This window comes from Streptomyces indicus (assembly GCF_900100315.1).
Lineage (GTDB): Bacteria > Actinomycetota > Actinomycetes > Streptomycetales > Streptomycetaceae > Streptomyces > Streptomyces indicus.
In genome coordinates this window covers 1301313-1358530 of record NZ_FNFF01000001.1, presented here as the reverse complement: position 1 = coordinate 1358530, position 57218 = coordinate 1301313, and the positions used below count along the sequence as shown (strand labels likewise).

At 70.6% G+C, this 57218-nt stretch carries 48 protein-coding genes and 1 pseudogene (2 of these 49 cut by a window edge); 28 read left to right on the top strand and 21 right to left on the bottom strand.

Annotated elements, in window-relative coordinates; all coding sequences use genetic code 11:
- On the bottom strand, nt 1–1095 hold the 5' portion of the coding sequence (locus BLT97_RS06045) for a glycoside hydrolase family 38 N-terminal domain-containing protein (RefSeq protein ID WP_093607558.1). Its footprint begins 3474 nt before the window's first position; the window shows 1095 of its 4569 coding nt (coding positions 1–1095); its start codon is at nt 1093–1095; its stop codon lies beyond the left edge, outside the window.
- 366 nt (nt 1096–1461) lie between these two features.
- Here BLT97_RS06045 and BLT97_RS06040 point away from each other — a divergent pair, with 366 nt between their 5' ends.
- From BLT97_RS06040 to BLT97_RS06015, 6 genes are all read left to right on the top strand, one after another.
- The gene (locus tag BLT97_RS06040; RefSeq protein WP_093607557.1) at nt 1462–2766 is read left to right on the top strand and encodes an ABC transporter substrate-binding protein; all 1305 of its coding nucleotides are present in this window, start codon (nt 1462–1464) and stop codon (nt 2764–2766) included.
- 29 nt (nt 2767–2795) lie between these two features.
- Nucleotides 2796–3803: a carbohydrate ABC transporter permease gene (locus BLT97_RS06035; RefSeq protein ID WP_093607556.1), complete on the top strand. Its 1008-nt coding sequence runs from the start codon at nt 2796–2798 to the stop codon at nt 3801–3803.
- Nucleotides 3800–4738 (top strand): carbohydrate ABC transporter permease, encoded by a 939-nt coding sequence (locus BLT97_RS06030; protein WP_093607555.1) that lies wholly within the window; start codon nt 3800–3802, stop codon nt 4736–4738. The genes BLT97_RS06035 and BLT97_RS06030 overlap by 4 nt, the downstream gene beginning before the upstream one ends.
- A gap of 76 nt (nt 4739–4814) precedes the next feature.
- Nucleotides 4815–6074 carry a glycoside hydrolase 5 family protein gene (locus BLT97_RS06025; RefSeq protein ID WP_093607554.1) on the top strand — a complete coding sequence of 420 codons (1260 nt, stop codon included), beginning with the start codon at nt 4815–4817 and terminating at the stop codon, nt 6072–6074.
- Nucleotides 6075–6096: 22 nt separating this feature from the next.
- Nucleotides 6097–8154 (top strand): endo-beta-N-acetylglucosaminidase, encoded by a 2058-nt coding sequence (locus BLT97_RS06020; RefSeq protein ID WP_093607553.1) that lies wholly within the window; start codon nt 6097–6099, stop codon nt 8152–8154.
- Between the two features lie 69 nt (nt 8155–8223).
- Nucleotides 8224–11256: an alpha-mannosidase gene (locus BLT97_RS06015; protein WP_093607552.1), complete on the top strand. Its 3033-nt coding sequence runs from the start codon at nt 8224–8226 to the stop codon at nt 11254–11256.
- A 108-nt stretch (nt 11257–11364) separates the two neighbouring features.
- Here BLT97_RS06015 and BLT97_RS06010 read toward each other — a convergent pair whose 3' ends face one another.
- Together BLT97_RS06010 and eno are read right to left on the bottom strand one after the other, a co-directional pair.
- Entirely contained in the window at nt 11365–11796 is a 432-nt protein-coding gene (locus BLT97_RS06010; protein ID WP_245769150.1) for an SMI1/KNR4 family protein, read from the bottom strand.
- Nucleotides 11786–13084: a phosphopyruvate hydratase gene (gene eno / locus BLT97_RS06005; RefSeq protein ID WP_093607550.1), complete on the bottom strand. Its 1299-nt coding sequence runs from the start codon at nt 13082–13084 to the stop codon at nt 11786–11788. The genes BLT97_RS06010 and eno overlap by 11 nt, the downstream gene beginning before the upstream one ends.
- A 203-nt stretch (nt 13085–13287) precedes the next feature.
- Between eno and BLT97_RS06000 the strand changes: the two genes are divergently transcribed.
- The 3 genes from BLT97_RS06000 (at nt 13288) to BLT97_RS05990 (ending at nt 15368) form a co-directional block, all read left to right on the top strand.
- Nucleotides 13288–13710 (top strand): MarR family winged helix-turn-helix transcriptional regulator, encoded by a 423-nt coding sequence (locus BLT97_RS06000; RefSeq protein ID WP_093607549.1) that lies wholly within the window; start codon nt 13288–13290, stop codon nt 13708–13710.
- A 156-nt stretch (nt 13711–13866) separates the two neighbouring features.
- Entirely contained in the window at nt 13867–14721 is an 855-nt protein-coding gene (locus tag BLT97_RS05995) for a helix-turn-helix domain-containing protein (protein ID WP_245769149.1), read from the top strand.
- 131 nt (nt 14722–14852) lie between these two features.
- Entirely contained in the window at nt 14853–15368 is a 516-nt protein-coding gene (locus tag BLT97_RS05990; protein ID WP_093607548.1) for a hypothetical protein, read from the top strand.
- Nucleotides 15369–15480: 112 nt separating this feature from the next.
- On the opposite strand, the gene BLT97_RS05985 is transcribed toward BLT97_RS05990, so the two are convergent.
- Nucleotides 15481–15990: a GNAT family N-acetyltransferase gene (locus BLT97_RS05985; protein WP_093607547.1), complete on the bottom strand. Its 510-nt coding sequence runs from the start codon at nt 15988–15990 to the stop codon at nt 15481–15483.
- A gap of 47 nt (nt 15991–16037) precedes the next feature.
- Nucleotides 16038–16751, bottom strand: a complete 714-nt coding sequence (locus BLT97_RS05980) for a hypothetical protein (RefSeq protein ID WP_093607546.1) — start codon at nt 16749–16751, stop codon at nt 16038–16040.
- 314 nt (nt 16752–17065) lie between these two features.
- Between BLT97_RS05980 and gcl the strand changes: the two genes are divergently transcribed.
- Nucleotides 17066–18859: a glyoxylate carboligase gene (gcl, locus tag BLT97_RS05975; RefSeq protein ID WP_093607545.1), complete on the top strand. Its 1794-nt coding sequence runs from the start codon at nt 17066–17068 to the stop codon at nt 18857–18859.
- A 93-nt stretch (nt 18860–18952) separates the two neighbouring features.
- On the opposite strand, the gene BLT97_RS05970 is transcribed toward gcl, so the two are convergent.
- Nucleotides 18953–19963: a nucleotidyl transferase AbiEii/AbiGii toxin family protein gene (locus BLT97_RS05970; protein ID WP_093607544.1), complete on the bottom strand. Its 1011-nt coding sequence runs from the start codon at nt 19961–19963 to the stop codon at nt 18953–18955.
- A 305-nt stretch (nt 19964–20268) separates the two neighbouring features.
- Here BLT97_RS05970 and BLT97_RS05965 point away from each other — a divergent pair.
- Nucleotides 20269–20649, top strand: a pseudogene (locus tag BLT97_RS05965) (hypothetical protein); the annotation flags it as partial.
- Nucleotides 20650–20874: 225 nt separating this feature from the next.
- Here the strand turns inward: BLT97_RS05965 and BLT97_RS05960 are convergent.
- From BLT97_RS05960 to BLT97_RS05945, 4 genes are all read right to left on the bottom strand, one after another.
- Nucleotides 20875–21840, bottom strand: coding sequence for an aminoglycoside phosphotransferase family protein (locus tag BLT97_RS05960; RefSeq protein ID WP_093607543.1), 966 nt, complete (start codon nt 21838–21840; stop codon nt 20875–20877).
- 627 nt (nt 21841–22467) lie between these two features.
- Nucleotides 22468–23919 (bottom strand): catalase, encoded by a 1452-nt coding sequence (locus BLT97_RS05955; protein ID WP_093607542.1) that lies wholly within the window; start codon nt 23917–23919, stop codon nt 22468–22470.
- A gap of 249 nt (nt 23920–24168) precedes the next feature.
- The gene (locus tag BLT97_RS05950; RefSeq protein ID WP_093607541.1) at nt 24169–25059 is read right to left on the bottom strand and encodes a 2-hydroxy-3-oxopropionate reductase; all 891 of its coding nucleotides are present in this window, start codon (nt 25057–25059) and stop codon (nt 24169–24171) included.
- 103 nt (nt 25060–25162) lie between these two features.
- Nucleotides 25163–26002, bottom strand: a complete 840-nt coding sequence (locus tag BLT97_RS05945) for a TIM barrel protein (protein WP_093607540.1) — start codon at nt 26000–26002, stop codon at nt 25163–25165.
- Between the two features lie 125 nt (nt 26003–26127).
- On the opposite strand from BLT97_RS05945, the gene BLT97_RS05940 reads away from it, so the two are divergent.
- The 13 genes from BLT97_RS05940 to BLT97_RS05880 all read left to right on the top strand — a co-directional run bounded on the left by BLT97_RS05940 (nt 26128) and on the right by BLT97_RS05880 (nt 39151).
- Nucleotides 26128–26382, top strand: a complete 255-nt coding sequence (locus BLT97_RS05940; RefSeq protein WP_093607539.1) for a YkoF family thiamine-binding protein — start codon at nt 26128–26130, stop codon at nt 26380–26382.
- A complete protein-coding gene (locus tag BLT97_RS05935; protein ID WP_176953654.1) occupies nt 26379–26756 on the top strand; it encodes a helix-turn-helix domain-containing protein in 378 nt (125 codons plus the stop codon). The genes BLT97_RS05940 and BLT97_RS05935 overlap by 4 nt, the downstream gene beginning before the upstream one ends.
- A gap of 228 nt (nt 26757–26984) precedes the next feature.
- Nucleotides 26985–27497, top strand: a complete 513-nt coding sequence (gene uraD / locus BLT97_RS05930; RefSeq protein ID WP_093607538.1) for a 2-oxo-4-hydroxy-4-carboxy-5-ureidoimidazoline decarboxylase — start codon at nt 26985–26987, stop codon at nt 27495–27497.
- A 2-nt stretch (nt 27498–27499) separates the two neighbouring features.
- Nucleotides 27500–27901: a hydroxyisourate hydrolase gene (gene uraH / locus BLT97_RS05925; protein WP_093607537.1), complete on the top strand. Its 402-nt coding sequence runs from the start codon at nt 27500–27502 to the stop codon at nt 27899–27901.
- A 5-nt stretch (nt 27902–27906) separates the two neighbouring features.
- Nucleotides 27907–28830 carry a factor-independent urate hydroxylase gene (pucL, locus tag BLT97_RS05920; protein ID WP_093607536.1) on the top strand — a complete coding sequence of 308 codons (924 nt, stop codon included), beginning with the start codon at nt 27907–27909 and terminating at the stop codon, nt 28828–28830.
- 264 nt (nt 28831–29094) lie between these two features.
- Entirely contained in the window at nt 29095–30474 is a 1380-nt protein-coding gene (locus BLT97_RS05915; protein ID WP_093607535.1) for an 8-oxoguanine deaminase, read from the top strand.
- 395 nt (nt 30475–30869) lie between these two features.
- Nucleotides 30870–32261, top strand: coding sequence for a nucleobase:cation symporter-2 family protein (locus BLT97_RS05910; protein ID WP_093607534.1), 1392 nt, complete (start codon nt 30870–30872; stop codon nt 32259–32261).
- Between the two features lie 266 nt (nt 32262–32527).
- Nucleotides 32528–33667, top strand: coding sequence for a substrate-binding domain-containing protein (locus tag BLT97_RS05905; protein ID WP_093607533.1), 1140 nt, complete (start codon nt 32528–32530; stop codon nt 33665–33667).
- Nucleotides 33668–33852: 185 nt separating this feature from the next.
- Complete coding sequence (locus tag BLT97_RS05900) at nt 33853–35160, top strand: ABC transporter substrate-binding protein (protein WP_093607532.1); 1308 nt, start codon at nt 33853–33855, stop codon at nt 35158–35160.
- A gap of 165 nt (nt 35161–35325) precedes the next feature.
- Nucleotides 35326–36174 carry a carbohydrate ABC transporter permease gene (locus BLT97_RS05895; protein WP_093607808.1) on the top strand — a complete coding sequence of 283 codons (849 nt, stop codon included), beginning with the start codon at nt 35326–35328 and terminating at the stop codon, nt 36172–36174.
- Nucleotides 36171–37115 carry a carbohydrate ABC transporter permease gene (locus tag BLT97_RS05890; RefSeq protein WP_093607531.1) on the top strand — a complete coding sequence of 315 codons (945 nt, stop codon included), beginning with the start codon at nt 36171–36173 and terminating at the stop codon, nt 37113–37115. The genes BLT97_RS05895 and BLT97_RS05890 overlap by 4 nt, the downstream gene beginning before the upstream one ends.
- 56 nt (nt 37116–37171) lie before the next feature.
- Complete coding sequence (locus BLT97_RS05885; RefSeq protein WP_093607807.1) at nt 37172–38158, top strand: hydroxyacid dehydrogenase; 987 nt, start codon at nt 37172–37174, stop codon at nt 38156–38158.
- Between the two features lie 126 nt (nt 38159–38284).
- Nucleotides 38285–39151, top strand: a complete 867-nt coding sequence (locus BLT97_RS05880; RefSeq protein WP_093607530.1) for an alkaline phosphatase family protein — start codon at nt 38285–38287, stop codon at nt 39149–39151.
- 114 nt (nt 39152–39265) lie between these two features.
- On the opposite strand, the gene BLT97_RS05875 is transcribed toward BLT97_RS05880, so the two are convergent.
- The 6 genes from BLT97_RS05875 to BLT97_RS05850 all read right to left on the bottom strand — a co-directional run bounded on the left by BLT97_RS05875 (nt 39266) and on the right by BLT97_RS05850 (nt 44161).
- Nucleotides 39266–39649, bottom strand: coding sequence for a peptidase inhibitor family I36 protein (locus tag BLT97_RS05875; protein ID WP_093607529.1), 384 nt, complete (start codon nt 39647–39649; stop codon nt 39266–39268).
- Entirely contained in the window at nt 39646–40164 is a 519-nt protein-coding gene (locus BLT97_RS05870) for a hypothetical protein (protein ID WP_245769148.1), read from the bottom strand. Before BLT97_RS05870 ends, BLT97_RS05875 begins: the two co-directional genes overlap by 4 nt.
- Nucleotides 40165–40187: 23 nt before the next feature.
- Nucleotides 40188–40580: a hypothetical protein gene (locus tag BLT97_RS05865; RefSeq protein ID WP_093607528.1), complete on the bottom strand. Its 393-nt coding sequence runs from the start codon at nt 40578–40580 to the stop codon at nt 40188–40190.
- A 229-nt stretch (nt 40581–40809) separates the two neighbouring features.
- Nucleotides 40810–41517: a polysaccharide lyase family protein gene (locus BLT97_RS05860; RefSeq protein WP_093607527.1), complete on the bottom strand. Its 708-nt coding sequence runs from the start codon at nt 41515–41517 to the stop codon at nt 40810–40812.
- Nucleotides 41518–41678: 161 nt separating this feature from the next.
- Entirely contained in the window at nt 41679–42401 is a 723-nt protein-coding gene (locus BLT97_RS05855) for a class I SAM-dependent methyltransferase (protein WP_093607526.1), read from the bottom strand.
- Between the two features lie 191 nt (nt 42402–42592).
- Nucleotides 42593–44161, bottom strand: coding sequence for a S8 family serine peptidase (locus BLT97_RS05850; RefSeq protein ID WP_093607525.1), 1569 nt, complete (start codon nt 44159–44161; stop codon nt 42593–42595).
- 309 nt (nt 44162–44470) lie between these two features.
- On the opposite strand from BLT97_RS05850, the gene BLT97_RS05845 reads away from it, so the two are divergent.
- The gene (locus BLT97_RS05845) at nt 44471–45859 is read left to right on the top strand and encodes an MFS transporter (protein ID WP_245769147.1); all 1389 of its coding nucleotides are present in this window, start codon (nt 44471–44473) and stop codon (nt 45857–45859) included.
- A 10-nt stretch (nt 45860–45869) separates the two neighbouring features.
- Here the strand turns inward: BLT97_RS05845 and BLT97_RS05840 are convergent, their stop codons facing one another.
- Together BLT97_RS05840 and BLT97_RS05835 are read right to left on the bottom strand one after the other, a co-directional pair.
- Complete coding sequence (locus BLT97_RS05840) at nt 45870–46754, bottom strand: aldo/keto reductase (RefSeq protein WP_093607523.1); 885 nt, start codon at nt 46752–46754, stop codon at nt 45870–45872.
- A gap of 74 nt (nt 46755–46828) precedes the next feature.
- Nucleotides 46829–47809: an NAD-dependent epimerase/dehydratase family protein gene (locus BLT97_RS05835; protein WP_093607522.1), complete on the bottom strand. Its 981-nt coding sequence runs from the start codon at nt 47807–47809 to the stop codon at nt 46829–46831.
- Between the two features lie 70 nt (nt 47810–47879).
- Here BLT97_RS05835 and BLT97_RS05830 point away from each other — a divergent pair, with 70 nt between their 5' ends.
- Both BLT97_RS05830 and BLT97_RS05825 read left to right on the top strand, forming a co-directional pair.
- Complete coding sequence (locus BLT97_RS05830) at nt 47880–48815, top strand: LysR family transcriptional regulator (protein ID WP_093607521.1); 936 nt, start codon at nt 47880–47882, stop codon at nt 48813–48815.
- Between the two features lie 145 nt (nt 48816–48960).
- The gene (locus BLT97_RS05825; RefSeq protein WP_093607520.1) at nt 48961–50226 is read left to right on the top strand and encodes a TolB-like translocation protein; all 1266 of its coding nucleotides are present in this window, start codon (nt 48961–48963) and stop codon (nt 50224–50226) included.
- Nucleotides 50227–50325: 99 nt separating this feature from the next.
- Here the strand turns inward: BLT97_RS05825 and BLT97_RS05820 are convergent, their stop codons facing one another.
- Complete coding sequence (locus BLT97_RS05820; RefSeq protein ID WP_093607519.1) at nt 50326–52758, bottom strand: polysaccharide lyase 8 family protein; 2433 nt, start codon at nt 52756–52758, stop codon at nt 50326–50328.
- 76 nt (nt 52759–52834) lie between these two features.
- Nucleotides 52835–55282 carry a polysaccharide lyase 8 family protein gene (locus BLT97_RS05815; RefSeq protein WP_093607518.1) on the bottom strand — a complete coding sequence of 816 codons (2448 nt, stop codon included), beginning with the start codon at nt 55280–55282 and terminating at the stop codon, nt 52835–52837.
- Nucleotides 55283–55506: 224 nt separating this feature from the next.
- On the opposite strand from BLT97_RS05815, the gene BLT97_RS05810 reads away from it, so the two are divergent.
- Entirely contained in the window at nt 55507–56373 is an 867-nt protein-coding gene (locus BLT97_RS05810; RefSeq protein ID WP_176953653.1) for a hypothetical protein, read from the top strand.
- 126 nt (nt 56374–56499) lie between these two features.
- On the opposite strand, the gene BLT97_RS05805 is transcribed toward BLT97_RS05810, so the two are convergent.
- Nucleotides 56500–57218: the 3' portion of a bifunctional 5,10-methylenetetrahydrofolate dehydrogenase/5,10-methenyltetrahydrofolate cyclohydrolase gene (locus BLT97_RS05805; RefSeq protein ID WP_093607805.1), read on the bottom strand. Its footprint extends 109 nt past the window's final position; only the last 719 of its 828 coding nucleotides appear in the window; the start codon falls outside the window, past its right edge; it ends in the stop codon at nt 56500–56502.

Genomic DNA, 57218 nt, shown 5'->3' with positions numbered 1-57218 from the left:
GGCGAGGAGTTGCTCCGCCGCCTCGTCCGCCGAGCCCGCCTTGTGCGAGAACCAGCCGGCCGAGTAGTGCGCGGGCAGATAGTGCAGGAGCAGCCCGCCGCCGTCCGGCCCGAGCCAGTCGTACTCGGCGGGCAGCTGCATCGCGCTCGGCGGCCGCAGCGCCTCGCCCCAGGTGTCCATCATCGGACCCCACTGGTGGTGCGGGCCGCGCGCGAACACCGCCGAGTCGAGGCCCGCGTCCGCCATCAGGGACGCGAAGGACGGGTCGTGCCCGAACACGTCCAGCTGCCAGGCGGTGCGCGGGTCGCCGCCGAGGACGCCCCGGTGGAAGCCGAGCCCGTGCCCCGCGCTGCGGGCGGTGGTCTCGGCGGTGGTGAGGTTGGTGGAGGGCTCGTTGTACGTCCCGCCGACGATCTCCAGGCGCCCCTCGCGGATCAACTGCCGTATCTCGTCCCGGTGTTCGGGGTGCGTGTCCCAGAACGGCTTCAGGTAGTCGAGCTCCGACAGGACGAAGCGGTACGCGGGGTCGTCGGCCGCCTGCTGGAGGTGCAGCGGCACGAGGGTGAACGCGGGCACGCCCGTGTACTCCCAGCCCTTCTCGGGCTCGCCCGCGCGCAGGGGGGTGTCCCAGAGCGCGGTGTAGGCGGCCTGGGTGTTCCACCACATCGGGTCGTAGTGGAAGTGCGGGACGAGCCGGATGGTCCAGCCCGGTTCGGCCACGGTCAGCTCGAAGGCGTACGAGGCGAGCAGGCGCCCGTCCGCGGCGTGCACCCGGGCCGTCGCGGGGAGCCGGTCGCCGGGGGCGCCCTTCGCGCGCACCGCCACCTCGGCCCAGGACTCCAGCGACTCGCGTGCGGAGCCGCCGAGTTCGGCCCTCGCGTCCACGCCCGCGTACGCCTCGACGGTGTCCGCGCGCAGGAGGCGGGGGCGGGGTGTGGTCACGTCCGGGCCCGTGACCGAGACGCGCAGCGGGCCCGCCGGGCGCGTGCGGCGGATGCGGACGCGGACGACCTGGAGCGGGTCGCTCTCGGGGCCTGTGAAAAGACCAGGTGTGGCGACACCGCTTACGTGGACGGAGAAATCCTGGTCCGGCACGGGGAGTTCCTTCTGGTCGACGCTGACCCGGCTTATTACCTAAACCGCATTAGTGATCACACAGTGAAGGCTGGCCCGCGGCCGTGTCAAGCGTGGCCTCGACCGAGCCGACGAGCCGTCGTCCGTAGCTCCATACGGGTCCTCTGACCTGGCCAAAGGTCGTCAGCATGGATCGGAGGCCGCGAGGGTATTGACATGAGCTAAACCGCATTAGTACCGTCGGCGCCGCGCCAGGGTGGACCAACGTCCCGAGAAGTCGGGCCCTTTGGGGATAAGGAATCTGTTGACTGTCCCCGGGTTCGGAAGTGAGTATTCGGCGCAAGAAATTCGGTTGTCGTATTCGGTCCGAGCAAAGGAGCCCCGGCCATGCGGATATCCCGTCGCGTCGCCACTGCCACCGCCTTCGCGGTCACCTCAGCCCTCGTCATGACGGCGTGCGGAGGGACCGGTTCGGGCGGCGACGGGAACACCGACTCCACCGGGAAGATCGAGGGCACGGTCAGGTTCCAGACGTGGAATCTGAAGACCAACTTCAAGGACTACTTCGAGGGCGTCATCGACGGCTTCGAGAAGAAGTACCCGGACGTCCAGGTCGAGTGGATCGACCAGCCCGCCGAGGGCTACGCCGACAAGCTCAGCGCGGACGCCACCGCAGGCACCCTGCCCGACGTCGTGAACGTGGCCCCGGACCTCGCCACCCCGCTCGCCAAGGCTGGCCTCGCGCTCAACCTCGACGAGGACAAGGCCGCCGCCAAGTTCAAGGACGAGTACCTCGAAGGCGCCTGGAAGGGCCACGAGATGCCGGGCAAGACCGGCACGTACGCCTTCCCCTGGTACCTGAACACCGGCCCGATGTTCTACAACAAGAAGCTCTTCAAGGACGCGGGCCTCGACCCCGAGAAGCCCCCGACGTCCTACGACCAGCTCTTCGCCGACTCCCTGAAGATGGCCGAGAACAGCAAGGGCAAGATCGCCATGCTGTCCAACGCCCCCGCGATCGAGGACTTCGGGCGCTACGGCGTCGAGCTGATGAACGCGGACAAGACCAAGTTCACCTTCAACGACGCCAAGGGTGTCGAGCTGGTCGAGAAGTACAAGGAGCTCTTCGACAAGGGCGCCCTCGACGAGCAGGCCCTGACCGCCGTCGCCGAGTCCTCGGGCCGCAAGTTCCAGCAGCAGCAGATCGCCATGAACCCCGGCGGCGCGCACGACCTGAAGACGTACAAGGAAGAGGCCCCGAGCCTCTACAAGAACATCGGCATCACGCCCGCGGTGAACAACACCGGCAAGGACAACATGTACGTCCAGGGCCTGATGGTGAACGCCCAGTCCAAGGTCAAGCCGGCCGCGATCGAGTTCGCGCACTGGGTCACGAACAAGGCGAACCAGGAGGAGTTCGGCCGTCAGGTCGCGATCTTCCCCTCCACCAAGGGCAGCCTCGACGGCGACTACTACACCAAGGACGACGGCACCGACGAGGGCCGCGTCCGCGTGGCCGCCGCCCAGGCCCTGAAGACCGCGGTCAACTACACGCCGGTGGTCTTCACGGAGCAGATGAAGACGGTCCTCAAGAACGAGGTCGCCAAGGCCATGCAGGGCAAGAAGTCGGCCAAGCAGGCCATGGACGACGCGGTCGCCGAGTGCGACAAGCTCCTGCAGCAGGCCGGCTGAGCGCCGGACGCGTAAGGACTGATCGAGTCATGAGCACCACGTCGACGAGGAAGGGTGAGCCGGTGACGCACTCCGGTCCGGCCGCCCCCTCCACCGGCCCCGCAGCCCGGTCCGCCGCCCAGCGCGGCGGCCCGGGCCGCCCGGGTTCCCCCCGGCGCAAGGGCGTGCGGACGCATCTGCCCGGCACGCCCTGGATGTTCCTGCTGCCCGGCTTCGCCATCATCGGCAGCTTCGTGCTCTTCCCGTTCTTCTCCACGGTGTCGAGCTCGTTCACCGACCAGCGGACCCTGATCGCCGGCAAGTGGGTCGGCGGGGCCAACTACCAGGAGATGTTCCAGGACGACATGTTCTGGATCGCGCTGCGCAACTCCCTGCTCTACATCGTGGGTGTCGTGCCGCCGCTGGTCATCCTGCCGCTGCTGCTGGCCATGCTGGTGCAGCGCTATCTGCCGGGCATCTCCTTCTTCCGCTCCGCCTTCTACACCCCCGTCGTCGCCTCCGTCGTGGTGGTCGGCCTGATCTGGGTGTGGATGCTCGACGACCGCGGCCTGGTCAACGCCGTGCTCGGCGCGATCGGGATCGGGCCCGTGGCCTTCCTCAGCGACCAGTGGCTGCTGCTCATCAGCGCCATGCTGGTAACGGTCTGGAAGGGCCTCGGCTACTACATGATCATTTACATGGCGGCCCTCGGGAACGTGCCGAAGGAACTGCACGAGGCAGCCGCCGTGGACGGAGCCGGCGCGATCCGCCGCTTCTTCACCGTCACCGTGCCGGCCGTGCGCTCCACGATGGTGCTCGTGGCCGCGCTCTCCTCGGTCAACGCCTTCAAGGTCTTCTCCGAGGTCTATCTGATGGCCGGGCCCAACGGCGGCCCCGGCGGCGAGGACACCACCCTCGTCATGCTGATCAAGCAGGTGGGCACGGGCCTGTCCGGCCGGGTCGGCTACGCCTCCGCGATCTCCGTCGTCGTGTTCGTGATCACCCTCGGCCTGATGCTGCTCGTGCTCAAGGCCGACAAGAAGGAGGGCGACGCATGAGCGCGCAGACCCTCGAGGGCCGGCCCGAGACCACGCGGCCCGCCAAGGAGCGGCGCCCGCGGCGGCCCCGCAAGTCCGTACGGGACAAGTTCCTCGCCGAAGGCGGACGGCGCCCGCCGGCCTGGCAGCTGGTCCTGCGCTACCTGCTGCTGCTCGCGGTGTTCGCCATCATGGTGGGCCCCTTCCTGTGGCAGCTGTCCACCTCCCTCAAGGGACCGGGCGAGGACATCTACAGCTACCCGCCCAAGCTGCTGCCCTCCGAACCCACCCTCGACAACTACGGCAAGGTCGCCGACCTCATCCCGGTCTGGGACTTCGCGCTCAACTCCCTGAAGGTCGCCCTCGCCAACGTCGTCACCAACGTGGTGGGCGCCGCGCTCGCCGGCTACGCCCTGGCCCGCCTGCGGTTCCGCGGCCGCAAACTCGCCACCGTGGCCTTCGTGATGGCGATGCTGGTGCCCGTCGAGTCGATCATCATCGCCCAGTTCATGACGATGCGGGAGCTCGGCCTCAACAACACGCTCACCGCCGTGGTGCTGCCCGGCTGCATCGGCGCCCTGAACGTGCTCCTGATGCGCAACGCCTTCTCCAACATCCCGTACGAGATCGAGGAGGCCGCCTTCTGCGACGGGGCCAACGCCTGGCAGCGGTTCACGAAAATCGCGCTGCCCGCCGTCAAGGGCACCCTCGCCGTGGTCGCGATCTTCGCCTTCATGGGCGCCTGGGACGACTTCCTGTGGCCGCTGATCGTGCTGAGCGACCAGTCCAACTTCACGCTCACCATCGGCCTGAACTACCTGCACGGCACCTTCGCGAACAACCAGCGCCTGGTCGCGGCCGGCACGGTCATCGCCGTCGCGCCGCTGATCGTCCTGTTCGCCTGCCTCCAGCGCTTCTTCTTCCGCGGGGTCGGTGAAGGCGCCGTCAAGGGCTGACACCACCTCCGCCGCCGGGCGCGCGCGGCCTCGCACCGCGCGCGCCGCCCCCACGCACCTCCTGAGGACCTTCCGCATGCCTGAAAGCCCCCGCTCGCCGCGCTTCGGCGCCAACTACACGCCCACGCAAGGGTGGTTCCACCACTGGCTCGACTTCGACCTCGACGCCGTACGAGCCGATCTGGACTCCATCGCGGGCCTGGGCCTGGACCACATACGGGTCTTCCCGCTGTGGCCGCTGTTCCAGCCCAACCGCACCCTGATCCGCCCGCGCGCCGTCGAGCAGCTGGTCGCGCTCGCGGACGCGGCCGCCGAGCGCGGGCTCGACGTCAACGTGGACGGGCTCCAGGGCCATCTGTCCAGCTTCGACTTCCTGCCGGCCTGGACCCAGACCTGGCACCGGCGGAACATCTTCGCCGACCCCGAGGTGGTCTCCGGCCAGGAGGAGTACCTGCGCACCCTCGCGGCCGCGCTCGCCGACCGGCCCAACTTCCTCGGCATGACGGTCGGCAACGAGATCAACCAGTTCTCGCACGATCCGCACCCCGACCCGGACCGCATCTCCCATGAGCAGGCGGCGAGTTGGCTGGAGCGGATGATCGCCGCGTGCGAGGCGGGCGCGCCCGGGAAGTTCCATCTGCACGCCGAGTACGACGCCGCCTGGTACCAGGACGCGCACCCCTTCACGCCCGCGCAGGCCGCCCGGATCGGCGCCGCCACCGCTGTGCACTCCTGGGTGTTCAACGGCACGGCCCAGCGCCACGGCCGTACGGGCGTGGCCACCGAGCACCATGCCGCGTACATGATCGAGCTGGCCCGCGCCTGGCACACGGACCCCGCGCGTCCCGTCTGGCTCCAGGAGGTCGGCGCCCCCGCACCGCACATTCCGGCCGAGCACGCCGCCCACTTCACCGAGCGCACCATCGCCAACGCGCTGGACTGCGCGGACGTGTGGGGCGTGACCTGGTGGTGCTCGCACGACGTCGCGCGCGAGCTCGCCGACTTCCCCGAACTCGAGTACAGCCTCGGCCTGTTGACCAACGAGCGCGAGGTCAAGCCGGCCGGGCAGGCCATCGCCCGGATTGTCGAGGAGTGGCGCGACCGCGAGTACGCGCCCGCTCCCCGTACCACCGCCCTGGTCCTCGACACCGGGGACACCGTCGCCTCGCCGCAGCGCGAACTCTGCGGTCCCGGCGGCGCCTTCTTCGAGGCCTGGCACCGTCTGACGGCGCAGGGCGTGCGCCCCGCCGTGGTGCTGGCCGAGCACGAGCACGACAAGGAGCACCTGGCCGCGCGCGGGATCACCGCGACGGCCACCCCGTCAGAGGTCGACTGACCCCTCCAAGGAGCACCCTGCAATGACGCAGTCTCGCCCCACCCGTCGTACCGTCGTCCTGAGTTCGGCCGCCGCGGCGGCCGGGCTGCTCGCCGCCTCCGGGCCCGCCCACGCCGCGACCGCCTCCGCGAGAGCGGCCGGTGCGGGGGCCGGCCGCAAGAAGGCCGCGGAGAACCTCCAGCCGTACGCCTCCTACTGGTTCCCCGACACGCTGCCCACCGGCACCCCCGACCCGGGCGCGGTCTGGCGCTCGCTCAAGGCCTGGACGCCCGAGTCGGACCCGGACCTCGCGTTCAACCGCTCCACCGTGCCGCTCGCCGAGCGCTTCACGCCGGTCCCCGTGAACACCACGGCCCGCGCGGGCCAGGGCCGCATCTCCTCCCTTGTCTCCTTCCACCCGACGGCCGGCAACCCCTCGCAGGGCCACGCCACCGCCGACTACTACGCGCTCACGCACTGGTCGTACATCGACGAGCTGGTCTTCTGGGGCGGCTCGTCGGGCGAGGGCATCATCCTCGCGCCCAACGCCCCGGTCGTGGACGCCGCCCACCGCAACGGCGTCCCGGTCATCGGCAACATCTTCCTGCCGCCCGCCGCGTACGGCGGCCAGCTCCAGTGGACCCGCGACCTGGTGCAGAAGGACGCGCTGGGCCGCTTCCCGATCGCCGAGAAGCTGGTGCAGGTCGCCACCTCGTACGGCTTCGACGGCTGGTTCGTGAACACCGAGACGGGCGGCGGGGATGCGGCCCTCGCCTCGCAGATGCTCGCCTTCCTCAAGGAGCTGAAGCGGCTCGGTGAGCCGCACGGCCTCAAGATCACCTGGTACGACTCGATGATCAAGAACGGGTCGATCGTCTGGCAGGACGCCCTCAACAGCCAGAACCAGGACTTCTTCCTGGCCTCCGACACCATGTTCCTCAACTTCAACTGGACGACCGCGGACCTGAGTTCGTCCGGCGCCCTCGCCCAGAGCCTCGACCGCGACCGCTACGAGCTGTGGGCCGGCGTGGACGTGGAGGCGAACGGCTGGAACAAGGCGGTGAACTGGGAGGCGCTCTTCCCCTCCGGCGGCCCGCACGTCACCTCGCTCGGCTTCTACCGGCCCGAGTGGACCCGCAACCACCTGCCGGAGGGCCGCACCCCCGAGCAGTTCCACGCGGCCGACGACCAGTTCTGGACCGGCACCTCGCTCGACCCCTCGCGCCCGTCGAGCGGCACCTGGCGCGCCCCCGCCACCGCCGTGGCCGACAAGTCCACCGTCACCTCGCTCCCGTTCGGCTGCACCTTCAACACCGGGCACGGCCTCAAGTGGTACGAGGACGGGGCCGCCCGCTCGGACGCCGCCTGGAACCAGCTCGGCCTCCAGGACGTGCTGCCGGGCCGCCGCTGGGTCGTGCGCACCACGGGCACCCGGCCCTCCGTGACCCTGGACTTCGCCGACGCCTGGCGCGGCGGCTCCTCGGTCCTGGTCGACGGGACCCTGAGCGCACCCGTGGTCCTCGAACTGCACAGCACCCGGCTCCCGTTGAGCCCCGACACCGTCGTCCGCCTCGCCCAGCGCGCCGTGTCCGGCTCGGTGCGGGTCGAGCTGGGCGTGGCGCTGCGCGAGCCTTCCGAGCCGGGCGCCCCTCTCACGTACTCCTTCCTGTCCGCGGGCACGGCGGGCAGCGGCTGGTCCACGGCGGACGTGCGGCTCTCCTCGCTCGGCACCGGCACGATCCACGGCCTCGCGGTACGGCTCACCGGCACCGGAGCCGTGAAGTGGCGGCTCGGCGGACTGCTCGTGCAGAACGCCGCCGAGACGGTCGCGGCCCCCACCGCCCTCAAGGTCGACAAGGCTTCGGGGGACGGGCAGTTCCGCCTGTCCTGGCAGGCCGCGCCCGGGCCCGTCCGCCACTACGAGCTGTACCGCGTCCTCGCGGACGGCACGCGGCGGTTCCTCACCGGCACCTGCGCGACCGCCGCGTATGTGAAGGGCCTCACGGCCGCACCCGGCGAGAAGGAGATCCGCTTCGACGTACGGTCGGTCGGGGAGGTCTACACCACCTCGGCGGCCGCGAGCACCACCCACCCCTGGTAACACCGCACCCTGAGCAGCACCCCGCACGACCCTGAACCACCCGCTCCCACAGGAAGTTGGAGTCCCCTCATGCATGACGACCGCGCCCTCGTAGAGGCCCGCCTCAAGCGTGTGCTCGACGAGCGCATCCGTCCCGCCGTCTACCCCGCGTCCGTGCCGCTCACGGTCGAGGCCTGGACCGCGCCCGGCGAGCCGGTGCCGGTCGAGGAGGGTCTCGCCGCCGTGCACGAGCCGGTGAAGGTCGGCGACGCATGGGGGGCTCCCTGGGCCACCACCTGGTTCAAGGTGACCGGTGAGGTGCCGGCCGAGTGGGCGGGCCGGACCGTCGAGGCCGTGCTCGACCTGGGCTTCGACGAGCGGATGCCCGGCTTCCAGTGCGAGGCGCTCGTCTACACCCCGGCCGGCGAGCCCATCAAGGCGGTCAACCCGCGCAACCAGTGGGTGCGGGTCGGCAGCCCGGTCGCGGGCGGCGAGCGCGTGGAGTGGCACCTGGAGGCGGCCTCCAACCCCGTACTGCTCGGCGACAACCCCTTCCGTCCGACCTGGCTCGGCGACAAGGACACCGCCGGCGACGAGCCCCAGTACCGCCTGGAGCGCATGGACCTGGCCGTGTTCGACCACGAGGTCTGGGAGCTGATCCAGGACCTGGAGGTCATCGGCGAGCTCATGCTGGAGCTGCCCGTCGAGGGCGGCCGCCGCTGGGAGATCCTGCGCGCGGTCAGCCGCTGCCTGGACGCGGTGGACCTCCAGGACGTCAACGGCACGGCCGCCGCGGCCCGTGCGGAGCTGACCGCTGTCCTGTCCGCGCCCGCCGACGCCTCCGCGCACCGCATCAGCGCCGTCGGCCACGCGCACATCGACTCCGCCTGGCTGTGGCCGCTGCGCGAGACGGTGCGCAAGGTCGCCCGCACGACCTCCAACATGACCAACCTCCTCGAAACCGAGGAGGAGTTCGTCTACGGCATGTCCCAGGCCCAGCAGTACGCCTGGATCAAGGAGCACCGCCCCGAGGTCTACGCCAAGGTCAAGAAGGCCGTGGCCGAGGGCCGGTTCGTGCCGGCGGGCGGTATGTGGGTGGAGTCCGACACCAACATGCCGGGCTCGGAGGCCATGGCCCGGCAGTTCGTGCACGGCAAGCGGTTCTTCCTCGACGAGTTCGGCATCGAGAACGAAGAGGCCTGGCTGCCCGATACCTTCGGCTTCGCGGGCGGCCTGCCGCAGATCATCAAGGCGGCCGGCTCCAAGTGGCTGCTCACGCAGAAGATCTCCTGGTCGCAGATCAACAAGTTCCCGCACCACACCTTCACCTGGGAGGGCATCGACGGGACGCGGATCTTCACGCACTTCCCGCCGGTGGACACGTACAACTGCTCCATGCTGGGCCGTGAAATCGCCCACGCCGCACGGAACTTCAAGGACAAGGGCGTCGCGAAGCACTCCCTCGCGCCCACCGGCTGGGGTGACGGCGGTGGCGGCACCACGCGCGAGATGATCGCGAAGGCCCGCCGTATGAAGGACCTGGAGGGCTCGGCGCAGGTCGTCTGGGAGAAGCCGGCCGACTTCTTCGCGAAGGCCGAGGCGGAGTACCCCGAACCGCCCGTCTGGGTGGGCGAGCTCTACCTCGAACTCCACCGCGCCACCCTCACCAGCCAGGCCAAGACCAAGCAGGGCAACCGCCGTTCGGAGCACCTGCTCCGGGAGGCCGAGCTGTGGGCGGCGACGGCGGCCGTCCGTACCGGATTCCCTTACCCGTACGAGGACTTGGACCGCATCTGGAAGACGGTGCTGCTCCACCAGTTCCACGACATCCTGCCGGGCTCGTCCATCGCCTGGGTGCACCGCGAGGCCGAGGCCACGTACGCGCGGCTGCGCGGCGAGCTGGAGTCGATCATCGAGGCGGCCCAGCGGGCCCTGGCCGGCTCCGGCGAGGGCGAGCTGGTCTTCAACGCGGCCTCGCACACCCGCTCGGGCGTGGCGGCCGGCGGCGCGGGCGTCCCCGCGGTCACCGGCTCGGTGGAGCTCACCTCCCGCACGGAGGGCGGCTTCGTCCTCGACAACGGGCTGCTCCGCGTGGAGATCGACGACCGCGGACTCGTCGTCTCCGCGTACGACATCGCGGCGGACCGCGAGACCGTCGCCCCCGGCGCGGCGGCCAACCTGCTCCAGATCCACCCGGACTTCCCGAACATGTGGGACGCCTGGGATGTCGACGAGTTCTACCGCAATGTGGTCACGGACCTGACGGACGCGGACTCCGTGCGCGTGCTCGCCTCGGACCCGGCGGCGGCCTCCGTCGAGGTCGTCCGCTCCTTCGGCTCCTCCCGCGTGACCCAGGTCCTGACCCTGCCGGCCGGCGAGAAGCGGCTCGACATCGACACCGAGGTGGACTGGCACGAGACGGAGAAGTTTCTCAAGGCGGCGTTCCCCCTGGACGTGCACGCGGACCGGTACGCCTCGGAGACCCAGTTCGGCCACCTGTACCGTCCCACGCACACCAACACGTCCTGGGAAGCGGCCAAGTTCGAGGCCTGCAACCACCGCTTCGTCCATGTCGAGGAGCCGGGCTTCGGTGTCGCCCTGGTCAACGACTCGACGTACGGCCACGACGTGACGCGCGACGTCCGCACCTCGGACGCGGGCACGACCACGACGGTCCGCCTCTCGCTCCTGCGCGCCCCGCGCTTCCCGGACCCGGAGACCGACCAGGGCGTCCACCGCTTCCGCTACGCGCTCGCGCCGGGCGCCACGGTGGTGGACGCGGTCCGCGAGGGCTACCGCATCAACCTTCCGGAGCGCCGGGTGACGGGAGCGGCCTCGGAGACGGTGGACCCGCTGTTCACCATCGCCTCGGACGCCGTGGCGGTGAGCGCGGTCAAGCTCGCGGACGACGGCTCGGGCGACGTGGTGGTCCGCGTCTACGAGGCGGCAGGCGCCCGCGCCCGCACGAAGCTGCGGGTGGGCCTGGCCGACGTCACGTCGGTGACGGCCACGGACCTCCTGGAACGCCCGCTCGCCGAGGCGCCGTCGTACGCGGTGGAGGACGGCGAAGTATCCCTGTCGCTGCGGCCGTTCGAACTGGTTACGCTGCGGTTCTCGCGCTGATCGCTCGGCGCTGACGGGGTGCGCCGGGCAGGCCGATGGCCGCCCTGCGCACCCCGTTGCGTCCCGCAAGCCGTGGGGTGCGCAGGGGCCCGGCCCGGAGGGCCTGGTCTAGCGGTACCAGTCGCCGCCGCCGCTGCTCAGAGCTCTGCGGACGTACTCGCCCAACGACCCCACCACACGGTTGCGTTCATCCGTCTCGTGATCCCACACGAACACGTCGTCACGCTCGGGCGTCCGTACGAACGCGAACTGGTCGCCGCCTCCGTTGTCCCCGAAGAACAGCAGGGGGTCGAACGACTCGTACAGTTCGGGGAAATCGGGGTGCGAGCGGAACATGCGGTTGTCCTCGAGGATGCGTGCGGCCGGCCACACCACCCCCTCGCCGTACTCGCCCTCGAGACCGTCCGACTCGGACAGCAGCGCCCGCAGCGCATCCGGCAGCCGTGTGCCGAGCCTGGCCTCGATCGCGGTCAGGTCCGAAGGGGCGGCCGGTGCGCGGAGCTCCAGGAAGGGGAACTCCGCGACCAGGTCACGCAGCACCGGCAACCACCCCGCGCCCCAGCACCCGCGCCCCCGCATACACCGCACTCGCCCCCAACTCCATCTCGATCCGCAGGAGTTGGTTGTACTTCGCCGTGCGGTCCGAGCGGGACAGGGAACCCGTCTTGATCTGGCCGCAGCCCGTCGCCACCGCCAGGTCCGCGATCGTGGTGTCCTCCGTCTCGCCCGAGCGGTGGGACATCACGACCGTGTAGCCCGCGCGGTGGGCGGTGTCCACCGTGGCCAGGGCCTCGGTGAGGGTGCCGATCTGGTTGACCTTCACCAGGATCGAGTTGGCGATCCCGGACGCGATGCCCTCGCGCAGGATGGACTCGTTCGTGCAGAAGACGTCGTCGCCCGTGAGCTGGCAGCGCGCGCCCACCCGGGCCGTCAGCTCACGCCACCCGTCCAGGTCGTCCTCGGCCATCGGGTCCTCGATCGACACGATCGGGTAGGAGTCGATCAGCTTGGACAGGTAGTCGGCGTTCTCGGCGGGGGTGCGCCGCACCCCCTCGCCCGCGTAGTCGTACACGCCCTCGCGGAAGAACTCCGAGGACGCCGGGTCCATGACCAGGCCGATGTCGGTGCCGGGCCGGTAGCCCGCCCGCTCGACGGCGGCGACCACGAAGTCGAGCGCCTCCTCGGCCGTACGCAGGGAAGGCGCGAAGCCGCCCTCGTCGCCCACGCCCGTGGAGTGCCCCGCCGCGAGCAGGTCGCGGCGCAGCGTGTGGAAGATCTCGGAGCCCATGCGCACCGCCTCGGCGAAGGTCTCCGCGCCGATCGGGGCGATCATGAACTCCTGGAAGTCCAGCGGATTGTCCGCGTGCGCACCGCCGTTGACGATGTTCATCATCGGGACGGGCAGCACGCGGGCGCCGGAGCCGCCGACGTAGCGGTACAGCGGCGTACGGTGCGCGGCGGCCGCCGCCTTCGCCGCCGCGAGCGAGACGCCGAGGATCGCGTTGGCGCCCAGGCGGGCCTTCGTGGGCGTGCCGTCGGCGGCGATGAGCGCGGCGTCGAGCCCGGTCTGGTCCTCGGCGTCACGGCCGACGACCGCGGCCGCCAGCTCCGTGTTGACGTGACCCACCGCCTTGTCGACGCCCTTGCCGTGCCAGCGCGCCGGGTCGCCGTCGCGCAGCTCCACGGCCTCGCGCGCGCCGGTCGAGGCGCCGGAGGGGACCGCGGCCCGGCCGAAGGAACCGTCGGCCAGCTCCACATCCACTTCGACGGTCGGATTACCCCGGCTGTCGAGGACGCGGCGGCCGGTGACGGAGGTGATGGCGGTCATGGGAGTCCTTCCCCTTGTCGCATGAAGGCCGGGGCCCGGCTGCGACGACGGTGGCGCTGGTCCCGGCTGCGAAGAAAACTCTACAGCAATGCTGTGCAGTGTTGCTGTTCAGTTCTGCTGTTCAGCAAGACTGTGCAGCCAAACTGTGCAGTCAGGCTGCGCAGCCGGCCTGTGCAGGCTGCTGAGCTGCGTTAAGGTGCGGTATGCCCGTACCGGAATCCGCCACCGTCGCCGCCGAACTGCGCACCGCGATGGGAAAGCTCACGCGCCGCGTGAAGCTGGAGGACCAGATGCCGCTCGGTCAGGTGGCGGTGCTCGGCGCCCTGGACCGCAGCGGCGCGATGACGACCAGCGAACTCGCCCTCGACCAGCGGGTGCGCCCCCAGTCGATGGCCCGCGCCGTCGGACTCCTCATGGAGCAGGGGCTGATCACCCGCCGCGCGCACCCGACCGACGGGCGCAAGAGCCTCGTCGAGCTCTCCGCCGCGGGCCGCAGGCTGCTCGAGGAGACGCGTGGCCGCAGGGCCGACTGGCTCGCCGAGGCCATCGAGGCCGAACTCACCGGGAAGGAACGGGAGTTGCTGGCCCGGGCGATCGGCCTCGTGGAGCGGCTCGCGGCGCATTAGAGCTCGCGGCGCAGAGGGCCTCACAGTGCATGCGACGCGGTCTGCGGCGCCGAAGGTGAACGCTCGCTGAACCGACGGTGAACCAGGGTCCGCTCATCGGCCGGACATGCCATGATGCGCGTTTCGGCAGGACGGCGACCCGGGAGGGGATACGGCGTGAGCGGCGGGCGCGCGGTCACGATGGCCCGCTTGGCGGGGGACCGCTGGCGGGTGACCCGGCCCTGGCCGGCGGCGCTGCGGCCGTATCTGCACAGCTACGCCGGTTACTGGGAGGACACCGCGACCCCGTACCGCGTACGGATCGTGCCCACCGGCCGTGCCGTCCTCCTCATCAGCCTGGGCGAGCCGTTCGCGCAGGTGCACCGGCTTGCGGAGAACGGTCCTGAAATACGCGTGGTCGGCTCGCTCGTCGCGGGGCTCGAGGACGGGCCGCGCATCGCGGACCACCCCGGCGGACAGGAGGCGATCCGCCTCGAGCTGACCCCGCTCGGCGCCTACCGCCTCTTCGCGCTGCCCATGCGCGAGGTCGCCAACACGGTCGTCGAGCTCGCCGACATCCTCGGCCCGCACTCGCGCGAACTGGTCGAGCGGATGTCCTGCACACGGGACTGGGGCGAGCGGTTCGACCTCCTCGACGCCGCCCTGCTCGCCCGGCTCGGCGCGGGGCCCGAGCCCGCGCCCGAGGTGGACCAGGCCTGGCGGATGCTCGCGCGCTCGGGCGGCACGGTCCCCGTGGCCCGCATCGCCCAGGAGACCGGCTGGAGCCACGGGTACCTCGTACGGAAGTTCACCGAACAGGTCGGTCTGACGCCGAAGATGTCGGCGCGGGTGCTGCGCTTCCACCGCACGATGGGCCTGATGGCCAGCGGGAGCGCGGACCTCGGCGCGCTCACCGCGCACTGCGGGTTCTACGACCAGGCCCATCTCAACCGGGAGTTCCGCGCCCTCGCCGCCGTCACCCCCGGTCAGGTCGTCGCCGCGCGGATGGCGGAAGGCGCCGTGGCTCTCTGACGGCCGGCCGTCGTCAGGCCCGAGGTCAAATTTGTCCAAGCCAGCCGGGGCACCGCCTCGCTAACGTCCTGGACTGTGATCTTCCGGTCAGGGGACGGCCGGAGGAGCCGAGACGTTTTTCGGGGGGACCCATGGCGAATCAGCGCCGCGCACGCTGGGAGCGGTACAAGGTGACGCGCCCGTTCTCGGGCCAGGACCTCGCCGGGCTGTGGGGGGCCATCATCGGCGTCGTGGCGCTCGCGCTGCTGCTCGGCTGGGCGCTCGACATGAAGGGCGGAGCGGTGATCGTGCTGGCGATCCCGTTCATCTCGAGCTGGTTCGACGCCCGGCGGATCCTCTTCCAGTTCGACGCGGCGGGGGTCCGCGTGGGCAATGTGCTGCTGCCCTGGCAGGACGTGCGCCAGTTCGTCGTCGCCACGCCGGGCGGCGAGCACGCCCTCATCGGGGTGCGGGTGGGCGAGCACACCGTGCTGCCGCCCGGCAGCGAGATCCCGTCGGCGCATCCCGCGATGCCCGCCCCGCTGTACGTGGCGGTGCAGAGCCAGAAGTTCGACCTGGCCAAGATGGTGAGCAAGGCGCGCAAGTACGCGCCCGGACACCTCCAGATCGTCGTCGCCGAGCCGACCGGCGAACGCGTCGCCTCGTAACACGGGCGGCTTCCCGAGCGGGGGGCCGGGCGGGCCGGACCAGCGGCCCGCCCGGACTTTTTGTCCTGCGTAAGTTTGTCCTGGGTAAGGCTTTCCCGTTCCCGCGCAGGCCTCAGACGGGCCGGCGCATGCACACCCGCGGCCACCGGTCGAGGCCGAGCTCACCCTCGTACGCCCTGATCTTCCGCAGCCCCGGCCCGAGCCCGGCCTCGTCGAGCACGCGGAAGCCGAGCCGCCGGTAGTACGGCGCGTTCCACGGCACCTCGGCGAAGGTCGTCAGCGTCAGGGCGCCGCATCCGGACGCGCGCGCATACCCGGCCGCGTGGTCGAGCAGTGCGCGGCCGACACCCCGGCGTGCCGCCGACGGATGCACGGACACCTGCTCCACATGCAGCGCACCGTCCACCGGTTCCGCGATCAGATACGCGACCGGCTGATCGCTCTCCTCCGGTACGGCGACCCACGCGCGCCCCGCCGCACGGAACTCCTCCAGGACTTCGAGGGCGGGCGGCTCGTCCTCCGCGATCGCCGCCATGCCGAGCGCACGGAAGGGCTCACCGGCCGCACGCTCGATCTCCTGGAGGCGTGGAAGGTCCGCCGCGGCGGCGGGTCGGATGCGCATGCCCGCAGTATCGGCCACGCATCCCGCGCCCCGGTACGAGGCCTCCGCTACGCCCCCGTGCTGATCAGCTCGTCCGCCGGACTGTTCACGGGCTGGGGCGTGCCCGTCAGGTCCAGGACGAACAGCGGGATCGCCAGGCCGTCGGCGCGGGCGCGGGCGTCGTCCGTATAGCCCGCGAGCGAGAAGCACACGGGGACCGAGGACGTGTTGAGCGCGGTCAGCCAGACGCATTCGACATCGCGCAGGCTCATCGCGCGCGGCGTCGGCTCGACCTGCGCGCGCAGGCCCGGGGCGGAGAGGCCCACACCGGACGCGCCGCGCTGCTCGGCGCGGCGGATGTCCCGGTAGCCGAGCCAGCGCAGATAGAGCGCGGCGGCCTGCACGGCGTCGCGTGCCGTGCGGATCGTCACGGGGTGGAAGGCCGGGCGCGGAGCGGGCGCGGTGGTCGGCAGCGGGATGTGCAGGGGCAGCGGCGCATGGCCGGGGGCCGGTCCGGAGGTGGCGGGCTTCACCGGGATGCGCAGCAGCGTGCCGCACCCGCAGCCGAGCTCGGGCTGGGGCCACTGGTCGAGTCGGCCGCAGGCCTCGCAGCGCACTGTGACCCAGTCGTCCTCCCAGGTCACGTGGGTGACCGGCTGCGGCTGGGCGCCGCGGAGCACCGGCGGCGAGACCGGCGTACCGCAGGCGCAGGGATAGACGTGCGGCGCATAGACGTGCTCGCGCCGGCAGACCGGACAGCGCACGGGAACACCCGCGGACATCGGCGCCCCCTCTCCCCGTACGAACGCTCCGTACGAACCGACGAACTCGACCCGGTGGCGCTCTCATCGTCCACCAAACACCAAGCTCTGGGGAGGGATTCGCCGACCTTCGTCGCAGTCCCGACCCCGGGAAGGGCCTTGACGCCTCCCGTGACCAGCTCTTACATTGCTTCCATATAGCAGAAGAAAACTTCCGCATTACGGAAACCGCCGGATGAGACGCTCCGCCCCGCGAGGTGGAGACCGGAGGGGGAGCCCGCGGAAGCGCCCGATAGCCGACCGGCACGGACCGGCCTGGACGCAGGAGTTACGCGATGCCTCGAATGACAGCCGCCCACGCTGCAGTGGAGATCCTCAAGCGCGAGGGTGTTACCAACGCGTTCGGAGTGCCGGGCGCCGCGATCAACCCCTTCTACAAGGCCCTGAAGGAGGTCGGCGGCATCGACCACACCCTCGCGCGGCACGTCGAGGGTGCGACCCACATGGCCGAGGGCTACACCCGCACCAAGGCGGGCAACATCGGTGTCGCGATCGGTACGTCCGGCCCCGCCGGCACCGACATGATCACGGGCCACTACTCGGCCGCGGGCGACTCGATCCCGATCCTCGCCATCACCGGCCAGGCCCCGAGCCACCTCCTGCACAAGGAGGACTTCCAGGCCGTCGACATCGCCTCGATCGCCAAGCCGCTCACCAAGATGGCCGTCACGGTCCTCGAGCCGGCCCAGGTTCCCGGCGTCTTCCAGCAGGCCTTCCACCTGATGCGCTCCGGCCGTCCCGGCCCGGTCCACATCGACCTGCCGATCGACGTGCAGCTCGCCGAGATCGACTTCGACCCGGAGACGTACGAGCCGCTGCCGGTCTACAAGCCGTCCGCGACCCGCGCCCAGATCGAGAAGGCGATCAACTTCCTTCTGGAGTCCGAGCGTCCGCTGATCATCGCCGGCGGCGGCATCATCAACGCCGACGCCTCCGACCTCCTGGTCGAGTTCGCCGAGCTCACCAACACCCCGGTCGTCCCCACCCTCATGGGCTGGGGCACCATCCCGGACGACCACGAGCTGAACGCGGGCATGGTCGGCCAGCAGACCGGCCACCGCTACGGCAACGCCACGTTCCTGGAGTCGGACTTCGTCCTCGGCATCGGCAACCGCTGGGCCAACCGCCACACCGGCTACAAGCTGGACGTGTACCGCGAGGGCCGCAAGTTCGTCCACGTGGACATCGAGCCCACCCAGATCGGCAAGATCTTCGCCCCGGACTACGGGATCACCTCGGACGCGAAGGCCGCCCTGGAGCTGTTCGTCGAGGTCGCTCGCGAGCTCAAGGCCGAGGGCAAGCTGCCCGACCGCTCCGAGTGGGTCGCCTCGCACCTGGAGCGCAAGGCCACCCTCCAGCGCCGTACGCACTTCGACAACATCCCCATGAAGCCGCAGCGCGTCTACGAGGAGATGAACAAGGCGTTCGGCAAGGACACGCGCTACGTGACGACCATCGGTCTGTCGCAGATCGCGGGCGCCCAGATGCTGCACGTCTACAAGCCGCGCCACTGGATCAACTGCGGCCAGGCGGGCCCGCTCGGCTGGACCATCCCGGCCGCGCTCGGTGTCGCCAAGGCGGACAAGGACACCCCGGTCGTCGCCCTGTCCGGTGACTACGACTTCCAGTTCATGATCGAGGAGCTCGCGGTCGGTGCCCAGCACCGCATCCCGTACATCCACGTCCTCGTGAACAACGCCTACCTGGGCCTGATCCGTCAGGCGCAGATCGGTCTGGACATCAACTTCCAGGTCAACCTGGAGTTCGAGAACCAGAACAGCCCTGAGCTGGGCGTCTACGGCGTGGACCACGTCAAGGTCGCCGAGGGCCTCGGCTGCAAGGCGATCCGCGTGACCGACCCGGCCGAGCTCGGCAACGCCTTCGAGCAGGCCAAGAAGCTGGCGCAGGAGCACCAGGTCCCGGTCGTCGTCGAGGCGATCCTGGAGCGCGTCACGAACATCGCGATGAGCAAGACCGCCGACATCTCCGACGTGACGGAGTTCGAGGAGGTCGCGACCGAGGACTGGCACGCGCCGACCGCGATCCTGCCGCTCAAGGCCCAGGCCTGAGCGCCCGGTTCAGCACCTGAGCTCCGCCTGATGTGAGGGGCGGCCCATCCGGAGGGGGATGGGCCGCCCCTTCGTCGTGTGCGGTTCCGCTCTTCATCTGCGGCCGATCGGCGCCGCGCGAGCGGTGATGCCGTCCACGCGGTCGCCGAGGCGTGCGGCCCAACTCCGCGCGCTGCCCCGCGCGTTCGGATGCGCGGCCCGGAAGCGGGCCCAGGCGCTCTCGTCGACGGACAGCCCACCGGGTGTCTCCGCGGCGAACTTCCGCAGCACCGTGCGCAGCAGAGCGGGCGTGAGCCGCGTCCGCGGGTCCTCCGCGAGCAGCACGGCGTCGTACAGGTCCTTGGGCTGCGGGCCGTCGCCGGACGCGGCGTCCGCGTACAGCCACAACAGCTTCCAGGCGAGCGAGAGTTCGCGGCTCGCGGTGCGGATCAGCGTGGGGGCGCCACCGTCCGCGCGCGGTATCAGGGTCCATACCGGCGGCCGGGGCAGCCGCTCGTCGAGCGCGAAATCCAGCTGGAGCTCGCCGGCCCGCCCGCCCGGCGTGTGCCACGGGATGCGCACCCGGACCCCCGGTACGCCGTCGCCCGTCCCGCCGTCGTACCAGTAGTCGTCGATGTACCCCCACAGCCGGTCGGGCGCGGCCCGCTCCACATCGAGGAGGACCCCCGCAGGAGCCTGCGGCTGCTGCCGTATGCGCTCGATCAGGTCGTCGTACGGCGGTACGGCTGGCCGCTCGGCCGGCTCCACCTCCCAGTACAGGCCCTCGGGCGGGACGCGGGGACGAAGCCCCCGGGTCTCGTACTCCTCGGCCCCGTCGCTCCAGATCTCGTACTGGGCGGCGCCGCCCAGCGCCTCCGGCCACTCCTGCGCGAGGTCGACGCGGTCGAGGTACGGATACGGCGCCAACGGGTCCACGGGGACGCGGAGTTCGGGCAGCACGACGAAGTCGAGATCGGCCGGCTCACGGGCCCGCTCGCCCGCCCACGCGGGCATCACCATGCTCCCGCGCAGCACCAGCAGCTCGCTCCACGGCGCCGCGGCGATCAGTCCGAGGACATGATCGAGCGCGGCCCGTCGCGCGGCCGCCCCGCCCGGCTCGTCCATGCGGCCCCCCGATCCTGTGACGCGGTCCGATCCTGTGACGCAGGAGGACTGTATGCCTCAGGTGTGACAACGAGACATTTGAGCCATGCGACGCGGACGGGGCGTGGGGGAGCGGTCGGGGGCAAGGGTCAACACAGCTCGTTCACAAGGGTGTTGGTGAGGGGGCCGGTGCGCAGGGTGAGGGGATCCGGCCATTGGTTGCCGAATGCATATTCGGATACGCACCGTGAGCGCACAATAGCCGTACGGCAGCAGGGGAGTTGAGCTGCCGGCTGTCGCTGCCCGCGGGGAGTTGGGGGTCCGCGATGCACGAGGAGTTCCTCTGTGAGGTGACCGCGTACGGGATCTGCGGCGGTGAGCAGGTCGGCGTACCGCTCGGCGCCTATCGCGCACCGAGTCTGCCGCTGGCCATGTGGTGGCTGCGGGAGCGTGCGACCTGGATCGCCGAGCGGCTCGACCCCTCGCCTGGGGCGGGCCGGCTGCCGCCCGGCGCGCTGGTCCTGATGGCACGGGACGCGCCCGACGTCCCCGGGGTGCTGCGTGCGTGGCGGGACAGCCCGGCCGAACAGGAGCGCGCCGCGGCGGACTTGGCGAGCGGCCGCCTGGTCCGCTTCATCGCCCGCGACGACACGACGGAGTACGAACTGCTCGCCGAGTCGGTGGACATGATCCGGATCCAGCGGGCGCTGGGGGCGCGGCAGCGGGCCGCTCCCGAGTGGAGCACGCCCGGGTGGAGCGCACCTGGCAGGAGTACGTCGGGGTGGAGCGCTCCGGCCTGGGAGTCACCGGAACGGACTGCGCCGGAGTGGAGCACACCGGAGTGGAATGCGCCGGAGCGGACCGCACCGCACCGTGGCGTACCGCACCGTGGCACGCCTCAGTGGGTGCCGCCGATGTGACCGCGCGTCCGCTCACCCGGCGGGCGAGCCGCCTGCGAGCCGCGTCTTGAGCCAGGCCAGCGCCTGCTCGCCCTGCGCCTGCTGGAAGGGCCGGAGCGTGGGCAGCCCGGGCGGGGCCGGCCGGCGGGCCTGGTCCAGGAACATGCCGGTCAGGCCGATGAGCGCGGTGGTGACATCCTCCGCGACCGCGCCCTGCGCCGCGGGATGCGCGGCGAAGAGGGTCTCGGGTGACGGACCGCCCTGCATCGCCACGCTGGGCAGCATCACGAGCAGGTCGAACCAGCGGGCCGCGCGGCAGGCGTGCGGCCAGTCCACGAACACCGCTCCCGCGTCGGTCAGCAGGATGTTGTCCGCGCGCAGATCCGCATGGGCGAGCGTGTCGCCCGCGATGGCCCGGCCGCAGTCGCGCTCGCGGGCGGCGAGTGCGGTCAGGTGCGTGCGTACCCAGGGATCCATGTCCGCCAGGTCGTCCGTGCCGTCCGCGTGCGCGGCGGCGAGCAGGCGCCAGCCCTTGAAGGGCTCGTCGGGCAGCGGCTCCGCACCGTCCGGCGCGGGGGTGAGGCGTTCGGACAGCCGGCCCACCGCGGCCAGGACCCGGTCCAACTCCGCGGGCACCCACGGCACATGGGGCTGGCGGCCCGCGACGTCCTCGAAGAGCAGCACCACCCAGAGGCCGTCGTCGTACGAGCCGAGCAGGCGGGGCGCCGGTGTGCCCGGCGGCAGGAGAGCGGCGTTGGCCAGCTCCGTGCGGTGCATGGCGGCGGACTGTTCGTTGACCTCGGCGCTGACCGCCTTGGCGAAGGCGCGCGTGCCGTCGGCGAGACGGAGGCGGGCCGCGACGCCGGGGGAGAAGCCGCCGCGCTGCGTCGCGGCCTCGACGACGCGCGCACCGAGTTGCTGTTCCAGCGCGCCGCGGACCGTGGCAGGGATCTCCTGCCACTCCATCCGTACGCCCTGGGCGGGGACGATCGCTGACATGCACGCAGCCTGCCACGCGATACATGCCAGGGCCACGGGATTTCCCTGCCGCGGGCGGTGCGGGCGGTGCGGGCGGTGCGGGCCGGACGGCGCCGGACAGGAGGCTGCGGACAGACGACGGCCTGGTCGGTGGCGCCGGACGGAAACGCACGGCCGGTCACGCACGGCCTGCCGCGGACAACGGCCGCAGGCCGGCGCAGGCGGTCGAAGCCCGCGAAGCGGTGCGAGGCCGGCACGGCAAAAGAGAGCGCCGAGTACGGGACCGTCCGTACTCGGCGCTCTGGCTGAGGAGTTGTTGCCGTCCGACGGCGTAAGGCTGGCGCGACAGGACGTTCACGCCGCCGGACGGAGTCATGCGGGCCTGCGGGGGCCCGGGGCCGAAGGGGACCGCGGCGGGTGCGATGATCCCCGATGCCGTCTCCCTCAGGTCGAGAGACGTGCCGTAGGACCTTCACCACCGCACTGGCTCGCACGCCGCCGCGGTCTCCATCTGTCCGCCGCAAGGGCGGAGCCGTCCACCGAGGGTGGACGCCCGTGCCGCCTGCCACCCCTCATCCGGGCAGGCGGTCCGGGCCGGTGCCCGGGGATGACCTCCCGTCACCCCGGGCACGGCTTCGGCGGGAAGCGTCAGTCGCGCAGGGCGCGGACCGCTTCCTCCACGCGCTTGCCGTAGTCCGCGTCGGCGGCGGCGAAGTGCGCGATGTTCTTCTCGATGATGTCGTCGCGGGAGACCTGCGACAGACCGCCGGCGATGTTGGCGACCAGACGCTGCTTCTCCTCCTCCGACATCAGCCGGTACAGCTCGCCGGCCTGGAAGAAGTCGTCGTCCTTGGCGTGCTGCGGGGCGGCGTGCGTGCCCGTGTAGCCGTTCACCGCGAGCGGGGCCGACAGCGGCTGGCCGGTCTCGACCGGGCCGTCGAAGGAGTTCGGCTCGTAGTTCTTCACGCGGCCCTGGGCGTTGGCGGCCATGAAGCCGTCGCGGCCGTAGTTGTTCGCGACCGTCGCCTTGGGGGCGTTGACCGGCAGCAGGGTGTGGTTGACACCCAGGCGGTAGCGGTGCGCGTCCGCGTAGGCGAACAGACGGCCCTGGAGCATCTTGTCGGGGGAGGGGCCGATACCCGGAACGAAGTTGTTCGGGGAGAACGCGGCCTGCTCGACCTCGGCGAAGACGTTGTCGGGGTTGCGGTCCAGGACCAGGCGGCCCACGCGCTGCAGCGGGTAGTCGCTGTGCGGCCACACCTTGGTGAGGTCGAACGGGTTGAAGCGGTAGTCCGCCGCCTCGGCCGCGGGCATGATCTGCACGTACAGCGTCCACGAGGGGTACACGCCGCGCTCGATGGCCTGGAGCAGGTCGGTCTGGTGCGAGTTGCCGTCCTTGCCGACGATCTCGGCGGCCTGCTCGGCGGACAGGGAGCGGATGCCCTGGTTCGTCTTGAAGTGGTACTTGACGAAGAAGGCCTCACCCTGGGCGTTGGTCCACTGGTAGGTGTGGGAGCCGTAGCCGTTCATGTGGCGGTACGAGGCCGGGATGCCGCGGTCGCCCATCAGCCAGGTCACCTGGTGCGTGGCCTCGGGGGAGTGCGCCCAGAAGTCCCAGACGTTGTCCGGCTCCTGCTTGCCCGTGAAGGGGTCGCGCTTCTGGGAGTGGATGAAGTCGGGGAACTTGATCGGGTCCTTGATGAAGAACACCGGGGTGTTGTTGCCGACGAGGTCGTAGTTGCCCTCTTCGGTGTAGAACTTCACCGCGAAGCCGCGCGGGTCACGGACGGCGTCCGCACCGCCGAGGCTGTCGGCCACGGTCGAGAAGCGCAGGAAGAGCTCGGTCTTCTTGCCGACCTCGGAGAGGAAGGCGGCCGAGGTGTACGCCGACACGTCGTCGGTGACCTCGAAGTGGCCGTAGGCGCCGGAGCCGCGGGCGTGCACGACACGCTCCGGGATGCGCTCCCGGTTGAAGCGGGCGAGCTTCTCGAGCAGGTGCTGGTCCTGCAGCAGGATCGGGCCACCGACGCCGGCGGTGGCGGAGTTCTGGTTGTCGGCGACCGGGGCGCCGGACTCGGTCGTAAGCACGCGCTTCGACATCGTGACCTTCCGTACAAAAGCTTCGAGGACTGCGGCAACTGCTGCTACGTCAGCTGGTTCACAGGCGGTTTCAGGAGCGTATGTACGCCGTGAACCTGACGTCAACAGTTTGTTGAAACTGAAGTCTGGGGTTCCGCCTGGCTGTTCCGACGGTGTTCCGGCCGGCGGCGGCGCCTGGGCGCGACAGGACAGGTGTCAGCGCCGCCACCGACCGGGGTTCAGGACGTCCGCCGTTCAGCGGACGAGGGCTCAGACCTGCGAGCCGGAGAGGCGCTCGACGGCGCGCAGCAGGGCCGAGTGGTCCAGGCCACCGTCGCCCTGCGCACGCAGGGAGGCGACGAGCTGGGCGACCACGGCGCCGACCGGCAGCGAGGCACCCACGTTGCGGGCGGCGTCGGTGACGATGCCCATGTCCTTGTGGTGCAGGTCGATGCGGAAGCCCGGCTTGAAGTCGCGGTTGAGGAAGTTGTCCTTCTTCCGCGTCAGGACGGTCGAGCCGGCCAGGCCGCCGTTGAGCACGTCGAGCGCGGCCTTGAGGTCCACGCCGGACTTCTCCAGGAAGACCACGGCCTCGGCGCAGGCCTGGATGTTGACCGCGACGATCAGCTGGTTGGCGGCCTTCACCGTCTGGCCCGAGCCGTGCGGACCGCACAGCACGATGGTCTTGCCGAGGGCCTCGAACACCGGCTTGGCCTCGTCGAAGTCGGCCTGCTCGCCGCCGACCATGATGGACAGGACGGCCTCGATGGCGCCGGCCTCACCACCGGAGACGGGGGCGTCCAGGACGCGGATGCCCTTCTCCTTGGCGGCCTTGGCCAGGTCGACGGAGGTCTGCGGGGTGATCGAGGACATGTCGATCAGGAGCGCGCCGGACTTGGCGTTCTCCAGGATGCCCTCGGGGCCGTACGCGATGGCCTCGACCTGCGGGGACGCGGGCACCATCGTGATGACGACATCGGCGTCCTTGACGGCCTCGGCGATCGAGCCGGCGGCGGTGCCGCCGTTGGCCGCGAGACGGTCGAGCTTGTCCTGCTCCAGGGTGTAACCGGTGACGGAGTAACCGGCCTTGATCAGGTTCTCGGCCATGGGGGAGCCCATGATGCCGAGGCCGATCCACGCGATCTTCGGGAGGTTGCTCATGATGATGGTGCCTTTCTCAAAAGCTTTGGTACGTCGATGAGTTGACGTGTCGCCCTGCGGTACCGCCCGCCCGCACAGCGGGCGGTGACGCGGGCGTCAGGGGTCAGCGGGCGGCGCGGGCCTCGGCGGGCAGCCAGCCGAAGGACTCGGCGCTCGGCTTGTCGCCGGCCTTGTACTCCAGGCCCACGTAGCCCTCGTAACCGGCCTTCTTCAGCTGGTCGAGCAGGTCCTCGAGGGGGAGCTCGCCGGTGCCCGGGGCGCCACGGCCCGGCTTGTCGGCGATCTGCACGTGGCCGGTCTTGTCGGCGTAGGCCTCGATGACCGCCGGCAGGTCCTCGTCGTTCATGGCCAGGTGGTACAGGTCCATGAGGAACTTGGCGTTGCCGAGACCGGTGGCCTCATTGACCTTGTCCACGATCTCGACCCCGGCCGGCGCGGTCACCAGCGGGTAGAGCGGGGACTCCGGCTTGTTGAGGGTCTCGATCAGGAGGATCGCACCGATGCGGTCGGCCTCCTTGGCCGCGAGCACCAGGTTCTCCAGGGCGAGCTTGTCCTGCTCTGCCGGGTCCACGCCCTCGACGCGGTTGCCGTACAGCGCGTTGAGCGCCTTGCAGCCGAGCGACTGGGCGAAGTCGGCCGCGACCTTGAGGTTGGCGCGGAACCGGTCCGACTCCTCACCGGGTACGGAGAGGGCACCGCGGTCGGGGCCGGGCAGCTGGCCGGCGTAGAAGTTCAGGCCCGTGAGCTGGAGGCCGGCATCCTCGATCGCCTTCTTGAGGGCGTCGAGCTCGGCCTGCTCCGGGGTGGCGGTGTCGACCCAGGGCCACCACAGCTCCAGCGCGGTGAAGCCCGCCGCGGCGACGGCGGCCGGGCGCTCAAGGAGCGGCAGCTCCGAGAAGAGGATCGACGAGTTGACAGTGAAGCGCTGGTCCGTGAATCCCATGAGGGGTAGGCGCTCCTTCCGTATCGCGGAAGTTACTTTCTACTTGACGGAAGAGTGCCTAAGGCCCTGGTCACCTGTCAAGTGGGGGCTCCCGTAAATCCCGGGAGGGTGGATAGGTTGGCGGCGTGCGATTGAGAGTGGAGTTCACGACCGAGCCCTTCGACCTCGACGAGGCCCCGGCCCATGCCGTGGCCGCCCGCGAGGTCATCGAGGCCGCCGAACTGGACGCGGTCGACGTCGGGCCCTTCGGCAACACCGCCGAGGGCGGCGCCGAGCCGGTCCTCGCCGCGGTCGACGACCTGCTGCGCAAGGCCCTGGCCGCGGGAGCGACCCGGGTCTCCCTCCAGGTCAACGTCATCGGCGAGGGGGGCCAGAAGTGACCGAGCCCAGAGACCACCCGTTCGTCACCGCGGTGAAACCGCTGGTGGACGCGATGGGGGGCCGCGTCATCGCGCCGGCCGAAGCCGGTGACGACGACGTCGTCCTCGCCTGGGAGGGCGAGGACCTGCTCGCCGTGCGCCTGCCGCAGCTCGCGGACTCCCTCGACCACATCCTGGCGGCCCTGGAGCGCAAGCACGGCAAGCCCCTGGCGGAGCTCGACCGCAAGTCCAAGCAGGAAGTCGTACGCCTGCTGGAAGCGCGGGGCGCCTTCGCCGTACGGCACGGCGTGGAGACCGTGGCGAGCGCGATAGGCGTCTCCCGCTTCACGGTGTACAACTACCTCAACAGGGACAACACCACGAAAAGCGAGTAGTGCGTACCCGCAGAACGCACCAAGCTCGCGGCGTACCGCCCGCACGAACCCACAAGAGCCCCTGCCTGGATCTTCAGGCAGGGGTTTCTTTGTTCAATTCCTTTCAACAAAGTGTTGACGCAGTGTTGCCGAGGGTCTTAGCTAATCCCCAGCCCGTCCAGCACACGGACCAAAGACCCTTGCTTCCACCAGGGCCCCTGGGACCACTCGAGCCACGGAGGCTTTCCCGTGACTTCGCGTACGACACCGGGACTCACCCGGTTCAACACCTCGGACGAGACCGCGGCCGCCGCGGAACTCCACGAGGTGTGCAGCTCTTCGGCCTGGGGCAGCAAGGTTCTCGCCCAGCGCCCCTACGCCGACGCCGACTCCCTCTTCGCCGCAAGCGACGCCGCCATGGCCGAGCTCACCGCGGCGGACCTGGAGGAGGCCATGGCGGGGCACCCGCCGATCGGCCGCCCGAAGCCGGGAGACCCGACCTCCGCCCGCGAACAGCGCGGCATGGCCGGCGCCTCCGAGGAGCTCAAGGCGGAACTGCTCGAGCTGAACCTGGCCTACCAGGAGAAGTTCGGCCACGTCTTCCTCATCTGCGCGACCGGCGCCACGGCCGAGTTCATGCTCGGCCAGCTCAAGATCCGGATCGAGAACGACGCCGAGACGGAGCGGGAGATCGTCCGCACCGAACTGGGCAAGATCAACCGGATCCGCCTGACCCGCCTCGTAGAGGAAGCAGCTGAGTAGCAATGAGCACTGACACGACCGCATCGGTGTCGACCCACATCCTCGACACCAGCATCGGACGCCCCGCCGAAGGCGTCGCCATCTCGCTCGCGGCCCGCGCCGGTTCCGACGCGGACTGGGTGGCTCTCGGCGGCTCGGCCACCGATGCGGACGGGCGCTGCAAGGACCTGCCGGCGCTGCCGGAGGGCACCACCCACGTGCGCCTCGACTTCGAGACCGAGGCGTACTTCGTCAAGAAGTCCGCAAACCAGCAAGCCGAAAGCCAGCAGGACGCCCCCGCGAATCGGGACAGCGGTGCGTTCTTCCCGGAGGTGGCGATCACGTTCGCCGTCGTGCCGGGCGAGCACTACCACGTACCGCTGCTGCTCAACCCGTTCGGCTACTCCGTTTACCGAGGGAGCTAGCAGACATGCCCACGATTCTGGGACAGAACCAGTACGGCAAGGCGGAGAACCGCGTCGTCAAGATCACGCGGGAAGGCGCCACCCACCACATCAAGGACCTCAACGTCTCGGTGGCCCTCTCGGGCGAGATGGACGACGTCCACCTGACCGGCTCCAACGCCAACGTCCTGCCGACCGACACCACCAAGAACACGGTGTACGCGTTCGCCAAGGAGTACGGCATCGAGTCGGCCGAGCAGTTCGGCATCCACCTGGCGCGTCACTTCGTGAACTCGCAGGACCCGATCCACCAGGCGCGGATCCGCATCGAGGAGTACGCCTGGGAGCGCATCGAGACCTCCGAGTCCAACTCGAAGTTCATCGGCTCCGAGGACGTCAAGCACTCCTTCGTCCGCAAGGGCCAGGAGACCCGCGTCACCGAGATCACGTACAACGGCTCCGAGTGGCAGGTCATCTCGGGTCTGAAGGACCTGGTCGTCATGAACTCCACCAACTCGGAGTTCTGGGGCTACATCAAGGACAAGTACACGACGCTCCAGGAGGCGTACGACCGCATCCTGGCCACGCAGGTCTCCGGCCGCTGGCGGTTCAACTGGACCGACGACGAGCAGCGGATGCCCAACTGGGAGCGTTCGTACGAGCAGGTCAAGAAGCACATGCTCGAGGCCTTCGCCGAGACGTACTCCCTCTCGCTGCAGCAGACGCTGTACCAGATGGGCTCGCGCATCATCAACAACCGCGCGGAGATCGACGAGGTCCGCTTCTCGCTTCCGAACAAGCACCACTTCCTCGTCGACCTCGAGCCGTTCGGTCTCAAGAACGACAACGAGGTCTACTTCGCGGCCGACCGCCCGTACGGCCTGATCGAGGCCACCATCCTGCGCGATGGTGTCGAGCCGCAGATCCCCGTGGACATGACCAACCTCTGAGCCCCCGCAAGGGACTCGAACCCCGGGGCCCGCAAGAGCCCTGAGGAGCCTCGACAACCTCCGACGCGAGTGCGCCGGCGTCTCTCCCGGGCCGGATCCTCCGACAAGGAACCGGCCCGGGGGCCAGGAGGGGAGCGGGGGCATCTGCGCAACACCCGCAACGGGCAGACGCGATGAGGCGTTTGCACGTGCACCACGGACTCGGTCGTCACCCCGCTCGGCCCCCGGGTTCGTACATCCGAAGAGGAAGAACGAGGATCCGCCATGGCGGCTTCGCGCATCGTTATCGAAAACTGTGCCATCGCGACCGTGGACGCGAACGACACCGAGTACGCCTCGGGTTACATCGTCGTCGCCGACAACAAGATCGAGTCCGTGGGTGCCGGCAAGGCTCCCGAGGGTCTCGAGAACGTGGTCCGTCGTATCGACGCCACGGGTCACCTGGTCACCCCGGGTCTGGTCAACACGCACCACCACTTCTACCAGTGGATCACCCGCGGACTGGCCACCGATCACAACCTCTTCAACTGGCTCGTCGCCCTCTACCCGACGTGGGCGCGCATCGACGAGCCGATGGCCCGCGCCGCCGCGCAGGGCTCCCTCGCGATGATGGCCCGCGGCGGTGTCACCACCGCGATGGACCACCACTACGTCTTCCCGCAGGGCTCCGGCGACCTCTCCGGCGCGATCATCGGCGCCGCCCGCGACATGGGTGTCCGCTTCACCCTGGCGCGCGGCTCGATGGACCGCTCCGAGAAGGACGGCGGCCTGCCGCCGGACTTCGCGGTCGAGACCCTCGACGGTGCGCTCGCCGCCACCGCCGAGACCGTCAAGAAGCACCACGACGCCTCCTTCGACGCCATGACCCAGGTCGCCGTCGCGCCGTGCTCCCCGTTCTCCGTCTCCACCGAACTGCTCAAGCAGGGCGCCGAGTTGGCGCGCTCGCTCGGCGTACGGATGCACACGCACGGCTCGGAGACCGTGGAGGAGGAGAAGTTCTGCCACGAGCTCTTCGGCATGGGCCCGACCGACTACTTCGAGTCCACCGGCTGGCTCGGCGAGGACGTGTGGATGGCGCACTGCGTCCACATGAACGACTCCGACATCGCCGCCTTCGCCCGTACGAAGACCGGTGTCGCGCACTGCCCGTCCTCCAACGCCCGTCTGGCCGCCGGTATCGCCCGCGTCCCGGACATGCTGAAGGCCGGCGTCCCGGTCGGCCTCGGTGTGGACGGCACCGCCTCCAACGAGTCCGGTGAGCTGCACACCGAGCTGCGCAACGCGCTGCTCATCAACCGCCTCAACGCCGAGCACCGCGAGGCGGCCCTCAACGCCCGCCAGGCCCTGCGCCTGGGCACCTTCGGCGGCGCGCAGGTCCTCGGCCGCGCCTCCCAGATCGGTTCGCTCGAGGCCGGCAAGCTCGCCGACTTCGTGCTCTGGAAGATGGACACCCTCGCCCACTCCTCCATCGCCGACCCGGTGACCGCGCTGGTCTTCGGTGCCGCAGCCCCCGTCTCCGCCTCCTTCGTCAACGGCAAGCAGATCGTCGAGAACAACCGTCTCCTGACGGTCGACGAGGACGCCATCGCCCGTGACACCCGCGCCGAGGCCCAGCGCCTGGCGCGGATCGCCGCCGGGGCCTGACCCGGCACGCCGGCACTCCGCCGCGGCGGAGCGGCCGGCCCAAGGAGTCCGGTCGGGGGGGACGGCCCTCGACCGGTCGCCGTGGACCCGAGCGGGGTCCACGGCAGCCGACACCGGTGGGCGCGGAGGCCCATGCGTCCGCGCCCACCGGATCGGTGACCGTCCGAACCCCTCGTGGCAAGGCGACCGCACATCGCTGCCCGACAACTTCATAGCGCGTACGAACAGCACCACCTGCACCTCTGCACCACTTGCACGTTTGCACCATCTGTACGACCTCCAAGACACCCGCGTCGCTGGCGACGCGTTAACCGACCGGAGGAACCGCCGTGGCAGCAACGCCCAGGGTTCGCAAAGCAGTCGCCGTGCCAGAGGACGAAAGCGTCCGCGACCAGATGCCCGAAAAGCACCCGGTCGACGAGAAGCTTCCGCCTCTCAAGATGATGACGAGCGGCTTGCAGCACGTAGCCGCTATGTACGCGGGCGTCGTCGCCCCGCCGCTCATCGTGGGAGCCGCCGTCGGGCTCTCCGCGAAGGAGCTCACCTTCCTGACCGGCGCCTCCCTCTTCACTGCGGGAATCGCCACCCTGCTCCAGACGCTCGGCTTCTGGAAGGTCGGCGCCCGGCTGCCGTTCGTCAACGGCGTGACCTTCGCCGGTGTCGCGCCGATGCTGGCCATCGTCGACCAGACGAAGGACAAGGACGACGCGCTGCCGATCATTTTCGGCGCGATCATCGTCGCGGGTCTGCTCGGCTTCCTGGCCGCCCCGTTCTTCTCGAAGCTGGTCCGCTTCTTCCCGCCGGTCGTCACCGGCACCGTGATCACTCTGATCGGCGTCTCGCTGATGCCCGTCGCGTTCGGCTGGGCGCAGGGGCCCAACCCCGCGGCGGACGACTACGGTTCGACCAAGTACCTGGCCCTCGCGGGCATATCCCTGGTCATCGTGCTGCTCATACGCCGCTTCACCAGCGGGTTCGTCAAGCAGATCGCCGTCCTGCTCGGCCTCGTCGTCGGCACCGTCATCGCGATCCCCTTCGGCGTCACCGACTTCAGTGCCATCGGTGAGGCGGACATCATCGGCTTCCCGACACCGTTCCACTTCGGCGCCCCGCAGTTCGCCGCAGCGGCCATCGTGTCGATGGTGGTCGTCATGATCGTGTCGATGACCGAGTCCACCGCGGACATGCTCGCGCTCGGCCAGATCGTCGAGAAGCCGGCCGACGAGAAGACCATCGCCGCCGGTCTGCGCGCCGACACCCTCGGCTCCGCGATCTCCCCGCTGTTCAACGGCTTCATGTGCAGCGCGTTCGCGCAGAACGTCGGCCTGGTCGCGATGACGAAGATCCGCTCGCGGTTCGTGGTCGCGGTGGGCGGCGGCTTCCTGATCCTGATCGGTCTGATGCCGGTGGCGGCCTCCCTGATCGCCACCGTGCCCCGGCCGGTGCTCGGCGGTGCGGGCGTGGTCCTCTTCGGTTCCGTCGCGGCCTCCGGTATCCAGACGCTCGCCAAGGCCGGCCTGGAGAAGGACAACAACATCCTCATCGTGGCCGTAGCGCTGGCCGTCGGCCTGATCCCGATCGCGGCCCCGGAGTTCTACCACGCGTTCCCCGAGACCGCGATGATCATCCTGGACTCGGGCATCTCCACCGGCTGTGTGGCGGCCGTCCTGCTCAACCTCGTCTTCAACCACACCGGCAAGGAACGCCGGGACGCCGCCGAGGTGGCCCACCCCATGGAGGCGGGCGAGACCCTCTCGGAGACGCGGGCTCCGGCCTCGGCGCACTAGCGCAGGCTCCGGGCTCCGCGCACTGGCGCGGGGCTGACCAGGGCGTACGCCCGCACCTCAGTACGGCCGTGGCGGCCGGGCACTTCTCAAGTGCCCGGCCGCCACGGCGTTTTGGGTCCATACGGGAGGAACCGGGCGGCCGACGGGCAAACGGGACGGCAGTAGTCCGGCAGCAGTTGGTGCGATCTTGCCCTGGGGGATCGTTTTGATCGGAAGCGATCGATACGCTTACGTCGTCCTGCCCGGCCGCAACTCAGGGGGAACCGATGCGACTCCACGTAGACCAGCGCCATGAACGCGTGCTCGAACTCGTCCGTGAGCGCGGCAGCATCCGCGTGGCCGAACTCGCCCAGGCACTCGGGGTCTCCCCGGTGACCCTGCGTCGCGACGTCGAGACGCTCGCCGCACAGGGCAAGATCCAGCGGATGCACGGGGCGGTGGTCTGGCCGGGCGGCGCCGCCGAGCAGGCCCCCCGGCAGGCCGCCGCGGCCGACGCCGAGGGCCTGGTGATCGGCCTGGTCGTGCCGACGAACAACTATTACTACCCCGAAGTGGTGCGCGGCGTACGGGAGGTGGTGGAGGCGCACGGCGCGCGGATCACCATCGGCATCACCAACTACCTGCCAGGCGAGGACGTCGAGCAGGCGAAGCGGCTGATCGCGGCGGGCGTCGACGGCCTCCTGATCACACCGACCTGGGACGAGGGCGCCCCGCGCGGGACCGAGGGCGCCTGGGTGGCCGACTTCGGCGTGCCCACCGTCCTGATGGAGCGCTGGGCCCCGCACGGGCACCCCGCCGCGGCCCTCGACCGGGTCCGCTCCGACCACGGACACGGAGCCGCCGAGGCCGTGCGCCATCTCGTCTCGCTCGGCCACCGATCGGTCGGGCTCGTGCTGCGGAACTCGCCGACGGCCCGCCATCTGAAGTTCGGGCACGCGGCGGCGGTCGAAGCGCTCGGCCTCGACCGGCTGCCCGACCTGCCGTTCGAGCAGGAATCCGCGCTCCACCACGGCGAGCACTTCGACCGCGCTTTCGGCTATCTCTGCGAGCTGATCGACGACCACGGGGTCACGGCCGCGCTCATCCACAGCGACACCGACGCCCTCACCTTGATCCCGCGGTTGCAGGCGCGCGGCATCCGCGTCCCCGAGGACCTGGCCGTGGTCGCGTACGACGACGAGGTGGCAGGCCTCGCCGACCAGCCGCTGACGGCGGTCGGGCCGGCCAAGCGCGAGGTGGGCGCACGCGCCGCCGAGCTGCTGCTCGCCCGGCTCACCGCGGACCCCGGGGCCGACCCCGGGCCCCGCCAACACATCGACCTGCTGCCCGAGTTGAGGGTGCGGGCCTCGTGCGGCTCCCGGCTGGAGCGCGCCTCGTCGGAGGACGAAGCGGGGGGGAAGGGCTGAAGTCGGGCGATCGGACGCTCAACTTGCCGATCGTTTCGATTGAGTTGGTCGTTCGCTCTTGACGGTGATCGGTCGGACCCAAATGATGGCTCCTGTTCAGCCCTTCCTCAGCAGTTCTTTCCGTAGCTGCGCAAGGCAGTTGAGCCCTGCCGTATCGCAGTTCGAGGTCTCGTAGGAGCCGTGCCATGTCGCGCACTTCCCGTACCGCCCGCATAGCCCTGACTGCATCGATCGCCTCCCTGTCCCTGTTCGCCACCGCCTGCGGCGGTGACGACAGGGACTCGGGCAAGGCGGGGTCCGACGGCGGCAAGCCGGTCGAGATCACCTACTGGTCGGCCACCGCCGGCGCCAAGGAGACCGTCGACGCCTTCAACAAGAGCCAGAAGGACATCAAGGTCACGTTCGGTCTCGTCCCGTCGGGGCCGGAGGGCGTGCAGAAGCTGACCAACGCCATCAAGGCCGGCAACGCGCCGGACGTGGCCACGATGGACTACTCGATGCTCCCCGAGTTCGCCAGCGCCGGAAGCCTCGAGGACCTGTCCGGCGCCTCGGGCGCCCTGGTAAAGGAGAAGTTCCCGGAGAACATCAACTCCCTGGTCAACCTGGGCGGCAAGACCTGGGCCGTGCCCTTCGACGTCACGCCGATCGAGATGTTCTACCGCAAGGACATCTTCGAGAAGCACAAGGTCGCGGTCCCCAAGACCTGGGACGAGTACCGCGCGGCCGCCGAGAAGATCACCAAGGCCGACCCCTCGGTGAAGATCACCAACTTCGGCGGCGGCGACCCGGCGCTCCTCGCGGGCCTGTCCTGGCAGGCCGGCGCCAAGTGGTACGGCACCTCGGGCGACGCCTGGAAGGTCGACATGACCGACGCCGCCTCCAAGAAGGTGGCCACGTACTGGGACGACCTCCTCAAGGACGGACTCGCCTCCAAGACCCCGCTGTGGGGCGAGGGCGAGCAGAAGGAGCGCGCCACCGGCAAGACCGCCACCATCATCGGCGCGGCCTGGAGCGCGGGCAGCTTCCCCGTCAGCTACCCCGACGCCAAGGGCAAGTGGGCCGTCGCCCCGGTCCCGACCTGGGACGGCAAGCCGGCCACCGGCATGTACGGCGGCACCTCGTTCATCGCGCCCAAGGGCAGCGACACCGAGGCCGCGGCCGAGTTCATCGAGTGGGTCACCACGAACCCCGAGGCGATGACCGCCCGGATCAAGTCCCAGAAGACCCCGTCCAGCGCGCTCCCCGCCAACGAGGAGATGCGCGCCGTCGCGGCCAAGGAGTTCGACACCTCGTACTTCAACGGCCAGGACGTGTACGCCCTCGCCGGCCAGGCCGCCGACTCCATCGTGCCCGGCTGGACCTGGGGCCCGGTGAACGGCGCCGTCGTCTCCGCCCAGGGCACCTCCGGTGCCGACCACACCAAGGCGCTCGACCTGGGCCAGGCGGCCGCCGAGAAGGCGATCAAGGACCGCGGTCTCAAGCTCGCGGAGTAACGGCCGAAGGGGCTGCCGCCCGCCGGGCGGCAGCCGCCGCGGCGTACCACGAACCCAAGGAGCCCACCGGTGGCCGTACCGCTCACCACCCCAGCCAAGAGCCGCACACCGGCGGCCCGTGCCGGCGGGAACCGGCGCAACGAACGGGGCGCAGCCGCCCTGTTCATGGTTCCGTTCTTCGTCCTGTTCGCGCTCGTGACCCTGGCCCCGATCGGCTACGCGGCCTACATGAGCCTGTATCGCGAGCAGTCCTCCGGCCTCGGATTCGGCGGCACCGAGCGGCTGTTCGTGGGCCTCGGCAACTTCACCGAGACCCTCGCCGACGAGCGCTTCCTCGCCTCCTTCGGCCACATCGCGCTCTACTGCGCGGTCTACATCCCGGTGATGATCGGGGCCGCGCTCGGCCTGGCCCTGCTCGTGGACAGCGCCCTCACCCGCGCCAAGCGCTTCTTCCAGATCGCGTACTACCTGCCGCACGCCGTGCCCGGCCTGATCGCCTCGCTGATCTGGCTGTACCTCTACACCCCGGGCCTCAGCCCGCTCACCGACACCCTCGCCACGCTCGGCTCCGACTGGAACTTCTTCGGCAAGGACGAGGCGTTCTTCTCCATCGTCAACGTCTCGGCGTGGCAGTGGATCGGCTACAACATGATCATTTTCTACGCGGGTCTGCAGGCCATCCCGCGCGAGACCCTGGAGGCCGCCACGGTGGACGGCGCGGGCGCCTGGCGCACCGCACTCCAGGTGAAGATCCCGATGATCCGCTCCACGGTCGTGCTCACCCTGCTCTTCACCATCGTCGGCGCCATCCAGCTCTTCGACGCACCCAAGCTGATCCAGCTGCGCGCCGCCGAACTCGGCACCGACTGGTCGCCGACCATGTACATCTTCGCGCAGGCCTTCGAGAACCGTGACTACGGACAGGCCGCGGCCGCCTCGCTGCTGCTGGCCGTCGTCGCCGGTGTCCTCTCCTACGTCGTCACCAAGCTCGGCAACCGCTGGAAGGCCGCATGAGTACGCACACCACACCCCGCGCGGCCCGCACGCCGCAGGCCGCCGAGATCCCCGCGGCCCGCAAGCGGGCATACGCGCCGGCCAGGGGACAACGCGCCCGCCGTCCACGGCAGTTCACCTCAAAGGCCGCCGTCCACGCCGTCCTCGTCGTCTTCGCGCTCTACACCCTGATGCCGCTGACCTGGCTGGTCATCGCCTCCACCAAGAACTACCGGGACCTGTTCGCCACCAACCCGTTCGCGCTCGGCGACCTCAACCTCGTCGCCAACCTCCAGGCCCTGTTCGCGTACAACGACGGCATCTACGCCCGCTGGCTCGGCAACACGGTGCTCTACACCGTCGTCGGCTCGCTCCTGTCCACGCTCATCTCGGTGGCCTGCGGCTACGCCTTCGACAAGTACCGGTTCCGCGGCAAGGAGAAGCTGTTCGGCCTGATCCTGGTCGGCATCCTCGTGCCCGCCACGGTCACCACGCTCCCGCTGTACCTGCTGTTCTCCGAGGTCGGCCTCACCAACACCTACTGGGCCGTGCTCGTGCCCAGCCTGGTCAACCCCTTCGGTGTCTACCTCGCCCGCGTCTTCTCCGAGGGCTACGTCCCCGGCGAGGTCCTCGAGGCCGCCCGCATGGACGGCGCCGGCGAACTGCGCACCTTCCGCTCGGTGTCCCTGCCGATGCTCGCACCGGGCTTCATGACCATCTTCCTGTTCTCGTTCACAGCCTCCTGGAACAACTTCTACGGCGCCCTGATGATGCTCAGCGACGAGCAGCTCTACCCGGTCAACCTCGGCCTGTACGCCTGGATGAAGAACGTCTACCAGCAGCCCGAGCTCTACCCCCTGGTGATCATCGGTGCGCTCGTCGCCGTCGTCCCGCTGATCCTCGCCTTCCTCGGCCTCCAGCGCTTCTGGCGCTCGGGCCTGACCGCGGGAGCCGTCAAGTGACCACAGCCACCACCCCGGTCCAGCGCACCGCGACCCGGCCCCGCACCGTCCTCGCGATGAGCGAGGAGACCAAGGCGGCCGTCTTCGGACCGGACGCGCTCCGCCGCCTCGAAGGCGTCGCCGAACTCGACCCGACGCTGGTCGTGACCGACTTCTCCCGCGAAGGGGACGGGGTGCAGGGGCGGCTGCGCGAGGCCGAGGTGCTGCTCACCGGCTGGGGCTGCCCGCGCGTGGACCACGACGCCCTGCTGCGTATGCCCCGCCTGAAGGCCGTCGTGCACGCGGCCGGCAGCGTCAAGCACCACATCACCGACGCCTGCTGGCAGCGCGGCATCGTGGTCACCACGGCCGCCTCCGCCAACGCCCTGCCCGTGGCCGAGTACACCCTCGCCGCCATCCTCTTCGCCAACAAACGCGTCCTGGACGGCGCCCGCGCCTACCGCGAATCCCGCCGGCACGTCTCGCTGCTCTCACTGTTCCCCGGCGTCGGCAACTACCGGCGCACGGTGGGCCTCGTGGGCGCATCCCGCATCGGCCGCCGGGTCGCGGAGCTGCTGAAGCCCTTCGACCTGCGCGTGCTGATGTACGACCCGTACCTCGGCGCGGACGAGGCGCGCGCGCTCGGCGTGGAGCTCTCGGACCTGGACGCGCTGTGCCTGCGCAGCGACGTCGTCTCGCTGCACGCGCCCGAACTGCCCGGCACACGGCACCTGTTCGACGCCGCGCGGCTCTCCCTGATGCCGGACGGTGCGACCCTGATCAACACCGCGCGCGGCTCCCTCGTGGACACCGACGCGCTCACCAAGGAGCTGCGCGCCGGCCGGCTGCACGCCGTGCTCGACCACACCGAGCCTGAGGTCCTGCCCGCCGACTCGCCCCTGTACGAGCTGCCGAACGTGCTGCTCACTCCGCACCTCGCGGGCTCCATCGGCGGCGAGCTGCACCGGCTCGCGGACGCCGCCATCGACGAGATCCAGCGGTACGCGACGGGGCTGCCGTTCCACCACCGGGTGGACCCGGACTCGCTGGCGCACTCGGCCTGAGGTCCCTGAGGTCCCCGGCACTTCCCGCGGCCGCACCCCCTCTGCCCGCACCGCCGCGGCCGTACACCTCAGCCGCACCCCGCTCAGCCGCATCCCCCTCTGCCGCCCCTCCCGGAAGGGACCCGTATGTCCGCAGAAGAGAGCACCGCCGAGCCCCGCCGCCGCGTCCTGGTCGTCGGGATCGACGGGGTCACGCTCGACACCCTGGCCGCCGTGCCGACCCCGCACCTCGACTCCGTGGCCGAAGCGGGGTTCCTCGCCCCCGTCACCATCGACCCCGGCACCCCCACCATGTCCGGCCCGTGCTGGGCGACCGTCGCCACCGGCGTCCGGATCGACAAGCACGCGGTGTGGGGCAACGACTTCTCCGGCAACCGGCTGCACATCTTCCCCGACTTCGCGAGCCGCCTGACGGCCGAACACGGCGCGCACACCTATGTCGCCGCGGGCTGGCAGCCGCTGCTCACGGTCGCGCACGGCGGCCCGCTCTTCCGCACCCCGTCCCGTACGACGTACATCGCCGCACCCGCCGACACGGTCGAGGCCTGGGACGCCACCGACGAGGCGATCACGCGCGAAGCCGTGCGCGTCCTGACCGAGGACGACCCGGAGGCCTCCTTCGTCTACCTCGGCGCGGTGGACGAGACCGGTCATCTGCTCGGCTGCGGCGCAGCGTACGAGGAGGCGGTGGCCCGCGCCGACGCCCGCCTCGGCCGGCTGCTCGACGCCCTGCGCGCCCGCGCCGCGTACGCCGAGGAGGAGTGGACCGTCATCGTGGTCACCGACCACGGGCACCGGCCGGAGGGCGGACACGGCGGGCGGTCCGCGCGGGAGACCACGGCGTGGATCGCGGCCCGCGGCCCGGGGATCGCCCCGGGAGAGCCGGAGCGCGAGCTGCGCCACGAGGACGTCGCGGCGCAGGTGTTCGCGTCACTGGGCCGCGCGGTGGACTCGCACGCGACGCTCGACGGGTGGGCCTGGTCGAAGAGCTGAGGTCGCTCGACGGGCGGGCCTGGTCGAAGAGTTGAGAGGCCGGGGGTGAGGGGGCGGGGCGTCCGGCGCCCGGCGGTACAGGGGTCCGCCGGGCCCCGGACGGCTGCCGCGGGCTCAGCAGCCCATGGCCCAGGTGTGGCTGTCGCCGCGGTCGTTGGCCGTGGCGTTGTAGCCCACCTCGTCGCCGGGGCGCAGGCAGATGGTCATGTCGCCCCGGCCGAGCGGATGGCTGGTCGAGCGCTCATAGACCTGGACATGGTCCTTGACGCCAGGACCGGAGATGCCGTGGTTCGCCCAGGAGGAGTCCTCATCGGCGATGTAGCTCTCCCACCAGCCGTCGTCACCGGAGGCGTTCATGCGCTGGCCCCCGTAGTTGGCCTCGGTCCATGCGCAGAACTCCCCGCTGGGACAGTCCGCGGCCCCCGCGTGCGAGGCGGTGGCGAGGGCGCCGCCCGCGGCGAGCAGCAGGGCGGCGAGCAGGGAGACGGGTCGCTTCATGGTGAAGTTCCTTTCGTTCGGGCGGAGTTGAGTACGGCCCGGGCATTGGCCAGGGCCTTCTCGCGCAGCACCGCGTACGCGGCGCGATCGGGCTGCGGAGCCTTGGACTTGAGGTTGTCGACGGTCGTCGAGACCGCGAACCACCTCGGCTGATCGCCGTACAGCCGCTGCTGCGCGGCCGCGAGGCAGCCGTCGGTGTGCCGGCGTACGACATAGCCGTTCGGCAGCTCCACCCGGAGCTCCGCACGGCCGGCACCGAACAGGGCGGTCACGACGCGCCGTTGCTCCGCCTTCGACGGCGGCGGCTGTCCGGGGCGCGGTGGGGCGAGGCCCTGCGCGCGCAGGCACCGGTCGGTGAGGAGAAGCTGTGCGGCCCGCACGGTGTCGTCGGGGGTGAGCGGCCGGGCGCGGGTCTGCGCACAGCCGGCCGCACAGGCGAGCAGACCGAGGACGACGAGCAGGCGGGCGAGGGCGACGAACGGGCGGGCGAGGGCGCCACGGAGGGTGCGGGGCATCACTGCGTGCCGATCCGTTGCCGTCAGCCGGGCTGACAGTCGCCCTTGCTGTCGGAGACCCCGTCGATCTTGTTGCCGAAGTCGTCGTCGGCCCGCCAGTCCATGTCGTACGCGCGGCCCGGGATCGTGCGGTAGGTGCAGCCGCCCCACCTGGGGTGGTCGATCGCGTACACGGTGTCGTCGCTGCGGGACTCGAACGACCCGGCGTGGTCGTGGATCCGTGCGGGCACATCGGTGTAGCCGGTGCCGGAATAGCACCAACCGCCGCCCGGGCCCATCATGTTGGGCTCGGGCCAGAAGCAGACCTCGCCGCGGATCAGGGCGGGCTGCTGCCCGGCCTGCGCCGGGGCGATCGTGGTCGGACCGATGACGAAGGCGGCGGCGGCCGCGACGGACAGGGCGGTACGGAGTCGCACGGGTTCCCCCTGGACAACTGGTCGAGAGCTGGGCAGACCGTCAACTCCCCACACCCCGCCGACGCCAAGCGCGAGCTCACCCTGAGCGGTGAACAGTCGTACCGCAGCCGCCCCGACCTGCACACCTTTCCCGTACGGCCACGAAAAGGCGGTCCGGCGCACGCCGGGGCGCACAACCGGACCGCGTCAACGGACCGCGCGGCGGACGGCACTACTGATGCCGGGTCCCTCAGTCGACATCCCCATACGTGGTCCCGACCTTGAGCCCGTCGATCCAGTTGATCGCCCGCTTGTCCTTCACCTCGGAGCCGTACACCCCGAAGCGGGTGTCGTTGCCGAGGTCGTCCCAGGTGCGGCCGTGGAAGTCGGCGACCTTGGTGCCGTTGTAGTACGCCTGCACGCGGCCGCTCGCCGGATCGCTCGACGTGGTGATGCCGAGCACGATCCGCTTGTACGTGCTGACCGGGACCGGCGTGGACCACTTGAGCGTCCACTTCTCGCCGACCTCGATGTGGAACAGCTTCAGCACTCCGCCCTCGACCTTCATCAGCACGGGATAGTTCTGCTGGTGCTGCTCACCCGTCCCGTAGGACTTCCACTGGAAGATCGTGGCGGCGTCGTCGGTGTTGGTGGAGGTGTCCCAGCCGATCCAGTACGTGGAGTCGTTCCGGAAGGTGTACCGGGACCCGCCCACGGTGATCCCGTGCGCCTCACAACGCTCCAGCCCCAGCGGCTTGTTGAACTTGAAGACCATGCCCCGCCCGTCGTGGTTGTCCTGCGCCACCACACTCCCGGGCGACTCGCACAGGATCGACGAGAACACCCCCGTACCCCCGGAGGCATCGCCGTCCCAGATGACGGAGGCGTGGGCGGGGGAGACGGTGACGAGGGCCAGGGCCCCGACGGCGGCGGTGACGGTGCCGGTGCGCTTGCGCATACGGAAGCTCCTCGGGGGTTGGGAGGGAATCCCGCCCGCGGCGGAGATGCCGCGGGCGAACGAGCAAGCGTTTTCTAACAGGGATCGATCGAACGAGCCACCGTTCAGGGCGAATTGATCGATTCGATCGAAGCGGTACCCGGTCGGTCTACGGGTCGGGGCTACCGGCCCACGGTGCCCGGAGCGCGCCGTGCGCGGATGAGATGCACGGCCACCGGGTTGTCGGGCTCGGGCGCGTGGAGCACCTGGCTCTCCTCCACACGGAATCCGTGGCCGACGAGCAGTTCCTCCCAGAGCTGCGAGGCCAAGGCCCAGCCTTGGCTCGGGATCGGCTCCTGCCCCTTGATCCGTATCGTCCCCTGGCGAGGAACGACGACGGACGACGGCCCTTGTCCTTCGGCGTCGGTGTGCAGAGCCGAAAAGACGAGGGGTGCGCCCGGACGGAGCCCGTCCCGCAGCGACGGCAGCAGATGGCGCGGGTCGATGCAGCCGAAGGTCCGCAGACCGTACGCCGCGTCGTACGGATCCGCGGCCCGCAGATGCTCGACCACGTCGGCGTTGATGAACCGCACCCCGGGCTCGGCGCCGAAGTGCGTGATCGCCCGCCGGTGTTGAGTGGGGGACAGCTCGACGGCATCCACGCGGGCGCCGTGGTCGCGGGCCAGGTGTACGGCGTGGTGGCCCGGCCCCGACCCGATGTCGAGCACGCGTTTGCCGCGCACCGGCCCCAGCACTTCGGTGCCCGGGCCGACACCGGCCCAGAAGCCCCAGTCGAGCCGCTCGGGCACGGGCGGCATGTACCCGCGGTCGAGCTGGATCTGTCCGTAACGGGTCCAGGTCTCCCGCGTGCTCGGGACACCGCTGCCCGAGGTGAGGTCGGTCATGGACTCCTCCATCCCGGTCGGTGGACGCAGGACAGCATGCCCACGGGTGGCGGTGCCTTTTCGGCGGGCGCACGCACAGCACCGGCCGCCGCCCCACAAACAGGGCGGCGGCCGGCTTTCACGGGATGGTGTGCGGGCGTGCTACGAGCCGGGGAGGGCTCGAAGGCGCGGGGCCCGCGAGGTGGCCCGGGCTAGAAGCGCAGGCCCCATGAGTCGATCTTGCCCGTGTCGTAGCGGGCGTTGTCGCTCACGCGGAGCTTCCACGTGCCGTTGGCGGTCTCCGCGGAGGCGTTCACCGTGTACGTGGTGTTGATGTTGTCGGCGCTGCCGCCCGTGCCGTAGCCCTTGAGGGTGTAGGCGGTGCCGTCGGGAGCGATCAGCTGGACCTGGAGGTCGCCGATGTAGGTGTGCGCGATGTTGACCGGGACCTGGAGCGCGGCCGGGGCGTTGCCCGTCACGCCGCTGACGGTGATCGGGGACTCGACGGTGGCGTTGTCGGCGATCGCGTAGTCCGTGGCGTTGTCGAAGGCCTTGCCGGGCGGCGGGGTGGTGCCCCCGGAGCCGACGTTCAGGAGGGCGTTCGGCGAGCCGGTGCCCGGGCTGGTGACCACGCCCGTGCTGGCCGCGGCGACCAGGGCGTCACGGACCTGCGCCGGGGTGGCCGTGGGGTTCTCGGCCTGGTACAGCGCCGCCGCGCCCGCGACGTGCGGGGCCGCCATCGACGTACCGGAGATCGAGTTGGTGGCGGTGTCCGAGGTGTGCCACGAGGAGGTGATCGAGGAGCCCGGGGCGAAGATGTCCAGGACCGAACCGTAGTTGGAGTAGCTCGCCTTGGCGTCGCTGCTCGTGGTCGCGCCGACGGTGATGCCCTCGGTGACGCGTGCGGGCGAACGGGTCGAGGCGTTGGTGGACTCGTTGCCGGCGGCCAGCGAGTACGTGATGCCCGCGGCGATCGAGTTGCGCACGGCCGCGTCGAGCGTGGAGTCGGCGCCGCCGCCCAGGCTCATGTTCGCGACGGCCGGCTTCACCGCGTTCCGCGTGACCCAGTCGATGCCCGCGACGACTCCGGCGGTGGTGCCGGACCCGTTGTTGTCGAGCACGCGGACGCCGACGATCTTCGCCTTCTTGGCCACGCCGTGCGACGTGCCCGCGACGGTGCCGGCGACGTGGGTGCCGTGGCCGTTGCCGTCCTGTGCGGTGTTGTCGTTGTCCACCGCGTCGTAGCCGTACGAGGCACGGCCGCCGAAGTCGCTGTGGCTGATGCGGACACCGGTGTCGATGACGTAGACGGTGACGCCCTCACCGGCCTTGTCCGGGTACGTGTAGCTCTGGTTCAGCGGCAGGGTCTTCTGGTCGATCCGGTCCAGGCCCCAGGAGGGCGGGTTGGGCTGGGTCGCCGTGATCTTGAAGGTACGGTTCTGCACGACCGATTCCACGGCCGGGTCCGCGGCGAAGCGCTCCGCCTCGGCCTCGGTGGCCTCGATCTCGTAGCCGTTCAGCGCCTTCTGGTACGTGCGCTCGATCTGGGCGCCGTACTCCTTGGCGAGCGCCTTGCCCTTCTCGGAGCCGGCCTTCGCGGCGTCCTTGTCGAGCGTGACGATGTAGCTGTTCGCTATCGCTCCCTCGGCGCCGGCGTTCTCGATCTTGCCGACGGGAGCCGCGCCTGCGTGGGGAGCCGAGACCAGTCCCAGGGCGAGGGCCGCCACGGCCGTCGCTCCGATGCCTGCCAGTCTTCGACGTGCGGGACGCATCTGTGCCATCTGAGGGGTCCTCCTCGTGGATGGTGCACTGGTGGGGGGTGGTGCGGGGGGTGCGTGGAGCACACGACGAACACCGCCATGGTCATGTCAATCCGTGACGGCCACGTCGCTGTGCGAAAGATTGACGGGTCCATAGGAATCCCGCAAGGGCCCTGCACTTACGTAACAGGGTTGCCATATGCCTGACATGACACATCGTCATCACCCGCGCCTCTGCCGAGGGCAGAACCTTCACGGCCGAGCGCGGAACCCCCGCCGCCGCGTGATGGGATGAACTCCCGCCCGTCGCCGTGCAGGAGGAGAAGCCGCGTGCCGTCCGAGGACATATCCGCCCCGCAGCCTCAGCCTCAGCATCGGCATGGGCAGCAGCCTCGGCATCGGCAGCGGGCCGGCGGCGCGCCTGGCGGCCTGTGGCGCAACTCCTCCTACCGCACCTTCCTCGGCGTCCAGGCGCTCTCCGCGCTCGGCGACTCCTTCTCGTACGTCGCCCTGCCGCTCCTCGTGCTGCACACCACCGGCTCGGTGCTCCAGATGGGCCTGGTCACGGCGCTGACCGGCGTCGCCTCCATCGTCACCGGCCTGTTCGCGGGTGTCGTCGCCGACCGGTTCGACCGCAGACGGCTGCTGATGCTCGCCGACGGAGCGCGCTGTCTGCTCTACCTCTCGATCCCGCTGGCCTGGCTGGGCGGCGAGCCGATCTGGCTGGTCTACGCGATCGTTCCGGTCGCCGGCTGCTTCTCGATGCTCTTCCAGGTCACCTACGTGACCGTCGTGCCCGCGCTGGTCGGACGCGATCAGATCACCAAGGCCAACGGTCACCTTTTCGCCACCTACGCCGCCGCCGGAATGGCCGGCCCCGCCCTCGCGGGGTTCGTGGCCGCGACCGCGGGTCCGGCCGCCGCGATCGGCGTCGACGCCGCGACTTTCGCCGTCTCCGCGCTCGGGATCCTGTTCGTACGCTTCGATGCGAGGCCGCGTCCGGAAGGAGCCGAGCGAGCTGAGGGAGCCGACCGAGCCGAAGGTGCGGACGGGGCAGTGGAGGAAGGCGGTGCTGACGGTGCCGAGCGCCGGCGCGGCGGTGTGCGCGAGGAGTTCCTGGCCGGTGCGAGGTTCCTCTGGGCCCACCCCGTCCTGCGCCCCCTGACGCTGCTGCTCTCCCTCTTCTCCTTCCTGATGTACGGACTCACGGACCTGGTGATCTACCTGGTCAAGCACGACCTAGGCGGCCACGACAGCACGGTCGGCTACGTGCTGACCGCGGGCACGGTCGGCTCCTTCGTCGCCTCGGCCGCGGTGGCCCGTATCCGCCGGCGCCTCTCGTTCGGTGTCGTGTGGATCGGCGGATCCGCGCTCGCGGGACTCGCGGTCGCCGGCATCGGCCTCGCGGGCAACGTGCCGACGGTGGGCGCCCTCCTGCTCGTCACCATGATGTGCATGGGCATCGCCGGCATCAGCTCGATGTCCCTGCGTCAAGAGGTCACTCCCAGCCATCTCCTCGGCCGCGTCACCTCGGCGTTCTGGACGATCCACACCGCGCTCGGCCCGCTCGGCGCCGGCGTGGTCACCGCGGCCGCGGCCGGTCTCGGTGTGACAGCCACGTGTTTGATCGTCGGCTTCTCGGTCCTCGCGGTCGCGTCCACCGGCACGCTGACCGGGGTCCTGCGAGGCCCGGGTCCTGGAGCGGCCACCAAGAGCTGAACTCCACTGATCAACCAAGCCGTTCGGTGTCCACCAGGTCCAACTCCGCCTCGTCCAGGCGCAGATCCGCAGCCGCCGCCGAGTCTCGGACCGAGGCGGGACGGCTCGCGCCCGGCAGCGGGATCACGGCGGGTGACCGGGACAGCAGCCAGGCCAGCGCCACTTGATGCGGGCTGACGCCGTACGCGGCGGCGACACGGTGGAAGGCCGTACCGGCGGACGTGGCGCCCGAGGGACCGTCGAGCGAGCTGCGGGCGATCCCGCCGAGCGGGCTCCACGGCAGGAAGGCCAGACCGAGCTCGGCGCTGAGCCGCAGTTCAGGATCGCTGTCGCGCACGGCGGGGGAGTAGCGGTTCTGCACCGAGACCAGTCCGTCGCCGAGGAGGTCGTACGCCGTACGGATCTGCTCGACGGTCACGTTCGAGATCCCGGCCGCGCGGATCGTGCCCGCGTCGAGCAACTCCCGCAGGGCGCCCACCGATTCGGCCCACGGCACGTGCGGATCCGGCTTGTGCAGCTGGTAGAGGCCGACGGCCTCCACGCCCAGGCGCCGTGCGGAGTCCTGTGCCGCCTGCTTGAGGTGCTCCGGTCTGCCGTTCACCGTCCAGCTGCCGTCTCCGGGGCGCCCGCGCCCGCCCTTGGTCGCGACGAGCACCGCCGAGGTGTCGCCGCCGTAGGACGCGAGGGCGCGGGCGATCAGCCGTTCGTTGTGGCCGGTTTCGCCCGCGTGCCAGTGGTAGCTGTCGGCGGTGTCGATGAGGGTCACGCCCGCATCCAGCGCGGCGTGGACGGTGGCGAGGGCGCGTCTCTCGTCGGGGCGGTGCTCGATGGAGAGTGGCATGGCGCCGAGGCCGACGGCGCTGACGGTGGTGGTTCCTATGCGGCGGAACTGCATGGGGTGGTTCGCTCCTCGGTGGAATGCGGGGGAAGGCGGTGGAATACGGCCGAATGCAGTGAGGCTGGGGCGTCTCAGACGTACTGCCGGTGCGTGCCGGCCAGCGCCTCGTCGACGGCCTCCGGCAGCCAGTCCCGCGTGGCGGAGAAGCGGAAACCGAGCTGCTTCGCACGGGAGTTGCTCATCGCGTAGTGCCGGTCGAAGGAGAAGGGCGAGACCGGGGCGGAGCCGCCGCTCGCGACCGTCTCGTACACGGGCTCCCGGCCCGTCCGCTCCGCGATCGTCCCGACCAGGTCGCGCACGTCGAGCGCACCGTCCGAGCAGGCGTTCAGCGCACCGGTGAACTCGCTTTCGGCGGCGGCCCATTGGAGCAGCCGGGCCAGCTCCTCGTAGTGGATGAAGACGCTGGGCAGCGGCTCGGCGTGCACGGCGACCGGCGCTCCCGCGCGCACGCGGTCCACGTAGTGGGCGAGCCGGCCGGTGAACTCCAGCGCCCCGCCGCCCAGCACATGCGCACTGCGCACGCTCGCGAACGCGTACCCGCCGTCCCGCGTGAACACCGCCTCCGCCTGCCGCTTGCCCTCGGCGTAGTGCGCCTCCAGGTAGGCCGCGTCCTGCCAGGGCAGGTCGGTCCGCACCCGCCAGTCCGCGGGGTCCACGGCCGTTTCCGGTACGAAGGTGTCCGGCGCCGTGGCCGGCAGCTCGGCGGTCGCGGGGTCGTACACCTCGATCGTGGAGGTCATCACATAGCGCCGGGCGCGGCCGCGGAACGCCCGCGCGGCGATCTCCGCCTGCACCGGGGTGTAGCAGACCTGGTCGACGACCACGTCGAAGGTCCGGGTGCCGAGCGCCGCGACCAGGGCGGCCTCGTCGTCCCGGTCGGCCACGAGGTGCTCGACCCCGGCGGGCGGACGGCTCGTACCGCGGTTGATCACTGTGACGTGGTGGCCGGCCGCGTACAGCCGCTCGACGAGGAGGCGGCCGAAGTAGCGGCTGCCGCCGATGACGCAGATCCGCAGGTGGCGGCCGGTGTGGGTGGCTTCGTTGCGTTGCATGCCGTCATCCTCGGCCCCTACAGTCATCAGCAGAAGTGGCCACTTGCTGAATGCGTATAAAGGAAAACTGTTGATCGATGTGCAGCGTCTCCGGGTCCTGCGTGCCGTGGCCGAACACGGCAGCTTCAACCGCGCGGCGGCCGAGCTGCGGCTCACCCCCTCCGCCGTGTCGCAGCATGTCGCCGCTCTCGAACGGAGCCTCGGCGCCGAGGTCGTGACCCGCAGCACCCGCGGCGTCACCCTCACCCCGGCCGGGCGGATCATGGTCGGGGCCGCCGAGTCCGTGGCCGCCGAGCTCGCCCACGCACGGCAGCAGGTCGACCGCCTGGAGACCGGCCGCACCCAGCTCACCGTCGCCACGTTCAGCAGCGGCGGACGCCTCCTCCTGCCCGGCGCCCTGACCCGCCTCGCCGCGGCGCACCCGGGCACAGTGGTGCACGTCAGGGAGGCCGAGCCGGAGGACAGCCTGCCGCTCGTCCGCCAGGGCGCCGTCGACCTGGCCCTCGCGTACCACTTCGACGGGCCGCTGCCCGACCGCTCCGGACCCGGTGACCGGCTCGCATGGCGCGCACTGATGGACGACCCCCTGCATGTCGTGCTGCCCGAGCACCATCCGCTGGCCGGCCGGGCGCTCCTCGACATCGCCGAGCTCGCGGCCGAACCCTGGGTGCTCGGCTGCCTCAAGACGGCGGACTTCCTGCGCCGGCACGCCGAACGGGCCGGCTTCACCCCGGACGTGCGCAGCACCACCACCGACTACTTCTTCGCCCGCTCCCTGGTCGCCGCGGGCCTGGGCGTCTCGCTGATCCCGTCGATCGCGCTGACCCCGGCCGTCCAGGGCGTACGCGCCGTACCGATCCGGCCACCCGCGCCGGCCCGGCACCTCGGCGTCGCGACCCTGCGCGGACGCGTGCACCCGCAGGCCGAGACGCTGGTGGAGGCGCTGCACGAGCAGGCGGCGGCGCTTCCGCACGCCCTCAACCACACGGTTCCGGCCGAGAGTTGAGCGGCCCCGGGTTCCGGGCGGACGCATGAGCGGCCATCCGGGTTGTACTGAAAGGCGCGTATTGACCCTGTGACGCGAGGTGGGTTTGCATGCTTATGAGTCCTCGGCGCACGGCCGGGGGAAACGAGGGCTACGGGGGATACGCATGCCCAGCTCCAACCGCGCGGCCACAGTCGCCGCGCTGACCATCGCACTCACCGCGTCCGTCGCGCCGATCGCCATCGCTGACGATGCCGCGGATCAGAATGGGGCCGCCGCACCGCAGCAGGCGGCGTACGAACGGATCAGCACCGCGAAGAGCGGCGCCCAGGCGGATGCGGCGAGCGGCAAGGCGTCCGTGAGCCGCGACGGACGGACGGTCCTGTTCCGCTCGCAGGCCGGCAACCTCGAGAAGGGGAAGCCCGCGGCGGGACTGCCGTGGTTCCTCAAGGACCTCAGGAGCGGCACGGTGAAGCGGCTCGTCATCCCCGGTGTCGCCGCCGGGTCCGACCTCACGGCCACGCTCAGCGGCAACGGGAAGTACGTCCTGTTCGAGGGCCAAGTCGACGGCGAGCAGGGGCACTTCGTGCACCGCCTCGGCAGCGACACGCGCCCCGAGCGGGTGGACGTGGAGATCCCCGAGGGTTACCAGGGCGCCTACGTCTCGGAGTTCGTGATCAGCGCGGACGGCCGGTACGTCGCCTTCAGCGCCGCCTATCCGCCCGAGCCCACCGTGGACGACGGCGGCCGGATCTACGTGCGCGACCTGAAGGAGAACGTCACGGAGCGGGTCAGCCACGACCGCCCCGACTGGCAGCCGCGCGCCGCACTGCGCCCCACGATCAGCGACGACGGCCGCTTCGTGGCGTACCAGTACAACTACACGAACGGCCCGCGCGGCGACGACTGGGCGCAGGTCTACGTACGCGACCGCCGGACCGGCACGCTGACCCGCGCGGATGTCAGCCATGACGGCACCCCGATGAAGCGCGAGTCGCAGAACCCGGTCATCAGCGGCAACGGGCGGTACGTGGCCTTCGAGTCGGCCGACGACCACATCGTGCCCGGCGACGACGACAAGAGCTGGAACGTCTTCGTGCGCGACCTGCGCACGGGCACGGCCGTCCGCGTCCACAGCGACCACGGCGGCGAGGCCGACTTCTCCACCCGCTCGCCCGCGGCCATCAGCCCCGACGGACGCCATGTCGCCTACCGCACCTGGCGGGACGGCGGGATCCGGGTCCGCGAGGTCAGCGGCACGGGCCCGTCCGAGCTGCTCGTCCCGGTGGACGCTGACGGGCGCGAGTACGGGGACGTCGGGTACGCCGCGTTCACCGCGGACGGCGCCGTGGTCTTCAGCTCCGGGGCCACTGACCTCGTGCCCGGGGACACCAACGCGGCGGACGACGTGTTCCGGCTCCGCCTGCGCTGACCCCCGCGAGCAGACAAGCGATCCACGGCCGCCCGCCACCCCGGCGGGCGGCCGTACGCTCGCCCCGGCGGGCGGCCACCCCTCACCCCGGACGCCCGCTCACCCCAGCCGCACCGTCACCTTCTGCGTGGCCCCCGCCGTCCCGCTCAAGTCGCCGAACTCCAGCTTCAGTTGGGATCCGGTGGTCGCCGAGGTCACCGTCGAGGGCTTCGAGACCACCGACGCGACGGCCCGGTGCCACGTCAGCGTCAGCGCCGTCTGCATGCGCATCGGGTCGCTCACGCAGACCACCGCGGTACCGTCCGCCTTCTCCGTGATCATCACGCAGCAGGGCGCACTCGCGGTCAGCGTCCCGACCGTCCCGCCGAACCAGAAGTTGACCGCGGTGAACCCGAGCGAGGGCACCCGGACGCCTTGTTGGTCATCGGTGTTGGCGAGGATCTGCACCCAGGCGGTGTCGGCGGCACGGGCCGCGGTCTGGCTCGTGCTCGCACCCGGCATCAGCAGGTAGGCGTACGAGGCGTCGGTGGGATTCGTCCCGTGGTCGACGTAGAGCGTCAGGTACTTGCGGTTGAGTGCGGTGGTCGCGCCGCCCCGGTTGATGTCGCTCCACCTGCCGGTACGGGAGTCGCGCAGCGCCTTGACCGTCGCGCCGCCGGGGAACACGTACCCGCCGTGGCCGCCGATGTGCGCCCACTTCGCCCCGGTCAGCGTCTCGGACCAGGGATACGTGGCGGGCTTGAGCGTGCCGTCGACCGTGAAGCCGCTGCCGCCGGACGGGCCGAGGTTGCGGTTGTCGACCGTCGACTCGACCACCGCGCCGTCGGTGCACTTGATGCCCGCGCCCAGGCACACGATCGCGTCGTCCAGGCAGAACCAGGACTTCTTCGCCATCAGCGTGGACTGGAGGCCGCGCAGATACTGGCCGAGCGCGGCGCGCTGCCCGTCCGTCGCGCCGCCCACCCAGTTCACGTCCGGCAGCGAGGCGCCCCAGTCGCCGCCGGCCGCGTCCGCGAGCACCTTGCGCGAGGCCGTGATCCCCGGCAGGCGGTACGGGTCGACCGTGGGCCAGAAGGCGTCGCTGTACTGCCCGTTGGCGTAGTCGGAGCCCCACCAGTAGAGCATCCCGGAGCCCGTGTGCCAGCCGCGGAGGTTCTCGCCGTTGCCGGTCTCGTAGTACGTGATCCGCTTGTTCGCCATGCTGACCGCCGCAGCCCAGCCGGGGCGGCGGTGCGTGGCACGGGCCATGGACGGGAAGAGCCGGTGGCCGACGGGCTCGGCCAGCGCACTCACCGCGCCGTCGTTCGCGACCGCGTGCAGGCGGGACAGGCCGACCACGTTCAGGGAGGGGTTCTGCAGCGGCGGGCTGTAGTAGTCGCGCTGGATCCAGCCCTTCACCAGGCCGCGCCAGCGCGCCCGTTCCGTGGCACTCGCGCCCTCGGCGAGCAGCACGATGGACGCGAGGATGGCATGGCCCCGCAAGTGGTCGCTGTGCATCACGGCCTTCGGGTCGGTGGCGGAGATGCCCCGGCTGATGGCGCGCCCCGAGACGCCGTCCATGATCAGGCCGTTGTAGAGGAAGGGCGCCCACGCGTTCTCCACCGCGTCGAACACGATCTGCCGCTTCGGGTCGGTCACCGCCCAGGTCGAGCCGGCGAGCAGAGCGAAGAGCAGGCCGAGCCCGCCGAGCAGCACGGACCCGTAACTCCCGGTGTAGGGAACGGTGGTGTGCTGGATGAACGAGCCGTCCGCGTACAGGCCGTCGCCGCTGGTGACATACGGGAAGACGGGCGAGAGCGCGTCACGGCCGAGCGCGATCTTCGCCGAGTTCGCGCCGACCACGCCGCGCAGGACGAGGACGCGGCACAGGTCGACGCGGTTCGCGCCCGTCGAGGTGCCGGTGTAGTTCGCGACGGCGGAGTCCGGGACGAACTTGTCCACCGCCCGGCAGTAGTCGGCGAGTTGCGTGGCCGACAGGTGCTCGTACATCAGGACGCAGGTGTCGAGCAGCGCCTGCGGGGCGCCTATCTGCCAGCTGTACCAGTTGCCGAAGCGCGCCTGGTTCTCGTGGTAGACCCGCGCGTAGAGGTGGTCGAGGCCGGTGAGGATCGCGGTCTTCAGCGCCGCGTCCCCGGTGACGCCCGTGCCCGGCTGGCAGTACGCCTGGGCCATGGTGAACAGCCGGATGTAGCTCTCGGCCATCCGGCCCGAGTAGCCGTACGAGTCCTGGTCCGTGTCCGGCTCCGGGTCCGCGAAGACCAGGTCGGGCCAGAGCGAACCGGCCGCGGGGGCCATGTTCGCGCGGTGGGCGCTCGCGCTCGCGCCGAGTTCGGCGAGCTTGGACCTGAAGGGTTCGGCGGTCGGGCTGAACCCCGAACCGAGCAGCAGGGTCCGCCACTTGGCGCGCAGCGTGTCGTGTTCGGTCGCCGCGTGGGCGACCCCGCCGAACAGCGGGGTGCCCAGCGCGAACGCACCGAGCGAGGCGGCGCCGGCGGCGGCGACGAAGGAACGGCGGGACCAGGAACGCGTCATTGCGGTCTCCGGAGAATGGGCCGAGGGGGAGGGGGACGAGCGGGAGGGGGCGAGGGGGCCCAGAGGGCAACCGCCGTCAGGCGGTGCGGACCTGGACCTTCTGCGTCGCGCCGTAACTGCCGCTCAGATCACCGAAGGTGAGCACCAGCTCGCGGCCGGTGCGCGCCTCGGTCACCGAACCGGGCTTGCTCGTCACGGACTTGACCGGCCGCTTCCACGTCAGCGTGAGCCCGGTGACCGTACGGGACGGGTCGGCGACGCTGATCGTGGCCGTGCCGTCGCGCCTCTCGCGGATCTGCACGCACACCGGTGCGCTCGCCGTGACCTTGCCGACCGTGCCCGCCGCCCAGAAGTTGATCCCGGTGAAGCCCAGCGAAGGCACCCGGATCCCTTGCTGCTGCGGGGAGTTGGCGGTGATCTCCAGCCAGCCGCGGTCGTAGGCCCGGGCCGCGGTGCGGGCCGCGCTCGCGCCCGGCAGCATGACGTACGCGTACGAGGCGTCGGCCGGGTCCGTGCCGTGGTCCTGCCACAGGGTGAGGTAGCGGCGGGTGAACTGCTTCGGCGAGCTGCCCCGGTTGATGTCCTTCCAGGCGCCCGTGCGCTCCTCGCGCAGCACGTTCAGCGTCGTACCGCCCGGGAAAACGTAGCCCGCGTGTCCTTCGACATGCGCCCATCCCGTGCCCTCGCGCCGCGTGCTCCACCCCTGCGCGGTGGACTGCGGACGGCCGTCGAGCAGCAGGCGGGGCGTGCCCGACGCCCCCAGGTTGCGGTTGTCGACCACCGTCTCCACGCCCGCGCCGTCGGCCGAGGTGATCCCGGCGCCCAGGCAGACGATCGCGTCGTCCAGCCAGAACCAGGCCTTCTTCGCGCTCATCGTCGAGAAGATCCCGCGCAGATGCTGTCCCGTCGTGCCGAACTCGCCGTCCGTGACCCCGCCCACCCACGCGAAGTCCGGCCTCGGGCCCGCCCAGTCGCCGCCCTGCCCGTCGGTCAGCGGCTTCTTCGAGACGGTGACACCCGGTAGGCGGTACGGGTCCACGGTCGGCCAGTAGTGGTCCGCGTACTGCTCGAGACCGTGGTCGGCGCCCCACCACTGGAGCCAGCCGGACCCGGTGTGCCACATGCGCAGGCCCTCGCCGTTGCCCGTCTCGTAGTGGGAGATGCGCGTGGAGGCCATGCTCACGGACGCCGCCCAGTCGCGGCGGCGGTGCGTGACGCGGTCCATGTTCCAGAACACCCGGTGCTCCACCGGCTCGGGCGCCGCCTTGACGGAGTCGTCGGCCTCCAGCTCGTACAGCTGCGAGGTGCGCAACAAGCTGAGCTTGGGGTCCTCCAGGGCCGTGCCGTAGTAGTCGCGGCGCATCCAGCCCTTGACCATCGCGTTCCAGCGGGCCTGCTGCTCGGGGCTCGCGCCCTTGCCGAGCAGCACGATCGAGCCCATCACGCCGTGCGACCTGGTGTGGTCGTCCTGCGGCAGCTGGAAGGGGTCGCTCTCGGTCAGACCGCGCGTGACACCGCGGCTGGACACGTTGTCCATCATCAGGCCGTTGTAGACGAACGGCGCGATCGCCGTTTCGACGGTGTCGAGGAACTGTTGCGCACCCGGGTCAGTGACCTGCCAACCGGTGCCCCGCAGCAGGGCGAAGAGCCGGCCGAGCCCGTCGTTGAGCACGGCTCCGTACCCGCCGATGTACGGGATCGAGGTGTGCTGGATGAAGGAGCCGTCGGCGTAGTACCCGTCGCCCTTGGTGACGAACGGGAAGACGGGGGAGAGGGAGTCGCGGCCGAGCGTGATCTTCTGCGCGCTGCCGCCGACGACGCCGCGCAGGATCATGGAGCGGCACAGGTCGACACGGTTGGCTCCGGTGCTCGTGCCGGTGTAGTTGTCCATGACCGAGTCGGGCACGAAGTGGTCCACGGCGCGGCAGTACTTGGCTATCTGCTCGGGCGTGAAGTGCTCGTACAGCAGGACGGCGATGTCCATCAGGGCGTGCGGGGCGCCGATCTGCCAGTTGTACCAGTTGCCGTAGCGGGCCTGGTTCTCGTTGTAGACCTGCGTGTACAGGTGCTCGACGCCGGTGATCACCGCGTCCTTGAGTCCCGCGTCCCCGGTCAGGCCGGTGCCGGGCTGCGCGTACGCCTCGGCCATCGTCCAGAGTTTGCCGAAGGTGGACTGGATCTGTCCCGAGTAGCCGTACGACTCCTGGTCGGTGTCCGGCTCGGGGTCCTTGTAGACCATGCCGGGCCACAGCGAACCGTCCGCCGGGGCCATGGAGTCCCAGGCGGTTCTGGCGTTCGTGCCGAGCGCGGCCAGCTTGGACTTGAAGGGTTCCACGGTGGGGCTGAAGCCCTCGCCGAGGATCAGCGTCCGCCACTTGGCGCGCAGCGCGGCGAACTCGTCCTCGGCCGCCCCGCCCGCCAGCGCCTGCGCGCTGCCGGAGGTGAGCGTGCCGGTGAGGCCGAGGGCGAGTGCGGTGGTGCCACTGGTGGCGAGGAAACCGCGGCGGGACCAGGACGTCGTCATGGAGGGCTCCGGGGGGAGGGGGGACGTACGACTGGGGCAGGAGGCAAGCGGGGCAGGGAGCAAGCGGGGGTGGGGAGTAAGCGGTTTCTAGCACGCAAGCGTTCAAACGCTCAATAGATCGAGCACAGTTGACCGTTTCGATCGTTCAGTCCTGAGCCCCCGGGAGCTGTCCACGTCCCGGCCCGAGGCATGAACGGCCCGTCCCGGCGGATAGATTCCCCCCCATGTCATCGATACCCGGACCCGGCGGAGCGCCGCAGCCGAACCCCTATCAGCAGCCGTCCCCGCAGCCTCCGCAGGCGCCGGTCCAGCAGAACCCGTACGCCCAGCAGGCCCCGCCGCCCTTCCCGCAGCAGGCGGCTCCGGGCGTCCCGGGGGCGCCCGGCATGCCCGGAGCACCCGGTGTGCAGCCCGGGTTCGGTGCGCCGGTGCCACCGCCCGCGCCGCGCAAGGGGATTCCCGGCTGGGTGTGGGGCATCGGCGGTGTCGTGGTCGCCTCCGCGGTGTGGGCAGGCGCCCTGTTCGCCACGGGCAACCTCGGCTCGCCCGGCGCGGACCTCGGCGGCTACGCGTACGAGAAGGACCTGTGCTCGGTCGCCCAGATGTCCTCCTTCGAGGACCGCTACGAGAAGGGCACCGAGGAGAACGACGAGACGAAGTACTCCTCCAAGCGCCCCTCCGTGGACCAGAGTTACTGCAGCCTCGACCTCAAGGACAAGCAGTCCACGGACGAGTACTCCAGCACTTACCTCACGTACAACGCGACCTGGCACAAGAAGGCGGACCCGGAGCCCGAGTACGCCGACCTCGCCAAGTCGAACGAGGACTACGACTACGAGGGCTCGAAGACCATCGTCACCAAGCTGGACGGTCTGGGTGACGAAGCCTGGCTGACCACGGAGACCAGCGACACCGACGACGAGCTCAACCGGATGGAGCTGAACGTCCGCGAGGGCTGGTTCACCTTCCGGATGGGCTGGAGCGACTACAGCGCCTCGTCCAGCGGCGACAGCAAGGTCCCGTCGGCCGTGGACGTGGAGAAGTGGCTGGTCGCGGACGCGAAGGCGACGCTGAAGGAGCTGCGCGAGTAGGCGAGTCGAGGGTGCGGGGCGCGGCCCTCCGGGTCCGCGCCCCTCGCTGTCCGCGGCTTCCGGGTCCCGCGCCCCTCGCCGTCCGTGGCCCCCGGGTCCCGCGCCCCTACCCGTCCGCGGGCTGACTCAGGCGGTCAGGCGCTCCGCCGCGTCCACGGTCTGCTCGAGCAGCACGGCGATCGTCATCGGTCCGACGCCGCCCGGCACCGGAGTGATGAGGGAGGCGCGCTCGGCGGCCGAGGCGAAGTGGACGTCGCCCACATTGCCCGGGTTGTAGCCGGCGTCGATGACCACGGCGCCCTCCTTGATGTCCTCGCCGCGGATGAACTCGGGCCGGCCCACGGCCGCGACCAGGATGTCCGCCTCGCGCACCACCTCGGAGAGATCCGTCGTACGGGAGTGGCAGTACGTCACCGTCGCGTTGCGGCCGAGCAGCAGCAGACCCACGGGCTTGCCCAGGATCGCGCTGCGGCCGACGACCACGGCGCGCTTGCCCGTGGGGTCCACGTCGTACGCGTCCAGCAGCCGCATGATGCCGCCCGGCGTGCAGGAGGCGAAGCCCGGCAGGCCGAAGCCCATCGCGGCGAAGGAGGCCATGGTCACGCCGTCGACGTCCTTCTCCGGCGCGATGGCCTCGAAGGCGGCGCGCTCGTCGATGTGCTCGCCGACCGGGTGCTGGAGCAGGATGCCGTGCACGTCCGGGTCCTCCGAGAGCCCGGTCAGGGTGGCGACGAGCTCCTCGGTGGTGATGTCCGCGGGCAGCTCGACGTGCCGGGACTCGATGCCGGCCTTCGCGCAGCGGTTGCGCTTCATCTTCACGTACGTCACCGAGGCCGGGTCCTCGC

What these genes read in the sequence shown, in the direction of transcription:
- BLT97_RS06040 (WP_093607557.1), top strand. Translation starts at nt 1,462, where the DNA reads ATGCGGATATCCCGTCGCGTCGCCACTGCCACCGCCTTCGCGGTCACC.
- BLT97_RS06035 (WP_093607556.1), top strand. Translation starts at nt 2,796, where the DNA reads ATGAGCACCACGTCGACGAGGAAGGGTGAGCCGGTGACGCACTCCGGT.
- BLT97_RS06030 (WP_093607555.1), top strand. Translation starts at nt 3,800, where the DNA reads ATGAGCGCGCAGACCCTCGAGGGCCGGCCCGAGACCACGCGGCCCGCC.
- BLT97_RS06025 (WP_093607554.1), top strand. Translation starts at nt 4,815, where the DNA reads ATGCCTGAAAGCCCCCGCTCGCCGCGCTTCGGCGCCAACTACACGCCC.
- BLT97_RS06020 (WP_093607553.1), top strand. Translation starts at nt 6,097, where the DNA reads ATGACGCAGTCTCGCCCCACCCGTCGTACCGTCGTCCTGAGTTCGGCC.
- BLT97_RS06015 (WP_093607552.1), top strand. Translation starts at nt 8,224, where the DNA reads ATGCATGACGACCGCGCCCTCGTAGAGGCCCGCCTCAAGCGTGTGCTC.
- eno (WP_093607550.1), bottom strand. Translation starts at nt 13,084, where the DNA reads ATGACCGCCATCACCTCCGTCACCGGCCGCCGCGTCCTCGACAGCCGG.
- BLT97_RS06000 (WP_093607549.1), top strand. Translation starts at nt 13,288, where the DNA reads ATGCCCGTACCGGAATCCGCCACCGTCGCCGCCGAACTGCGCACCGCG.
- BLT97_RS05990 (WP_093607548.1), top strand. Translation starts at nt 14,853, where the DNA reads ATGGCGAATCAGCGCCGCGCACGCTGGGAGCGGTACAAGGTGACGCGC.
- BLT97_RS05985 (WP_093607547.1), bottom strand. Translation starts at nt 15,990, where the DNA reads ATGCGCATCCGACCCGCCGCCGCGGCGGACCTTCCACGCCTCCAGGAG.
- BLT97_RS05980 (WP_093607546.1), bottom strand. Translation starts at nt 16,751, where the DNA reads ATGTCCGCGGGTGTTCCCGTGCGCTGTCCGGTCTGCCGGCGCGAGCAC.
- gcl (WP_093607545.1), top strand. Translation starts at nt 17,066, where the DNA reads ATGCCTCGAATGACAGCCGCCCACGCTGCAGTGGAGATCCTCAAGCGC.
- BLT97_RS05970 (WP_093607544.1), bottom strand. Translation starts at nt 19,963, where the DNA reads ATGGACGAGCCGGGCGGGGCGGCCGCGCGACGGGCCGCGCTCGATCAT.
- BLT97_RS05960 (WP_093607543.1), bottom strand. Translation starts at nt 21,840, where the DNA reads ATGTCAGCGATCGTCCCCGCCCAGGGCGTACGGATGGAGTGGCAGGAG.
- BLT97_RS05955 (WP_093607542.1), bottom strand. Translation starts at nt 23,919, where the DNA reads ATGTCGAAGCGCGTGCTTACGACCGAGTCCGGCGCCCCGGTCGCCGAC.
- BLT97_RS05950 (WP_093607541.1), bottom strand. Translation starts at nt 25,059, where the DNA reads ATGAGCAACCTCCCGAAGATCGCGTGGATCGGCCTCGGCATCATGGGC.
- BLT97_RS05945 (WP_093607540.1), bottom strand. Translation starts at nt 26,002, where the DNA reads ATGGGATTCACGGACCAGCGCTTCACTGTCAACTCGTCGATCCTCTTC.
- uraH (WP_093607537.1), top strand. Translation starts at nt 27,500, where the DNA reads ATGAGCACTGACACGACCGCATCGGTGTCGACCCACATCCTCGACACC.
- pucL (WP_093607536.1), top strand. Translation starts at nt 27,907, where the DNA reads ATGCCCACGATTCTGGGACAGAACCAGTACGGCAAGGCGGAGAACCGC.
- BLT97_RS05915 (WP_093607535.1), top strand. Translation starts at nt 29,095, where the DNA reads ATGGCGGCTTCGCGCATCGTTATCGAAAACTGTGCCATCGCGACCGTG.
- BLT97_RS05910 (WP_093607534.1), top strand. Translation starts at nt 30,870, where the DNA reads ATGCCCGAAAAGCACCCGGTCGACGAGAAGCTTCCGCCTCTCAAGATG.
- BLT97_RS05905 (WP_093607533.1), top strand. Translation starts at nt 32,528, where the DNA reads ATGCGACTCCACGTAGACCAGCGCCATGAACGCGTGCTCGAACTCGTC.
- BLT97_RS05900 (WP_093607532.1), top strand. Translation starts at nt 33,853, where the DNA reads ATGTCGCGCACTTCCCGTACCGCCCGCATAGCCCTGACTGCATCGATC.
- BLT97_RS05895 (WP_093607808.1), top strand. Translation starts at nt 35,326, where the DNA reads ATGGTTCCGTTCTTCGTCCTGTTCGCGCTCGTGACCCTGGCCCCGATC.
- BLT97_RS05890 (WP_093607531.1), top strand. Translation starts at nt 36,171, where the DNA reads ATGAGTACGCACACCACACCCCGCGCGGCCCGCACGCCGCAGGCCGCC.
- BLT97_RS05885 (WP_093607807.1), top strand. Translation starts at nt 37,172, where the DNA reads ATGAGCGAGGAGACCAAGGCGGCCGTCTTCGGACCGGACGCGCTCCGC.
- BLT97_RS05880 (WP_093607530.1), top strand. Translation starts at nt 38,285, where the DNA reads ATGTCCGCAGAAGAGAGCACCGCCGAGCCCCGCCGCCGCGTCCTGGTC.
- BLT97_RS05875 (WP_093607529.1), bottom strand. Translation starts at nt 39,649, where the DNA reads ATGAAGCGACCCGTCTCCCTGCTCGCCGCCCTGCTGCTCGCCGCGGGC.
- BLT97_RS05870 (WP_245769148.1), bottom strand. Translation starts at nt 40,164, where the DNA reads ATGCCCCGCACCCTCCGTGGCGCCCTCGCCCGCCCGTTCGTCGCCCTC.
- BLT97_RS05860 (WP_093607527.1), bottom strand. Translation starts at nt 41,517, where the DNA reads ATGCGCAAGCGCACCGGCACCGTCACCGCCGCCGTCGGGGCCCTGGCC.
- BLT97_RS05855 (WP_093607526.1), bottom strand. Translation starts at nt 42,401, where the DNA reads ATGACCGACCTCACCTCGGGCAGCGGTGTCCCGAGCACGCGGGAGACC.
- BLT97_RS05850 (WP_093607525.1), bottom strand. Translation starts at nt 44,161, where the DNA reads ATGGCACAGATGCGTCCCGCACGTCGAAGACTGGCAGGCATCGGAGCG.
- BLT97_RS05840 (WP_093607523.1), bottom strand. Translation starts at nt 46,754, where the DNA reads ATGCAGTTCCGCCGCATAGGAACCACCACCGTCAGCGCCGTCGGCCTC.
- BLT97_RS05835 (WP_093607522.1), bottom strand. Translation starts at nt 47,809, where the DNA reads ATGCAACGCAACGAAGCCACCCACACCGGCCGCCACCTGCGGATCTGC.
- BLT97_RS05825 (WP_093607520.1), top strand. Translation starts at nt 48,961, where the DNA reads ATGCCCAGCTCCAACCGCGCGGCCACAGTCGCCGCGCTGACCATCGCA.
- BLT97_RS05820 (WP_093607519.1), bottom strand. Translation starts at nt 52,758, where the DNA reads ATGACGCGTTCCTGGTCCCGCCGTTCCTTCGTCGCCGCCGCCGGCGCC.
- BLT97_RS05815 (WP_093607518.1), bottom strand. Translation starts at nt 55,282, where the DNA reads ATGACGACGTCCTGGTCCCGCCGCGGTTTCCTCGCCACCAGTGGCACC.
- BLT97_RS05810 (WP_176953653.1), top strand. Translation starts at nt 55,507, where the DNA reads ATGTCATCGATACCCGGACCCGGCGGAGCGCCGCAGCCGAACCCCTAT.